58 protein-coding genes (2 of these 58 only partly in view) are annotated in these 54,733 nt (G+C 71.0%); 31 read left to right on the forward strand and 27 right to left on the reverse strand.

Translation table 11 applies throughout. The features are described 5' to 3' along the window. The 11 genes from E4T13_RS14155 to E4T13_RS14205 form a co-directional block, all read left to right on the forward strand. Positions 1-394, forward strand: partial view of a beta-glucosidase gene (locus tag E4T13_RS14155; RefSeq protein ID WP_240791137.1) — the 3' end only. The gene continues 755 nt to the left of window position 1, outside the view; only the last 394 of its 1,149 coding nucleotides appear in the window; its start codon lies off the left edge, out of view; the stop codon is at positions 392-394. Between the two features lie 74 nt (positions 395-468). After that, complete coding sequence (hemH, locus tag E4T13_RS14160; RefSeq protein WP_306768493.1) at positions 469-1,614, forward strand: ferrochelatase; 1,146 nt, start codon at positions 469-471, stop codon at positions 1,612-1,614. Next, entirely contained in the window at positions 1,611-2,300 is a 690-nt protein-coding gene (locus E4T13_RS14165) for an HAD family phosphatase (RefSeq protein WP_240791138.1), read from the forward strand. Before hemH ends, E4T13_RS14165 begins: the two co-directional genes overlap by 4 nt. A gap of 30 nt (positions 2,301-2,330) precedes the next feature. Beyond that, positions 2,331-3,272, forward strand: coding sequence for a tripartite tricarboxylate transporter substrate binding protein (locus E4T13_RS14170; RefSeq protein ID WP_137178965.1), 942 nt, complete (start codon positions 2,331-2,333; stop codon positions 3,270-3,272). A 16-nt stretch (positions 3,273-3,288) separates the two neighbouring features. Next, positions 3,289-3,735: a protoporphyrinogen oxidase HemJ gene (gene hemJ, locus E4T13_RS14175; protein ID WP_170985088.1), complete on the forward strand. Its 447-nt coding sequence runs from the start codon at positions 3,289-3,291 to the stop codon at positions 3,733-3,735. Positions 3,736-3,893: 158 nt separating this feature from the next. Further along, the gene (locus E4T13_RS14180) at positions 3,894-5,669 is read left to right on the forward strand and encodes an ABC transporter ATP-binding protein/permease (RefSeq protein WP_137178967.1); all 1,776 of its coding nucleotides are present in this window, start codon (positions 3,894-3,896) and stop codon (positions 5,667-5,669) included. Positions 5,670-5,943: 274 nt separating this feature from the next. Further along, entirely contained in the window at positions 5,944-7,218 is a 1,275-nt protein-coding gene (gene rho / locus E4T13_RS14185) for a transcription termination factor Rho (RefSeq protein ID WP_137178968.1), read from the forward strand. An 87-nt stretch (positions 7,219-7,305) separates the two neighbouring features. Beyond that, a complete protein-coding gene (locus E4T13_RS14190; protein ID WP_137178969.1) occupies positions 7,306-7,599 on the forward strand; it encodes a hypothetical protein in 294 nt (97 codons plus the stop codon). Positions 7,600-7,747: 148 nt separating this feature from the next. Continuing rightward, a complete protein-coding gene (locus E4T13_RS14195; protein WP_137178970.1) occupies positions 7,748-8,509 on the forward strand; it encodes an SDR family NAD(P)-dependent oxidoreductase in 762 nt (253 codons plus the stop codon). Positions 8,510-8,602: 93 nt separating this feature from the next. After that, a complete protein-coding gene (locus E4T13_RS14200; RefSeq protein ID WP_137178971.1) occupies positions 8,603-9,169 on the forward strand; it encodes an HD domain-containing protein in 567 nt (188 codons plus the stop codon). Continuing rightward, positions 9,166-9,915 (forward strand): GNAT family N-acetyltransferase, encoded by a 750-nt coding sequence (locus tag E4T13_RS14205; protein WP_137178972.1) that lies wholly within the window; start codon positions 9,166-9,168, stop codon positions 9,913-9,915. Before E4T13_RS14200 ends, E4T13_RS14205 begins: the two co-directional genes overlap by 4 nt. A 28-nt stretch (positions 9,916-9,943) precedes the next feature. On the opposite strand, the gene E4T13_RS14210 is transcribed toward E4T13_RS14205, so the two are convergent. Next, positions 9,944-10,918, reverse strand: a complete 975-nt coding sequence (locus tag E4T13_RS14210) for a quinone oxidoreductase (RefSeq protein WP_170985000.1) — start codon at positions 10,916-10,918, stop codon at positions 9,944-9,946. Next, entirely contained in the window at positions 10,918-11,442 is a 525-nt protein-coding gene (locus tag E4T13_RS14215; protein ID WP_137178974.1) for a methylated-DNA--[protein]-cysteine S-methyltransferase, read from the reverse strand. Before E4T13_RS14215 ends, E4T13_RS14210 begins: the two co-directional genes overlap by 1 nt. 240 nt (positions 11,443-11,682) lie before the next feature. On the opposite strand from E4T13_RS14215, the gene mnmE reads away from it, so the two are divergent. The 6 genes from mnmE (at position 11,683) to E4T13_RS14245 (ending at position 17,919) form a co-directional block, all read left to right on the forward strand. After that, positions 11,683-13,011 (forward strand): tRNA uridine-5-carboxymethylaminomethyl(34) synthesis GTPase MnmE, encoded by a 1,329-nt coding sequence (gene mnmE / locus E4T13_RS14220; RefSeq protein WP_137178975.1) that lies wholly within the window; start codon positions 11,683-11,685, stop codon positions 13,009-13,011. Positions 13,012-13,030: 19 nt separating this feature from the next. Continuing rightward, positions 13,031-14,896 (forward strand): tRNA uridine-5-carboxymethylaminomethyl(34) synthesis enzyme MnmG, encoded by a 1,866-nt coding sequence (mnmG, locus tag E4T13_RS14225; RefSeq protein ID WP_137178976.1) that lies wholly within the window; start codon positions 13,031-13,033, stop codon positions 14,894-14,896. After that, on the forward strand, positions 14,893-15,519 hold the full coding sequence (rsmG, locus tag E4T13_RS14230; RefSeq protein ID WP_137178977.1) for a 16S rRNA (guanine(527)-N(7))-methyltransferase RsmG: 627 nt from the start codon (positions 14,893-14,895) through the stop codon (positions 15,517-15,519). Before mnmG ends, rsmG begins: the two co-directional genes overlap by 4 nt. Further along, positions 15,500-16,312, forward strand: coding sequence for a ParA family protein (locus E4T13_RS14235; protein ID WP_137178978.1), 813 nt, complete (start codon positions 15,500-15,502; stop codon positions 16,310-16,312). Before rsmG ends, E4T13_RS14235 begins: the two co-directional genes overlap by 20 nt. Continuing rightward, positions 16,312-17,178: a ParB/RepB/Spo0J family partition protein gene (locus E4T13_RS14240; RefSeq protein WP_137178979.1), complete on the forward strand. Its 867-nt coding sequence runs from the start codon at positions 16,312-16,314 to the stop codon at positions 17,176-17,178. Before E4T13_RS14235 ends, E4T13_RS14240 begins: the two co-directional genes overlap by 1 nt. Before the next feature lie 180 nt (positions 17,179-17,358). Beyond that, positions 17,359-17,919 carry a PEP-CTERM sorting domain-containing protein gene (locus E4T13_RS14245; RefSeq protein WP_170985001.1) on the forward strand — a complete coding sequence of 187 codons (561 nt, stop codon included), beginning with the start codon at positions 17,359-17,361 and terminating at the stop codon, positions 17,917-17,919. 18 nt (positions 17,920-17,937) lie between these two features. On the opposite strand, the gene holA is transcribed toward E4T13_RS14245, so the two are convergent. From holA to E4T13_RS14275, 6 genes are all read right to left on the reverse strand, one after another. Next, a complete protein-coding gene (gene holA, locus E4T13_RS14250) occupies positions 17,938-18,948 on the reverse strand; it encodes a DNA polymerase III subunit delta (protein WP_137178981.1) in 1,011 nt (336 codons plus the stop codon). 51 nt (positions 18,949-18,999) lie between these two features. After that, positions 19,000-19,716, reverse strand: coding sequence for an LPS assembly lipoprotein LptE (lptE, locus tag E4T13_RS14255; protein ID WP_137178982.1), 717 nt, complete (start codon positions 19,714-19,716; stop codon positions 19,000-19,002). A gap of 4 nt (positions 19,717-19,720) precedes the next feature. Beyond that, positions 19,721-22,408: a leucine--tRNA ligase gene (gene leuS, locus E4T13_RS14260; RefSeq protein ID WP_137178983.1), complete on the reverse strand. Its 2,688-nt coding sequence runs from the start codon at positions 22,406-22,408 to the stop codon at positions 19,721-19,723. Positions 22,409-22,681: 273 nt separating this feature from the next. Next, positions 22,682-23,248 carry a DUF3576 domain-containing protein gene (locus E4T13_RS14265; protein ID WP_240791139.1) on the reverse strand — a complete coding sequence of 189 codons (567 nt, stop codon included), beginning with the start codon at positions 23,246-23,248 and terminating at the stop codon, positions 22,682-22,684. A gap of 185 nt (positions 23,249-23,433) precedes the next feature. Further along, positions 23,434-24,804, reverse strand: coding sequence for a porin (locus E4T13_RS14270; RefSeq protein WP_137178984.1), 1,371 nt, complete (start codon positions 24,802-24,804; stop codon positions 23,434-23,436). Positions 24,805-25,017: 213 nt separating this feature from the next. Further along, a complete protein-coding gene (locus E4T13_RS14275) occupies positions 25,018-25,572 on the reverse strand; it encodes a thiamine phosphate synthase (RefSeq protein ID WP_240791140.1) in 555 nt (184 codons plus the stop codon). A gap of 210 nt (positions 25,573-25,782) precedes the next feature. Between E4T13_RS14275 and E4T13_RS14280 the strand changes: the two genes are divergently transcribed. From E4T13_RS14280 to E4T13_RS14290, 3 genes are all read left to right on the forward strand, one after another. Further along, positions 25,783-26,463 (forward strand): YggS family pyridoxal phosphate-dependent enzyme, encoded by a 681-nt coding sequence (locus E4T13_RS14280; RefSeq protein ID WP_137178986.1) that lies wholly within the window; start codon positions 25,783-25,785, stop codon positions 26,461-26,463. Positions 26,464-26,519: 56 nt separating this feature from the next. Further along, complete coding sequence (gene trpS / locus E4T13_RS14285) at positions 26,520-27,533, forward strand: tryptophan--tRNA ligase (RefSeq protein ID WP_137178987.1); 1,014 nt, start codon at positions 26,520-26,522, stop codon at positions 27,531-27,533. Positions 27,534-27,615: 82 nt separating this feature from the next. Beyond that, entirely contained in the window at positions 27,616-28,536 is a 921-nt protein-coding gene (locus tag E4T13_RS14290) for an oxaloacetate decarboxylase (RefSeq protein ID WP_137178988.1), read from the forward strand. Positions 28,537-28,542: 6 nt separating this feature from the next. Here E4T13_RS14290 and E4T13_RS14295 read toward each other — a convergent pair whose 3' ends face one another. Both E4T13_RS14295 and E4T13_RS14300 read right to left on the reverse strand, forming a co-directional pair. After that, positions 28,543-28,842 carry a hypothetical protein gene (locus E4T13_RS14295; protein WP_137178989.1) on the reverse strand — a complete coding sequence of 100 codons (300 nt, stop codon included), beginning with the start codon at positions 28,840-28,842 and terminating at the stop codon, positions 28,543-28,545. A 136-nt stretch (positions 28,843-28,978) separates the two neighbouring features. Next, positions 28,979-29,707, reverse strand: coding sequence for a DUF1194 domain-containing protein (locus E4T13_RS14300; protein WP_137178990.1), 729 nt, complete (start codon positions 29,705-29,707; stop codon positions 28,979-28,981). Between the two features lie 152 nt (positions 29,708-29,859). Here E4T13_RS14300 and secB point away from each other — a divergent pair, with 152 nt between their 5' ends. From secB to E4T13_RS14315, 3 genes are all read left to right on the forward strand, one after another. Further along, complete coding sequence (gene secB / locus E4T13_RS14305) at positions 29,860-30,342, forward strand: protein-export chaperone SecB (RefSeq protein WP_137178991.1); 483 nt, start codon at positions 29,860-29,862, stop codon at positions 30,340-30,342. Positions 30,343-30,656: 314 nt separating this feature from the next. Continuing rightward, complete coding sequence (gene lnt, locus E4T13_RS14310) at positions 30,657-32,228, forward strand: apolipoprotein N-acyltransferase (protein ID WP_137178992.1); 1,572 nt, start codon at positions 30,657-30,659, stop codon at positions 32,226-32,228. A 209-nt stretch (positions 32,229-32,437) separates the two neighbouring features. Beyond that, positions 32,438-32,881 (forward strand): helix-turn-helix domain-containing protein, encoded by a 444-nt coding sequence (locus E4T13_RS14315; protein WP_137179964.1) that lies wholly within the window; start codon positions 32,438-32,440, stop codon positions 32,879-32,881. 15 nt (positions 32,882-32,896) lie between these two features. Here the strand turns inward: E4T13_RS14315 and E4T13_RS14320 are convergent, their stop codons facing one another. Then, on the reverse strand, positions 32,897-33,403 hold the full coding sequence (locus E4T13_RS14320; protein WP_137178993.1) for a DUF2244 domain-containing protein: 507 nt from the start codon (positions 33,401-33,403) through the stop codon (positions 32,897-32,899). Between the two features lie 200 nt (positions 33,404-33,603). Here E4T13_RS14320 and nth point away from each other — a divergent pair, with 200 nt between their 5' ends. The 3 genes from nth (at position 33,604) to glf (ending at position 36,800) form a co-directional block, all read left to right on the forward strand. After that, positions 33,604-34,248, forward strand: a complete 645-nt coding sequence (nth, locus tag E4T13_RS14325) for an endonuclease III (protein WP_137179965.1) — start codon at positions 33,604-33,606, stop codon at positions 34,246-34,248. Positions 34,249-34,429: 181 nt separating this feature from the next. Further along, positions 34,430-35,638 carry a glycosyltransferase family 1 protein gene (locus tag E4T13_RS14330; RefSeq protein ID WP_137178994.1) on the forward strand — a complete coding sequence of 403 codons (1,209 nt, stop codon included), beginning with the start codon at positions 34,430-34,432 and terminating at the stop codon, positions 35,636-35,638. After that, positions 35,631-36,800 (forward strand): UDP-galactopyranose mutase, encoded by a 1,170-nt coding sequence (glf, locus tag E4T13_RS14335; protein ID WP_137178995.1) that lies wholly within the window; start codon positions 35,631-35,633, stop codon positions 36,798-36,800. The genes E4T13_RS14330 and glf overlap by 8 nt, the downstream gene beginning before the upstream one ends. Positions 36,801-36,805: 5 nt before the next feature. Here glf and E4T13_RS14340 read toward each other — a convergent pair whose 3' ends face one another. From E4T13_RS14340 to E4T13_RS14365, 6 genes are all read right to left on the reverse strand, one after another. Next, a complete protein-coding gene (locus E4T13_RS14340) occupies positions 36,806-38,038 on the reverse strand; it encodes a hypothetical protein (protein ID WP_137178996.1) in 1,233 nt (410 codons plus the stop codon). A 34-nt stretch (positions 38,039-38,072) separates the two neighbouring features. Beyond that, a complete protein-coding gene (locus E4T13_RS14345; protein ID WP_137178997.1) occupies positions 38,073-39,020 on the reverse strand; it encodes a hemolysin family protein in 948 nt (315 codons plus the stop codon). Continuing rightward, positions 39,017-39,445, reverse strand: coding sequence for an rRNA maturation RNase YbeY (gene ybeY / locus E4T13_RS14350; protein ID WP_240791141.1), 429 nt, complete (start codon positions 39,443-39,445; stop codon positions 39,017-39,019). The genes E4T13_RS14345 and ybeY overlap by 4 nt, the downstream gene beginning before the upstream one ends. Positions 39,446-39,530: 85 nt before the next feature. Next, entirely contained in the window at positions 39,531-40,622 is a 1,092-nt protein-coding gene (locus tag E4T13_RS14355; RefSeq protein WP_206030183.1) for a PhoH family protein, read from the reverse strand. Continuing rightward, positions 40,619-42,022 carry a tRNA (N6-isopentenyl adenosine(37)-C2)-methylthiotransferase MiaB gene (miaB, locus tag E4T13_RS14360; RefSeq protein ID WP_137178999.1) on the reverse strand — a complete coding sequence of 468 codons (1,404 nt, stop codon included), beginning with the start codon at positions 42,020-42,022 and terminating at the stop codon, positions 40,619-40,621. The genes E4T13_RS14355 and miaB overlap by 4 nt, the downstream gene beginning before the upstream one ends. Before the next feature lie 153 nt (positions 42,023-42,175). Continuing rightward, positions 42,176-43,117 carry a 1-acyl-sn-glycerol-3-phosphate acyltransferase gene (locus tag E4T13_RS14365; protein ID WP_137179000.1) on the reverse strand — a complete coding sequence of 314 codons (942 nt, stop codon included), beginning with the start codon at positions 43,115-43,117 and terminating at the stop codon, positions 42,176-42,178. A 136-nt stretch (positions 43,118-43,253) separates the two neighbouring features. Here E4T13_RS14365 and E4T13_RS14370 point away from each other — a divergent pair, with 136 nt between their 5' ends. Next, positions 43,254-44,231 (forward strand): tripartite tricarboxylate transporter substrate binding protein, encoded by a 978-nt coding sequence (locus E4T13_RS14370; protein WP_137179001.1) that lies wholly within the window; start codon positions 43,254-43,256, stop codon positions 44,229-44,231. 122 nt (positions 44,232-44,353) lie between these two features. On the opposite strand, the gene E4T13_RS14375 is transcribed toward E4T13_RS14370, so the two are convergent. From E4T13_RS14375 to E4T13_RS14400, 6 genes are all read right to left on the reverse strand, one after another. Next, positions 44,354-44,674, reverse strand: a complete 321-nt coding sequence (locus E4T13_RS14375) for a hypothetical protein (RefSeq protein WP_137179002.1) — start codon at positions 44,672-44,674, stop codon at positions 44,354-44,356. Positions 44,675-44,687: 13 nt separating this feature from the next. Then, positions 44,688-45,752, reverse strand: a complete 1,065-nt coding sequence (locus E4T13_RS14380; protein ID WP_137179003.1) for an NAD/NADP-dependent octopine/nopaline dehydrogenase family protein — start codon at positions 45,750-45,752, stop codon at positions 44,688-44,690. A gap of 90 nt (positions 45,753-45,842) precedes the next feature. After that, entirely contained in the window at positions 45,843-46,238 is a 396-nt protein-coding gene (locus E4T13_RS14385) for a helix-turn-helix domain-containing protein (RefSeq protein WP_137179004.1), read from the reverse strand. A gap of 136 nt (positions 46,239-46,374) precedes the next feature. Then, the gene (locus tag E4T13_RS14390) at positions 46,375-46,920 is read right to left on the reverse strand and encodes a Smr/MutS family protein (RefSeq protein ID WP_137179005.1); all 546 of its coding nucleotides are present in this window, start codon (positions 46,918-46,920) and stop codon (positions 46,375-46,377) included. Positions 46,921-46,938: 18 nt separating this feature from the next. After that, positions 46,939-47,646, reverse strand: coding sequence for a lactate utilization protein (locus tag E4T13_RS14395; RefSeq protein ID WP_137179006.1), 708 nt, complete (start codon positions 47,644-47,646; stop codon positions 46,939-46,941). Between the two features lie 3 nt (positions 47,647-47,649). Next, entirely contained in the window at positions 47,650-49,080 is a 1,431-nt protein-coding gene (locus E4T13_RS14400; protein ID WP_137179007.1) for a LutB/LldF family L-lactate oxidation iron-sulfur protein, read from the reverse strand. Positions 49,081-49,369: 289 nt separating this feature from the next. Here E4T13_RS14400 and E4T13_RS29910 point away from each other — a divergent pair, with 289 nt between their 5' ends. Both E4T13_RS29910 and E4T13_RS14405 read left to right on the forward strand, forming a co-directional pair. After that, positions 49,370-49,525, forward strand: coding sequence for a hypothetical protein (locus tag E4T13_RS29910; RefSeq protein ID WP_170985002.1), 156 nt, complete (start codon positions 49,370-49,372; stop codon positions 49,523-49,525). A 9-nt stretch (positions 49,526-49,534) separates the two neighbouring features. Beyond that, positions 49,535-50,164: an AAA family ATPase gene (locus tag E4T13_RS14405; RefSeq protein ID WP_137179008.1), complete on the forward strand. Its 630-nt coding sequence runs from the start codon at positions 49,535-49,537 to the stop codon at positions 50,162-50,164. 27 nt (positions 50,165-50,191) lie between these two features. Here the strand turns inward: E4T13_RS14405 and E4T13_RS14410 are convergent, their stop codons facing one another. The 4 genes from E4T13_RS14410 to E4T13_RS14425 all read right to left on the reverse strand — a co-directional run bounded on the left by E4T13_RS14410 (position 50,192) and on the right by E4T13_RS14425 (position 53,355). Then, positions 50,192-50,977 (reverse strand): (Fe-S)-binding protein, encoded by a 786-nt coding sequence (locus E4T13_RS14410; protein ID WP_137179009.1) that lies wholly within the window; start codon positions 50,975-50,977, stop codon positions 50,192-50,194. Between the two features lie 41 nt (positions 50,978-51,018). Then, positions 51,019-51,741, reverse strand: a complete 723-nt coding sequence (gene dnaQ, locus E4T13_RS14415; protein ID WP_137179010.1) for a DNA polymerase III subunit epsilon — start codon at positions 51,739-51,741, stop codon at positions 51,019-51,021. Between the two features lie 124 nt (positions 51,742-51,865). Beyond that, positions 51,866-52,453: a dephospho-CoA kinase gene (gene coaE, locus E4T13_RS14420; RefSeq protein ID WP_137179011.1), complete on the reverse strand. Its 588-nt coding sequence runs from the start codon at positions 52,451-52,453 to the stop codon at positions 51,866-51,868. Then, complete coding sequence (locus E4T13_RS14425; RefSeq protein ID WP_137179012.1) at positions 52,450-53,355, reverse strand: shikimate dehydrogenase; 906 nt, start codon at positions 53,353-53,355, stop codon at positions 52,450-52,452. Before E4T13_RS14425 ends, coaE begins: the two co-directional genes overlap by 4 nt. Positions 53,356-53,467: 112 nt before the next feature. On the opposite strand from E4T13_RS14425, the gene gshB reads away from it, so the two are divergent. After that, on the forward strand, positions 53,468-54,412 hold the full coding sequence (gene gshB / locus E4T13_RS14430) for a glutathione synthase (protein ID WP_137179013.1): 945 nt from the start codon (positions 53,468-53,470) through the stop codon (positions 54,410-54,412). 155 nt (positions 54,413-54,567) lie between these two features. Then, positions 54,568-54,733, forward strand: partial view of a hypothetical protein gene (locus tag E4T13_RS14435; protein WP_137179014.1) — the beginning only. 497 nt of this gene lie beyond the right edge of the window; only the first 166 of its 663 coding nucleotides appear in the window; the start codon lies at positions 54,568-54,570; its stop codon lies off the right edge, out of view.

Genomic DNA, 54,733 nt, shown 5'->3' on the forward strand with positions numbered 1-54,733 from the left:
GCTGCACCATGGCGAGCCGCTCAGCACCTTCGACGCCGCGCGCTTCCGCCCCTTCCGCGAACTGATCAAGGACGCCGCGGATCGCTATGCCGGCCGCGACCTCTTCATCGCGGAGACCAGCATCGAGGGCTGGCCGCGGCCCGCCTGGCTTCGCTACGTGGCGGAGGAGGCCTTCGCGGCGATCGAGGACGGGGTGCGGCTTCAGGGCCTCTGCCTCTATCCCGTCATCTCCCATATCGGCTGGGACGAGGACCGCTACTGCGCCAACGGCCTGTTCGAGTTGCAGCCGAAGCACGGGCGGCGGGAGGTGTATCGGCCGCTGGCCGAGGAGCTGGCGCGGCTGCAGGCCCGGCTGCCGGCGCTGGCGGGCCAGGCGCGCAGCGCGGCAGTCTGACCCCGCGCAGCAGATATTCCGCGATATCCTGCGCTCCGGCCCACGCAACACTTGACCCCGGCGGCGGGCATGTCATGTCCCGCCCCGTCATGGACCTCCCCACCGAGCCGCAGCCCCAGCTGGTCACCTCCGCCAAGCGGCCTCGGCTGGCTGTCGTGCTGTTCAACCTTGGCGGGCCGGATGCGCCGGAGAGCATCCGGCCCTTCCTGGTCAACCTCTTCACCGACCCGGCCATCCTGCGGGTCCCCGGCTGGGTGCGCCCCTGGCTCGGCCGGATCATCGCCTGGCGGCGGACCAGGCCGGCCAGCGAGAACTACGCCATCCTCGGTGGCCGCTCCCCCCTGCTGGAACTGACCCAGGAACAGGCGACGGCCCTGGAATCCGTGCTGAACGCCGAAGGCGAGGTGGAGGCCAAGACCTTCATCGCGATGCGCTACTGGCACCCGATGAGCGACGCATGCGCCGCGGCGGTGAAGGCGTGGAAGCCGGACGAGATCCTGCTGCTGCCGCTCTATCCGCAGTATTCCACCACCACCACCGGCAGCTCTGTGCTGGCCTGGGACAAGGCGGCGGCACGCATCGGGCTCAGCGTGCCGACCACCACACTCTGCTGCTTCCACTCCGACCCGGCCTTCGCCGAAGCCACCGCGCGGCTGGTGCGCGACTCCTGGCACGCGGCGCGGGCGGCGCTCGACCCCGCGATCCCGCTGCGCGTGCTTTTCAGCGCGCATGGCCTGCCGGAGAGCATCGTCACCGCCGGCGACCCCTATCAGTGGCAGGTCGAGCAATCCGTCGCGCAGGTGGTGGAGCGGCTGGGCATCGCGGAGCTGGACCACGTGGTCTGCTACCAGTCGCGCGTGACGCCGCAGAAATGGATCGGCCCCTCGACGGAGGAGGAGCTGGAGCGCGCCGGGCACGACAAGGTGGCGGTGCTGGTGGTGCCCATCGCCTTCACCTCCGAACATTCGGAGACGCTGGTGGAGCTCGACGTGGAATACCGGGAGGAAGCCGAGAAATTCGGCGTCCCCGGCTATTTCCGCACCCCCGCGCAGAACGCCGATGCCGGCTTCATCGCCGCGCTCGCCGGCCTGGTGCGGCATGCGCGCGGCTGTGGCCGCAGCCTCTGCTCCTTCGCCGGGGCCCGGCAATGCCCGAAGCAGCATCGCGACTGCCCGCATGAGAAGGTCTCGGCCGCCCGCCGCGCCCAGGTGACCGCGTGAGCGCTGCCGCCATGCCGCGCCGCCCGGCGGCCGTGCTGTTCGATTGCGACGGCGTCCTGGCCGACACCGAGGCGCTGCACGACCGCATCATGGCGGAGGAGGTGAGCCGCCTCGGCTGGGACATTTCGCCGGAGGAAGGCGCGCGCCGCTTCCGTGGCCTGGCCTGGGAGGCGATTGCGCCGCAGGTCGAGGAGCGTCTCGGGCCCGGCTCCGTGCCCGCCGACTTCCTGCCGCAGCTCATCGCCCGCGTGGTGCGCGCGCTGGAGGAGGAGGCCGAGCCCGTGCATGGCGTGCTGGCCGCGCTGGAGGCGATCACCGCGGCAGGCATCCCCGTGGCCGTCGCCAGCAACTCCTCCCGCGCGGAGCTGGCGACGAAGCTGCGGCGGCTCGGCCTGACGGAGATGTTCCGCGGGCGCACCTTCAGCGTGAACGACGTGGCGCGGCCGAAGCCGGCACCCGACATGTATCGCGCCGCCGCTGCGTCCTGTGGCGCCGATCCGCAGGATTGCGTGGTGGTGGAGGACAGCGTCGCCGGTGCGCGCGCCGGCGTCGCGGCCGGCTCCCGCGTGCTGGGCTTCGCGCATGAGGCCTCCGCGCCGGCGCTGCGGGCGGTGGGCGCGGAGCCCTTCTTCGCGATGAGCGCGCTTCCCTTCCTGCTCGGGCTGACGCCCGTCGCCGCGGGCTGATACCCTCCCCGGCGGGGAGGGCCAAGGGCCATGCGGATCATCGGGTTCATTGTGGCAGCGCTGCTCGCGCTCAGCGGCGGCGCGACGGCGCAGGAGTATCCGTCGCGCACCATCAGCATCGTCGTTGGCTACCCGCCGGGCGGGAACACGGACCTGATGGCGCGCGCACTGCAGCCGGAGCTCAGCCGCGCGCTGGGCCAGACGGTGGTGATCGTCAACCGCGGCGGCGCAGCGGGCACGATCGGCGCGGCGGAAGTCGCGCGCGCACGCCCGGATGGCTACACGCTGCTGTTCTCGCCGAACAACCCGATCACGGCGCAGCCGCATCTGCAGTCGCTGGCCTACTCGCTCGACAGCTTCCGCTTCCTCTGCATGGTGTACGACAACCCGCAGGTGCTGGTGGGCGCGCGCAACATGCCCTTTGCCGACTTCGCCGGGATGGTGCGGCACGGCCGCAGCGGGAAGGAGGCGCTGATCTTCGGCTCGCCCGGCCAGGGCAGCACGCAGCACATCCTGATGGCGGCGCTGCTGTCGCGGCTCGGCATCGAGGGGCTGCACGTGCCTTTCACCGGCGCCGGGCCGATGGCGCAGGCGGCGCTCGGCGGCCAGATCCAGGTCTTCATCGAGAGCGCGTCCATCCCCGCCTCCACCGGCCTGCCGGTGCTGGGCGTGATGGGGACGCAGCGCCTGCCCGGCCTGCCCGATGCGCCGACGCTGACGGAACTCGGGCAGCCGCTGGTCGGCAGCAGCGCGGGCGGGCTGATGGCGCCGAAGGACCTGCCGGATGCGGCCGCCGCCGTGCTGGAGCGGGCCTGCCTCACCGCCGCCGGCAGCGAGAGCTTTCGGACCGCCGCCACGCGGCTGAATGCGGGGCCGCAGCGCCTGGACGGCGCCGCTTTCCGCGAGCGCTTTGCGGCGGAAAGCGAGTTGAACCGGACGGTGCTGCGCGACCTCGGGCTGGCACGGCAATAAGGGATCGCGCGTGACGATGGATTGGCTGGCGCCGCTCTATCCCTGGACCAAGTCGCTGCACGTCATCTCGGTCTTCGCCTGGATGGCGGGGCTGTTCTACCTGCCGCGGCTCTACGTGTACCATATGCAGGTGCCGCCGCGGGACCCGCGGTCCGAGTTGTTCAAGGTGATGGAGCGGCGGCTGCTGAAGGCGATCATGAACCCGTCCATGATCGCCTCCTTCCTGTTCGGCATCCTCGTGGTGCTGACGCCCGGCGTGATCGACTGGAGCGCGGGCTGGTGGCACGCGAAGCTGCTCGGCATCGCCGTGCTGACCTGGTGCCACATGGACTTGGCGCGGGCGCGCAAGCAGTTCGAGCGCGACGAGCGGCCGCGGACCGAACGCGCCTGGCGCATCCTGAACGAGGTGCCGACGCTGGCGCTGATCCTGATCGTGGTGATGGTGATCGCGAAGCCGTTCTGACCGCGGAGGGCCGCCCAAAGATGGCGGGATTGTGGCATCCGCGCCGCAGCGGCCGGACGTTACGCCATTGGCCGCGGCCTTCCCCCATCCTCACGATTGCGTGCGGTCTGTAGTTTGTATACCGCTGATGGCGTCGGCGAGGGGAGGCCGGCGCCTGCATGGCCGTGGCAAGCGACCCATCCGCCGAACCGCGCGGCGCCGTCCGCGATGCATGGCGACTCGCCCGCGGCTGGGCGCGGGCGGAACCCTGGACCGTTGCATGGCTGGTGGGCGCCGCGCTGGCGCTGATCCTGCTGCAGCTTGCGGTGGATTGGGGCATCGCGCTCTGGCATCGCACCACCTTCGATGCGCTGGAGCAGCGGCAGGCCGGCGCCTTCGGCCCGCAGGCCCTGGCCTTCGCCGGGCTGATGACGGCGATGATGCTGACCAGCGTCGGGCGGCTGTGGACGCGGCAGGCCATCGGCTTCCGCTGGCGGCGCTGGCTGGTGCTGCGGCTGCAGGGCGCGATGCTGGAGGAGGGACGGCATCACCGGCTCGCCATGGAGGCCGCGGGGACCGACAACCCGGACCAGCGCATCGGCGAGAACACCCGCTGGGCCACCGCCATGGCCGTGGATCTGGCGCTCGGGCTGATCTACGCGGTGGTGCTGCTGGTCTCCTTCGCCGGGATGCTCTGGCACCTCTCGGCGGATTTCTTCCTGCCGGTCGGCGGCGAAAGGCTGCACATCCCGGGCGGGCTGCTCTGGGCGGCGCTGCTGTATGCGCTGGGCTGCGCGGCCGTGACCTGGTGGCTCGGGCGGCGGCTGCCGGCGATCCACATGGACCGCAACGCGGCCGAGGCGAACCATCGCTTCGCCCTGGTCCGGCTGCGCGAGAACAGCGAATCGATCGCCCTGATCCGTGGCGAGGCCGACGAGCGCCGCGGCCTGGCCGGCGCCTATGCCATGCTGGAAGGGGCGATGCTGCGGCTGTTCCGCGCCGAGCGCGACCTGATGTGGCTGGGCTGCTGCTACATGCCGATCGCCGCGGTGGTGCCGCTGCTGCTCGGCGCGCCGCAATACCTGGCAGGCGCCATCAGCCTCGGCGTGCTGATGCAGGGCGCGCAGGCCTTCCAGGAGGTGACGCGCGCGCTGACCTGGCTGACCGAGACGTGGCCGCGCCTGGCGGATTGGCGCTGCCATGTGGGGCGGGTGGTGGAGCTGGAACAGGCGCTCGCGGCCCCGGCGCCGGTTCCCGGCGCCATGCGGCGGGAGGATCGCGCACCGGCGCTGGCGCTGCGCGACGTGGCGCTGGCCGCGCCTTGCGGGCGGCCCTTGCTGCGCACCGGGGCGCTCACGCTGCAGCCCGGCGAGCGCCTGCTGATCCGCGGCGAGAGCGGCAGCGGAAAGTCCACCCTGTTCCGTGCCATCGCGGGTCTCTGGCCCTGGGCGGAGGGCGAGTTCCGCGTGCCCTGCCGCGACGCGACGATGTTCCTGCCGCAGCGGCCCTACCTGCCGCTCGGCACGCTGGCCGCCGCACTCGCCTATCCGGACGCACCCGACGGCTTCGACCCCGCCACGCTGCGCCGCGCGCTGCTGCGCTGCCGGCTGCCGCATCTCGTGCCGCGGCTGGGGGAGGCCGGGCGCTGGGACCGGGTGCTCTCGCTGGGGGAACAGCAGCGCGTCGCCTTCGCGCGGCTGATCCTGCACCGCCCGCGCTGGATCTTCATGGACGAGGCGACCTCGGCGCTCGACGAGGCGAACGAGGCCGCGATGTTTGCGCTGCTGGCGGCGGACCTGCCGGAGGCGGCGGTGCTGTCCATCGGCCATCGGCCGGGACTCGACCGGCACCATGACCGCGTCTTCGTGCTGGAGGCGGGCGTGCTGGCGCTCGACGCCGCCGGACGCGGGATCGCGCCTCCGACGGGGCGCCGGCCGGCCCTGCTATCCGGTTGACGTGGCTGCGCTTGATCCCTAGATTGACCTTGCCGAACGGCAATCGGCCGTGATTTGGGCTGCCTGATCGGGTTTCCCTGGTCCAGCCCGGTGCTGCCGGTCCCTCCCTCATACCTCCTGGTCGCCGCCTTCGAAGCCCGAGAACCGGGCGAGCGGCACGGCAAGGACCCGACGACCAGCCGCACGCGGCCCGTCCGGACCAGCCGCCCTGGGGTTCCCTCGCTTCTCTCTATCGCGCGCGGTCCAAGGCGCGCAGCACGGACGCAAACGGCCCATGCACCTTTCCGAACTCAAGGCCAAGTCGCCGAGCGAACTCCTCGCCTTCGCCGAGGATGTGGGCGTCGAGAACGCCTCCTCGCTCCGCAAGCAGGACATGATGTTCGCCATCCTCAAGACGCTGGCGGACAACGAGCAGGCGATCTACGGCGACGGCACGCTGGAGATCCTCTCCGACGGCTTCGGCTTCCTGCGCAGCCCGCAGGCCAACTACCTTCCCGGTCCCGACGACATCTACGTCTCCCCCGCCCAGGTGCGCCGCTTCGGCCTGCGCACCGGCGACACGGTGGAAGGCCAGATCCGGGCGCCAAAGGATGGCGAGCGCTACTTCGCCCTGCTCAAGGTGGACAACGTCAATTTCGAGCCGCCGGAAGCCCTTCGCCATCGCATCAACTTTGACAACCTGACGGCGCTGTATCCGACGCGGCGGCTGAAGATGGAGAACCCCGAGGTCGAATCCGTCGCCAAGGGGCCGGCCAAGGACAACACCCACCGCGTCATCGACCTGATCTCGCCGATCGGCATGGGGCAGCGCGCCCTGATCGTCGCGCCGCCGCGCACCGGCAAGACGGTGATGATGCAGAACATCGCGAAGTCGATCAGCGCGAACCACCCGGAAGTCTTCCTGATCGTGCTGCTGATCGACGAGCGGCCGGAGGAAGTCACGGACATGGCGCGCACCGTGCGCGGCGAGGTGGTCGCCTCCACCTTCGACGAGCCGGCGACGCGCCACGTGCAGGTGACGGAGATGGTGCTGGAGAAGGCCAAGCGCCTGGTCGAGCACAAGCGCGACGTGGTGATCCTGCTGGATTCCATCACGCGCCTGGGCCGCGCCTACAACTCGGTCGTGCCGTCCTCCGGCAAGGTGCTGACGGGCGGCGTGGACGCCAACGCCCTGCAGCGCCCGAAGCGCTTCTTCGGCGCGGCGCGCAACATCGAGGAAGGCGGTTCGCTGACCATCATCGCCACCGCGCTGATCGACACCGGCAGCCGCATGGACGAGGTGATCTTCGAGGAGTTCAAGGGCACCGGCAACAGCGAGATCATCCTGGACCGCAAGCTGTCGGACAAGCGCACCTTCCCCGCGATCGACATCACCAAGTCCGGCACCCGCAAGGAGGAGCTGCTGGTGGATCGCGCGACGCTGTCCAAGATGTGGGTGCTGCGCCGCATCCTGAACCCGATGGGGACGCAGGACGCGATGGAGTTCCTGCTGGACAAGCTGAAGTATTCGAAGACCAACCAGGACTTCTTTGACGCCATGAACACCTGAGGGTGTTCCTCGCATGGTGTCCCCCAAGGCGCGGTCTGCGGCGATGAGCACAGCTGACCGGGTTACCGTCAGGCGGGAGGCCGGATGATGACGCCAGATGCGTTTCGCGCCTCGCTCGCGCATTCGGCAGCGCCCGCGGATCTGTCGCCGGCGCTGGCTGCGCTGTGGCACGCGGCGCGGGACGAGTGGGACAGCGCGCACGTGGTCGTCCAGGCGCATGAAGGCGATGCCGATTGCGACTGGGTGCATGCCCATCTGCACCGGATAGAAGGCGATGCCGCAAACGCGGCCTATTGGTATCGGTGCGCCGGCAAGCCTGTCGCCAGCGGCGCCTTGGCGCAGGAGCGCGAGGCGATCCTCATCGCCCTGACTCAAGGATGACGTTGCGGTGCGCGGCCGGCCCCAGCCGCATCACAACGCCCGGCCCCCGCCCCAACCACCTCTGACAGCGCCCGGCATCGGCCGGCCGGCGCATTGGCCGTTCCCCCATTTGGGCCGATCCTGCCCCAGCGTGGAGGGACAGGGCAGGATGGGACGGCTCACAGGCAAGCGCGCTTTGGTGACGGGCACGGGGACCGATGGGATGGGGCGTGCCATCGCACTCGGCTTCGCACGGGAAGGCGCGGATATCGCGCTGCATCATCGCGCCGAGCCGGAGCAGGCCGACGCGGTGGCGCGCGAGATCGCCGCTACCGGACGTCGCGCCCGCGCCTTCGCTGCCGATTTCTCCGACACCGCCGAGACACGCCGCATGGTGCGCGATGCGGCCGATTGGCTCGGCGGGCTCGACATCCTGCTATCGGCCGCCGGGACGATCACCCGTACGCCCTTCCTCGCGCTGACCGATGCGGAGGTGCAGCACGTCGTCGGCGTGAACCTGCTTGGCACCTTCGCCTGCGCACAGGAGGCGGCACGGGTGATGGCGGCGGCGGGGCAGGGCGGCCGGCTGATCGCGATCTCCTCGATCAACCAGCAGAAGGGCATGCCGCTGCAGTCGCACTACGCAGCGTCCAAGGGCGGGATCATGCAGCTGTTCCGCAGCATGGCGCTGGAGCTCGGCCCGCTCGGCATCACCTGCAACCTGATCGCGCCAAGCGCGGTGGTCACGGACCTCAACCGGCACATCATGGGCGATGCGGCGCACCAGGCCCGCGTGGCAGCGATGATCCCGCTGGGGCGAATCGGGCTGCCGCAGGACATGGTGGGCGCGGCGATCTTCCTGGCCTGCGAAGAGAGCGCCTGGATGACCGGAACGACCCTGCATGTGGATGGCGGCCGCGGCGCGGTGTGAGCCACGCCCTTCCTTGGCCGGATCTCGGGGCTGGCCCCTGTGCAGCAACACGCCGCAGCTTGCAGAATGTCGAGAGAGGAGTCCTGGCCGCCGATGTCCCCACCCACCCCCGAGGCGAGGCTGCTGCGCGCAGCCGTCTTCGCAGCCCGCGTGCATGCCACCCACAAGCGCAAGGGCGCCTCGGCCGAGCCATACGTCAATCACGTGCTGGAAGTGGCGCAGATCCTGGCGGAACACGGCGCCCCGGAAGAGGCGGTGCTGGCCGGGCTGCTGCACGATACCGTCGAGGACAGCGACGAGGACCCGGAGCCGGTCACCCCTGCGCGGCTGGTGGCGGAGTTCGGGGAGGTGGTGGCCGGCATCGTGGGCGAGGCCACGGACGACAAGTCGCTGCCGAAGGAGACACGCAAGGCCCTGCAGGTGCGGCAGGCGCCGAAGAAGAGCGATGCGGCCAAGATGCTGAAGCTGGCCGACAAGATCTCGAACCTGCGCGCGATTTCCGCCAGCCCACCGGCCAATTGGGAGCATGCCCGCCGGGTGGAGTATGTCGGCTGGGCCGGCCGGGTCGCGGTGGGCCTGAAGGGCGTCAATCCGGCCCTGGACGCGCTGTTCGAGGCGACCTATCGCGACGCGATGGCAAGGCTGGCGAATGAGGCATGACGGACGACCTGCCGACGGTAGTGGAGATTGAGCGGGCGACGCTCTCGGCGGTGCCCGCGCCGCGCATCCTGTTCGAGGGCGGCTTTGTCGTGCGGAGCTTCGCCGGGGGCACCGGCCGCGCGAATGCCGCCTGCCCGCTCGACCCCACATCGGATCCGGCACTTCCGGCGCGCATCCCGCGCATCGAGGCGTTCTATCGTCGCGCCGGGTTCCGGCCGCGCTTCCGTTCCACGCCGCTCGATCCGCCGGGACTTGTGCCTTTGCTGGAGGCGCGCGGCTACCGCGCGCATGACGAGAGCCAGGTGATCCTGGGGCCGCTCGGGGAGCATTTCCGGGACGATGCCGACTGCACGGCGCTGGCTGCGCCGGACCCGGATTGGACCCTGGTCATGGCGAGCGGTGAGCACCAGGTACCGGCGCGCCAGGCGGAAAAGGCGCGCATGCCAGAACTGCTCGGCGTGCCGGCCGCCTGGATCCTGCTGCGTGTGGACCGCAACCCGGCCGCCTGTGCCTTCGTCACGGCCGATGGCGCGCTTGCCGGGCTCTTCGACCTGGCCGTCCGGCCCGAGTTCCGGCGCCGGGGCCTGGGCAGCCGCGTGATGTCGGCTGCCGGCGCCTGGGCGCGCGCGCAGGGTGCTCGCTTCGCCTATGCCCAGGTCGCCTGCACGAACGCCGCATCGCTTGCGCTGAATGCGGGGCTCGGCCTGACCGAGCGCTATCGCTACCGCTACTTCCTGCCGGGTTGAGACTTGGGCCGGCCGGCGGCCGCTTTCCTCAGGGCAGGAGGATCGTGCTGCCCGTGGTCCTGCGCGCCTCGAGTTCACGATGGGCGTCGCCCGCGTTCCGGAGAGCGAAGCGCTGGTTCACGTTGATCTTGACGGCGCCCTTGGCAACGACGTCGAACAGGGCATTGGCGCAATATTCGAGGTCCTCGCGCTTCGCAGTGTAGGTCGCGAGCGTGGGGCGTGTGAGGTAGAGCGAGCCCTTGGCGGCCAGCACACCGATATCCGGCACCGACACCGGGCCCGATGCGTTGCCGTAGGACACCATCATCCCGAAGGGCATCAGGCAGTCGAGCGAGGTCAGGAAGGTGTCGCGGCCGACACTGTCGAAGACGACGGGCAGCATCGCACCACCGGTGATCTCCTTCACGCGGGCCGGCAGGGCATCGGTGCCGATGACGACGTGATCGGCTCCGTGCGCCTTGGCGAGCTTCGCCTTCTCCTCGGTACTGACGCTGCCGATGACCGTCGCACCGAGATGCTTCGCCCATTGCACCATGATCAGCCCCACGCCGCCGGCCGCAGCATGCACCAGGATCGTCTGCCCGGCCTGGACCTTGTAGGTGCGCGTGAGCAGGAAGCAGGCGGTCATGCCCTGCAGCATCATCGCGCCGGCCTGCTCATCCGTGACGCCGGCGGGGATCTTCACCAGTCGGTCGGCCTTGATGGTGCGGGCCTCGCTGTAGGCGCCGATCGGGGCCGTGGCGTAGGCGACGCGGTCGCCGGGCGCGACATTCGTCACGCCTTCTCCCACCGCTTCGACCACGCCGGCGCCTTCCATACCGATCGTGGCCGGCAGCGACGGCGCCTTGTAGAGGCCCGTGCGGAAGTAGACGTCGATGTAGTTCAGGCCGATGGCTTTGTGCCGCACCAGCGCCTCGCCGGCCTTCGGGGCAGGAACCGGGACTTCCTCCCAGACCAGAGCCTCGGGGCCGCCATACTCGTGGACGCGAATGGCATGGTTCATCAGAGTGTGGTCCCTCGCTGGCCTGCCCGGGACAAGCCGAGCGGCAGTTCTGGCAGAGTCTTGGCTGTAGGCCGCCCGAAGGCGCGTCGTTCATGGTCGAGTAGCCACCGCTTGGTGGCCGTTCCGTCACCACCCGAATAGCCCCCCAGCGTTCCGCCGGCGCCCACGACGCGATGGCAGGGGATCAGGATGGGGATGGGGTTCCTGCCATTGGCCTGGCCGATGGCGCGGGCGGCGCTGCCGAGGGCGCGAGCAAGATCGCCGTAGGAGCGCGTCTCGCCACCGGGGATCTGGCGCAGCGCCGCCCAGATGCGTTGCTGGAAGGCTGTGCCCCGCGGCGCGAGTGGCACGTCGAAGGCGTCGCGCGCGCCATCGAAGTAGTCCTGCAGTTGTCCCGCAGCTGTGGCCAGCAAGTCTGTCCGGTCCTGGTCGCGCCCCCGTCCCCAATCGAGCGCGACGATCGCACCGTTCTCTTCCGAGACGGTCAGGTCGCCGAGTGGGGTGAGGAGGGTGAGTTGTGGCATGGCTATGTGTGCGGCGAGGCCATGCGCCACAATCCGGGGGCTTCCGTCAAGCTTGGGCCGCCGATCGGGATCGGGGCAGGCCGCCGAAGGCTTTCCCGCGGTCCTCGACGACGCTTCAATTTCCCAGGCACACACCCCCACGCGAACCAAGCTTCGAGCCGTGTTCCACCCCGCGCCGCCGCGGTCTATGGGAGTGTTCCACGTGAAACACCGCATTGGCGTTACTCCGGCCGGCCCGGCATGAGCGAACTCAGCGATACGATCTTCGCGCGCGCGTCCGGTGCTGGCATCGCGGCCGTCGCCGTGATCCGGCTGTCAGGGCCATCGACGCGGCACGTGCTGCAGCGGCTTGCCGGGCCGCTCCCGCCGCCCCGTTATGCAAGCCTGCGCCGTCTTCGCTGCCCCGACGCCGGAGACACACTCGACACAGCCCTCGTGCTCTGGTTTCCAGGCCCGGCGAGCTACACTGGCGAGGATTCCGCTGAGCTGCACATCCACGGAGGTGCGGCCGTCCATGCGGACATCGCGTTGGCGCTGGTGAGGCTCGGATGCCGGCCTGCCGAAGGCGGCGAGTTCACCCGCCGCGCCTTCCTCCACGGCAAGCTGGACCTGACGCAGGCAGAGGCGACCGCCGACCTGATAGCGGCCGAGACAAGCGCCCAGCGGCGCCAGGCGCTGCGCCAGGCAGACGGTGCACTTGCCCGGCTGTATGGCGACTGGACGGCCCGTGCGAGCCGAATGCTTGCGCATCAGGAGGCGGCCATCGAGTTCGCCATGGACGACCTGCCGACCGAACTGGACAGCGCTGCGCGCGTCATGGCCGCCGAACTGGCTGACGAAATCGCGCGGCACCTTGCGGATGGCCGCCGCGGAGAGAAGCTGCGTGACGGGATCTCCGTTGCCATCATCGGGGCGCCGAATGCAGGGAAGTCCTCCCTGCTCAACGCGCTCGCAGGCCGGGAAGCGGCCATCGTGTCAGCCCAGGCCGGCACGACACGGGACGTGGTGGAGTGCCGGCTCCTCCTGGCCGGAGTGCCCGTCACGCTCGCGGACACGGCCGGTCTCAGAACCACGACGGACGATATCGAGCGAGAGGGGGTCCGCCGGGCCAGCGCGCGCGCTGACGAGGCGGACATGATCCTGGCCGCCTTTGCGACCGACGCTGAACCAGATGCCGCGACCCTGGCGCTGGTCGGGACGCATCCCGCGGCGCTCCTCGTCGCGACCAAATGCGATCTTGCCGATCCCCCGGCCACGCTCGGGGATAGGCCCCTTCTGCGAACGAGCGTGCGTCTGGATATCGGCGTGGATGAACTGAAGGCGGAATTGGCCCGGCAGGCAGCGCAACGGGCCGGCGCGGTGGATGGCCCGGTGATCACCCGCGCACGGCATCGTGCCGCGCTCATTGAAGCCTATGGGCTGCTCATGGAGGCCCGGTCTGCGCATCAGCCGGAACTCGCCGCGGAAGCGTATCGCGGCACGGTGCGCGCTCTCGGCCGCGTGACGGGGCGCGTCGAAGTGGAGGATGTGCTCGACATCGTCTTCAGTGACTTCTGCATCGGCAAGTAGCTGGCCTATACCGCGCCGCATGGATGGCGATGCCTATGATGTCGTGGTGGTCGGCGGCGGCCATGCGGGCTGCGAGGCGGCTGCGGCTGCGGCCCGGTGCGGCGCGCGCACGCTGCTGCTGACGCATCGCCTCGACCGGATTGGTGAGATGTCCTGCAATCCGGCGATCGGGGGGGTCGGGAAGGGGCATCTGGTCCGCGAGATCGATGCTCTCGACGGGCTGATGGGTTGCGCTGCCGACGCCGCCGCCATTCATGGGAAGCTGCTGAACCGCAGCAAGGGCCCCGCGGTGCGCGGTCCGCGCGTGCAGGCAGATCGTGGCCTGTACCGTCAGGCGATGCAGCGCCTGTTGCGGCAGACGGCAGGACTGAGCCTGGCGGCTGATGCCGCGGAGGACATGGAACTCGATGCTGCGGGCGGACTCGCTGCAGTCCGAACGGCGTCAGGCCGCCGCATTGCGTGCGGAGCCCTGGTCCTCACCACCGGCACCTTCCTGCGTGGCGAGATCCATATCGGCGAAACGCGGGTTCCTGCCGGGCGGCGCGACGACCAGCCTGCCATCGGCTTGGCGCTTGCCTTGGAGCGCCTGCGCCTGCCCCTCGCGCGTCTGAAGACGGGCACGCCGCCGCGCCTTGACCGCCGCACCATCGACTGGGATGGCCTGGAGGCGCAGCCCGGCGACACGCCGCCGGAAGCGATGTCGTGGCTGACCGACCGGATCACCAACCCGCAGGTGGAATGCCGGATCACCTACACGACACCTGCCACGCATGCCCTGATTAGAGACAACCTGCACCGCACCGCCGTGCATGCCGGGCGGATCCAGGGTGTCGGTCCGCGCTACTGCCCGTCCATCGAGGACAAGGTCGTCCGGTTCGCCGATCGGGAGCGGCACCAAGTATTCCTGGAACCGGAGGGGTTGGACGACCTGACCGTCTACCCGAACGGCATATCGACCAGCCTGCCGGAAGAGGTCCAGGCGGCGGTGATCGCCAGCATCCCCGGCCTGGAGCAGGCACGCATCCTTCGTCCGGGCTACGCCATCGAGTATGACTATGTCGACCCGCGTGCCCTGTACGCCACGCTGGAAGTCCGCGCGGTGCCGCGCCTGTTCCTGGCCGGGCAGATAAACGGCACGACCGGCTACGAGGAGGCTGCGGCGCAGGGTTTGATGGCCGGGCTGAATGCCGCGCAGCGCGCCTCGGGCAGGCGGCCGGATCGCGTGCTGGGGCGGGCCGAGGCGTATATCGGCGTGCTTGTCGATGACCTCGTTCTCCATGGTGTTTCCGAGCCATACCGGATGCTGACGGCGCGCGCCGAGCACCGGCTTTCCCTGCGCGCGGACAATGCCGGCCTGCGTCTGACCGACCGTGGCGTGGCCTGGGGCTGCGTCGGCAGCCTTCGCGCCGCCCGCCATGCCAGCTTTGCGAGCGAAGTCTCGGCCGCCTGCGAAAGAGCGCGCATGGAAGGCGCCACGCCTGGGGAATTCGCGGCGCTCGGTGTGGCGGCACCCGCCGATGGGCGTCGCCGCACCCTGCTCGAACTCCTGGCCATGCCGGGCATCAGCATCCACGACGTCAGCCTCCGGTTCCCCTGGCTCCGCGAGCTCTCCGCGACGGTTCTTGCCCAGCTCGAGGCAGAGGCGCTTTACGCGCCCTATCTCCGCCGACAGGAAGCGGAACGCCGGCTGATCGAGAAGCAAGACCGGCTGCGTATCCCCGAAGAGCTTGATTTTGCGCTGATCCCTGGACTCTCGCGGGAGATGCAGCAGAGACTGGCCGTCGCCCGGCCGACAACGCTAGGCTCTGCAACGCGCATTGCCGGCATCACGCCCGCTGCCATCGCGGCCCTCGCCGTTCATCTCCGGCGCGAGGCGGTGCAGTGAGCGTTTCACGTGAAGCAGCCGGGCCTGGCCAGGTTGCGCCTGGGCTGCTCCAGGATCGGCTCGATCGCTTCCTGGACCTGCTTCTGCGGTGGAACGCCCGCATCAACCTGGTGGCGGATCGCGACGCGGATGCGATCCGCCACCGGCATGTCGACGACTCGCTGCAACTGCTGCCGCTGCTTCCCGAAGGCGACGAGCCGATCGGCGATCTCGGCAGCGGCGGCGGCTTCCCGGGCCTGGTCCTGGCCATGGCGCTGACCCGGCCGGTCCACCTGATCGAATCGGACCGGCGCAAATGCGCCTTCCTGACCGAGGCGGCAGCCCGGCTCGACCTCCACCATGTCACGCTGCACCCGACGCGCATCGAGGCTGCACGGCCGCCGCCGCTGCTCGCCGTCACAGCCCGCGCGCTGGCTCCGCTCGACACCCTGCTCGAGCATGCCGAGCGTCTGCTCGCCCCGGGCGGTGTCGCGCTCTTCCCGAAGGGGCGAACGGCCGCGGCCGAGTTGACCGATGCCGAACGCCGCTGGACAGTCCGAGCCGAGCGCTTCCCGAGCCGCACCGACCCCGAGGCCACCATCCTCCGCCTGAGCCAGATCCGACGTGCCGGACCCGACGCCTGACCGCGGGCCGCCGCGCGTGCTCGCCTTCGCCAACCAGAAGGGCGGCGTCGGCAAGACCACCACGGCCATCAACCTCGCCACGGCCCTGGCCGCCGAACACAAGGTGCTGGTGCTGGACCTCGATCCGCAGGGCAATGCCTCCACCGGGCTGGGCATCAGCAGGGAGAACCGCACCGCCGGATCCTATGCCCTGCTGGTCGCGGGCAGGCCGCTGCAGGAGCTGGTCCGGCCGACAGCCGTCCCCAACCTGTCCATCCTCCCCGCGGACCCGGATCTCGCGGGTGCCGAGGTCGAGCTCGTCACCTTCGACGGCCGGGAACGTCGTCTCGCCACCGCGCTCGCAGCGGATGCGCGGACGCTCGCCTCCTATGATTTCGTGTTCCTGGACTGCCCCCCCTCCCTTGGGCTGCTGACCTTGAACGCCCTGGTCGCCGCTGATGGCGTCATCGTCCCGCTGCAGACGGAATTCTTTGCTTTGGAAGGCATCAGCCAGATCACGCGGACCATCGACCGAGTGCGCCGTGCTCTCAACCCGCGCCTTCAACTCGAAGGGATCGTGCTGACCATGGTGGACCGACGTAACAATCTTTCGGAACTCGTTGCGGCGGATGTCCGGAGCTTCTTCAAGGAAAAGGTGTTCGAGACGGTGATTCCACGCAACGTGCGGATCAGCGAGTCCCCTTCCCACGGCCTGCCCGTCCTGCTCTACGATTTCCGCTCACCCGGCGCCCAGGCGCATCTCCGGCTTGCCGCCGAATTCCTGAAAAGGGAGCGCTCGCGCCGCCGCCCCTGATGAGCAGCACCACCCGCAAGCCCCCACCATCGCGCCTCGGTCGCGGCCTCTCGGCCCTGATCCCCGACGCGCCTTCCAGCCAGGACGGCGCCGCGCTCCGCACCCTGCCCGTCGAGGCGCTCGAACCCGGCCCCTTCCAGCCGCGCGGCGGCATGGACAAGGCGAGCCTTGAGGAACTGGCGGATTCCATCCGCGAGCACGGCGTCCTCCAGCCCATCCTTGCCCGCGCCAAGCCCGGCCAGGATGGCCGCTACCAGATCATCGGCGGTGAGCGCCGCTGGCGCGCCGCGCAGGCCGCCCAGCTTCACGAAGTGCCGGTCCTGGTGCGAGACCTCGGCGACCGCGAGGCGATGGCCGTCGGCCTGGTCGAGAACCTCCAGCGCCAGGACCTCAATGCGATCGAGGAAGCCGAGGGTTATCGTCGCCTGATCGACGAGTTCGGCCTGACCCAGGACGCGCTCGGCCAGGCCGTGGGGAAAAGCCGCAGCCATGTCGCCAACACGCTCCGTCTGCTCACCCTCCCCGGCACCGTGCGCGATCTCGTCGGCAACGGCGTGCTCTCCGCAGGGCACGCGCGCGCGCTGGTCGGCACCAAGGACCCCGGCCGCCTCGCCGCGCAGATCGTCGCCCGCAGCCTGAACGTCCGCCAGGCCGAGGCCCTCGCCGCCGCCGAGAACCGGCCGCGCGATCCCGCCACGAATCGCCCGAAGCGCGATGCGGACACCGCCGCTCTGGAGCGCGACCTGACGGAACGCCTGGGTCTTCGGGTGACGGTGAAGCAGCAGGGGAAGGGGGGCGAGGTCGTCATCCGCTACGGCGACCTCGACCAGCTCGACGGGCTGGTGCGGCTGCTCGGGGGCGGCTGAGCCGGGCTGCGCGTCACGGACAGGCGGTGCCGGCGATCCGGCCAGACACGCCCGGGCGCAGCAGGACTGTTGCCGAGGCGCGACGGAATGGTCCAAGACTGTGGCTACGAAACCCAGGACGGCTCGATGGCAGGCAACGCAGCAGCGGGACACGCAGGCATGCGCAGGATCGTAGGGGCCGTGGCGACCGCCACGCTGCTGGTCCTGGGACTGCAGCCGTCCGAGGCTGGGGCAGCCATGCTCATCAGGGTTGCAGAGGACGCTGCCGGCGTCACCTTCGTCGGCAGCGGATCGGTCAATCTCACCGGCCTGACGAAGGTCGACTCGGACATCGGCGTGTCATCCATCGATCCAGGCAACAGCCAAATCGTCGTCGGGGGCGCGGTGGATTTCTACGGCTATCCCTCAATACCCGGCCAGTTCGGGGCCATCGGTGGTCCGGTGTTCGCGACCTCCTCCTCGGGCGATGCCTTCGGTCTCACCTTCCCCTTCATCGGCCTTCCCGCCGGCTACGTCTCGGGCGCGGACCTCGCCTTTTCGCTGTTCTTCTCCGGCCAGACCCTGGATTCGCTCACGCTGGTGACGGGCAGCTATGTGTGGTCCTGGGGCAGCGGCGCGGACGCCGATTCGGTGACGCTGCAGATCGGCGCCCCCGGCGCAACCGTGCCGGAGCCGGCCTCGGTCGCCCTGCTGGGCGCCGGGCTCCTCGGCATCGCGGGATTGCGTCGTCGTCGGCGCTGACCGCGGCGCGGCCGACCCCTACCGCGCCGCCTGGCGCGCCTGGCGCGCCAGCATCGCCACTGCCGCCCTGGCGAGCGTGACATCCGCCTCGCGGAAGGCCGTGGTCTTGGTGCGCTTCTCCGCCTCCAGCAGCGCCGCGCCCACCGCCTCGAGCTGCGGCGCCGACCACAGGCGCACGGCGCGGTCAAAGACGGGCTTGTGGCGGAAGAAGACGGGCGGGCGGAGCACCCCGGCATCGCCGCCCGCCAGCACGACCTCATGCAGGCGCTGCACATGGCGCAACGCCGCGCGCAACACAGCCACGGGGCTCGCCCCCTCCGCAAAGACCAAGGCCAGCGTCCGGTCTGCCGTGGCGGCATCGCCCACGGACGCCGCCATCAGCGCCTCCTCCAGGTCGAGCGCCGCGCCCTCGCCCGCGCAGGCCAGCGCGGCATCCTCATCGACCCGGCCGCCGGGCCCGACATAGAGGGCCAGCTTCTCCATCTCCCGCCGGGCCAGCATCCGGTCGTCACCGAGCCGCCCGGCCAGCCAAGACAGCGCCCCCGGCTCCGCCTGCACGCCCTGTTCGCGCAGCATCCGCCCGAGCGTCCCGGCGAGTTCCTCGCCCCGCTCCCGGTAGCAGGCGATCACCGCCACCTCCGGCGCCGCTTCCGCCAGCGTCCGGAGTTTCGAGCGGGCGGGCAATACCCCGCCTTCCAGCACGATCAGACCGTCCCCGGGCGCGACGACCGCATCCTTCAGCGGGCCGGCATGCGCATCCGTCGCATCGCGCAGCCGCACGACCCGGCGGCCGCCGGTCATGGCGAGTGCCGCGGCCTCACCGGCCAGGAAGCCTGGCTTCGCCGCTTCCTCCCGCGTCGGCTCGGCGAGGCGGAAGGGGTCGTCCATGGCGCCGCCGAGCACGGTGCGGACCAGCGCCTCGGCGCGCTCACGCACGAGGCCCGGATCGTCGCCATGCAGCAGCACTGCCCGGAAGCCGGCGGGGTCGCCGAGAACCGATGCGGCCCGGCGCGGCTCGATCTTCGCCATCGCCTCAGCGCCGCCGCGCGCAGCGCCCGACCGATGGCGCCGCGGCGGCCCTCATCGCACGGCGCCAGCCGGCCCGATTCCGCCGCTCAGCCCGCCCTGCTCGCCCAGGCTCTGCCCGGGAATGATCGCCCCCGGCGGGCGGATGATGCTGGGGTCGGAGGGCGCGGCCTGCGGCACCGGCTCGATCAGCCGCGGCGCGACGCCGTCCTGCAGGCCCCGGAAATTCAGGGCGACGCGCTGCACCACCTCGGTCGCCAGCACCTCCGCCAGCCGCCTCTCCATCGCCTCCCGGCTCATGTCCGCGGCGAAATACTGGCTTGGCTGGATGTTGAAGGCGTCGATCGCCCGTTCGAAGCCGTTCGCCACCGTCTCGCGCGGCGTCAGGCGCAGCAGGGTCCAGTTGGCAGTGGCGATGTAGCGCACGCGCGTCGCCGCGCCATCTGGCTGGATGCCGAGCCCTTCGGCCGAAAAGCTCGGCGTCACCACCAGATCCCAGCGGGCCGCCTTGGTCGCATGGCCGCTGGCGGCGGCGAGGCGCTGTTGCAGGGTCCGGCGGAGCACCTGGCCGAAGCGGTCGGCGATCAGGCCCACGCGGATCGCCGCAAGCTCATCCGCGATCGCCGGCTCGTTTGCCGCCGCCGGTCCGTAGATCGGGCGGAAGCCGCAGGCTGCGAGCGCCAGGGGCGCAAGCGCCGCCAGGCCGCGGAGCACGCCCCGCCTGGCGACCGCCACCGCCTTCCCGCCCGTCTCGCCGCCACCGCGCCGCATCGCCTCACACCACCAGGTTCACCACGCGCCCGGGCACGTGGATGCGCTTCCTGACCGGCTTGCCGCCGATGGCACGCTGCACGTTCTCCTCGGCCTCCGCCATCGCGAAGATCTCGGCCTCCGGCGTACCCACCGCCACCTCGATCGTGGCGCGCAGCTTGCCCAGGACCTGCACGGCGAGGGTGACGGTCTCGGCCTTCAGCAGGTCGGGATCGGCCTCGGGCCAGCCCATCTCCGCGACAAGCTTCCCCTCATGCGGGCAGAGGACGGAAAAAACCTCCTCGGCGAGGTGCGGCATCATCGGGGCGGACAGTCGCGCCAGCGTCTCCAGCGCTTCCCGCCGCGCGGCACCCATGCCCTCGGCCGAGGCAGCGGCTTCCGTCTCGGCGATGGCATTGGCGAATTCGTGGATGCGCGCCACGGCGACGTTGAAGGCGAAGTCGTCGAGCGCCTCGGTCACCGCGGCGATGGTGCGGTGCGTCGCCTGGCGCAGCTTCCGCGCCGCGCCGGTCACGCCCTCCGCCGAGGTGCCCGGCCGCGGCAGCGACGGCGCGGCATTGGTCGCCAGGCGCCAGATGCGCTGGGTGAAGCGGAAGGCGCCGGCGACGCCGGATTCCGTCCACTCCATGTCCCGCTCGGGGGGATTGTCGGACAGGATGAACCAGCGTGCGGTGTCCGCGCCGTACTTCCCGATGATCGCGCCCGGGTCCACGGTGTTGCGCTTGGATTTCGACATCGCCTCGACGCGGCCGATCACCGCGGGCTCGTTCGAGCCCTTCACCGTGGCGCTGCGCGTGCCGTCCGCATTGGCGCTGATCTCCACCTCCTCCGGGTAGAGCCAGCGGCCATCGGCGCCCTTGTAGCTTTCATGCTGCACCATCCCCTGGGTGAAGAGGCCCGCGAAGGGCTCCTCGCATTCCAGATGGCCGGTTGCCTTCATCGCGCGGGTGAAGAAGCGGCTGTAGAGCAGGTGCAGGATCGCGTGCTCGATGCCGCCGATATACTGGTCCACCGGCAGCCAGGCATCCACGGCGGCGCGCGTCACCGGCTCCGCAGCCTGCGGCGAGCAGAAGCGCGCGAAATACCAGGAGCTGTCCACGAAGGTGTCGCAGGTGTCCGTCTCGCGCACCGCCGGCTTGCCGCAGGACGGGCAGGCGACATGCTTCCAGCTGGGATGGTGGTCGAGCGGATTGCCGGGGCGCGAGAAATCCACGTCCTCCGGCAGCACCACCGGCAATTGCTCCTCCGGCACCGGCACGGCGCCGCAGGAATCGCAATGGATCACCGGGATCGGGCAGCCCCAGTAGCGCTGGCGGGAGATGCCCCAGTCGCGCAGGCGCCAGTTCACCACGCCGACGCCCTGTCCGCCTTCCTCCAGCTTCTCGATGACGCGGCGCTTGGCCGTCGGCACGTCGAGCCCGTTCAGGAAGTCCGAGTTGAAGATCTTGCCGTCGTCCGTGTAGGCGACGTCGCCCAGCGTGAAGGTCGCAGGATCCTCGCCGGGCGGCAGCACCACCGGCAGTACGGTCAGGCCGTATTTGCGGGCGAAATCCATGTCGCGCTGGTCGTGGCCGGGGCAGCCGAAGATGGCGCCGGTGCCGTATTCCATCAGCACGAAGTTGGCGATCCAGACGGGGAAGGAGACGCCCGGCAGGAAGGGATGCGCCACGCGGAAGCCGGTATCGTAGCCGCGTTTTTCGGCCTGCTCGATCGCGGCTTCGGAGGTGCCCATCCGACGGCATTCGGCCACGAATTCCGCGGCGTTCGCGTCGCGCGCCGCCGCTGCCGCGGCCAGCGGGTGCTCGGCGGCGACGGCAAGGAAAGACATGCCGAACAGCGTGTCCGGCCGCGTCGTGAACACTTCGACCTCTTCGTGCGCCTGCGGCGCGCCGGCCTGATTCAGACCCTCGGCCTGCGGCCTCGGATCATCAGGACGGCCGGGCTGCAAAAGCTTGAAGCGCACCCGCGCGCCTTCGCTGCGGCCGATCCAGTTGGCCTGCATCAGCTTCACCCGCTCCGGCCAGCGGTCGAGCGTGTCCAGCGCCTCCAGCAGGTCCGGCGCATACTTCGTGATGCTCAGGAACCACTGGCTGAGCTTCTTCTTCTCGACCAGCGCGCCGGAGCGCCAGCCGCGGCCGTCGATCACCTGCTCGTTCGCCAGCACGGTGCCGTCCACCGGGTCCCAGTTGACCCAGCTCTCCTTCCGCTCGACCAGGCCGGCCTTCCAGAAATCCAGGAACAGCTTCTGCTGCTTGCCATAGTAGGCGGCGTCGCAGGTGGCGAATTCGCGCGCCCATTCCAGCGAGAGGCCCATGCGCTGCAGCTCCGCGCGCATGTTGGCGATGTTGTCCCAGGTCCATTTGCCGGGATGCACGCCACGCTCCCGCGCCGCGTTCTCCGCCGGCAGGCCGAAGGCGTCCCAGCCCATCGGGTGCATCACCAGATGCCCGCGCGCCCGCTTGTAGCGCGCCACCACGTCGCCCAGCGTGTAGTTGCGCACATGGCCCATGTGGATCTTGCCGGAGGGGTAGGGGAACATCTCCAGCACGTAGTATTTGCGCGCGCCGAGCGGCGGCACGTCGGGCACGGCGAAGCAGGCGCGGCGGTCCCACTCCGCCTGCCAGCGCGGCTCGGCGGCGGCGAAGTCGTAGCGGGCTGGCTCTTTGGCGGTCGGCGTGGCGGCGTCGTTCATGGTGTCGCGGCAATCGGCAGGGTCGGGGGCAAGGGATAGAACCCACCGGCCCCGCTGGAAAGGCTCGGCAACATCTTGCATTCGCGCAACCACCCGGCGCACCGGCACCTGTCACGTCTTCGAGCCGGTGCTGGGCGAGCGCGACCATGCCGCGCGGCTGCCCCGATGCTGGACGCAGCCAAGCCGACCAGCGAGACCCGCGGCATCATCGCCGTGGACCGCACCCTGCCGATGCCCTCCACCCTGTGACGGCGCCCCAGGGCGCCGGGCGTTTCAGCGCGAGGCGGCGGTGGAGTTCGCGCGCAATTCGCGAGCGCGCGCCAGCACCTGGTCTTCCAGCTCGGTCGCGGTGCCGGCCGAAACCGGCGCGTCCACCCAGCCGCCGCCGCGGGCTTCCTGGCGGAACACCACGATCCGCACCCCGTCCGACCGAAGCTGGCGTCCCAGGATGTAGGCGGTGGCGCGGAAACGTTCGGCGCCGGCGCCGGGCGGCGAATACCAGTCCGTGATGACGACGCCGCCGAAGGGATCGGCGGAGGTCAGCGGCATGAAGGACAGGGTGTCGAGCGTGGCGCGCCAGAGGAAGGCGTTCACGCCGATGCCGGCGGCGCCCCCGGAGTCCGCGGCCTGGCTGCGCTGCTGCGCGCGGTCGGTGCCGAAGAGCAGGATGCCGTCGGAGCCGCCGAGGCGGCCGCGCACGCCGTCCCGGCCGCGGCCGCTGTTGTATTCGTCCTGGCCGGGCACCCGGAAGTTGCCATCCTCGGAGGAACAGCCCGCGAGCACCAACGCCGCCGCCATGGCGCAGAGGGCCACGGTCTTCGCCAGAGATCGCTCACCCATGCCTGCCGGTCCCATTGTGGAGAAGCGCACCACCCATTCCCCTGCAAGGGCTCCGCTCTAGCGCGGCTGGCAGGCTATTGGAAGTCGCCGCCCGGCCCTGGCCGAAGCCACGCGGCCCCCCGGACATGGAAACGGGGCGGCGGGTCACCCCCGCCGCCCCGCCCCGTTTCAGACCGAAGCCTGGATCAGAAGGCCAGGCGCGTGCCGATCATGAGAACCTCGGCGTCGCGGTTCTGCAGCGTGCCGGCCGGATAGGTCGTGCCGCTGATCGTCACCGCGGGCAGAGAGATGTTCACGTCGTTGTCGCGCAGCTGGTTGTAGCTCGCGAACACTTCGAGGCCCGGCGCGATGGTGTAGGCCGTGCCGATGCCCCAGATGGTCTGCTCGCGGGACGAGACGCCCGGGCCGTTGCTCTGCGAGGCGACGCCGTAGAAGCCGCCGAACGACCAGGCGCCCATCACATAGGTCAGGCCGAAGCCGTAATGCGAGGACATGTCGCGGCCCTGCGGCAGCGCACCGGTCGCCGGGTTCCCGAGGTAGTTGCCCCAGGTGTACTCACCGCCGAAGGTGAAGCCGTAGGCGGAGACCTGCGCACCGACCGTGTAGGTCGAGACGTTCTTGGCCTGGTTGGTGATCGGCGTGCCGTTGGTGTTCACGCCCGGCGAGTCGGCGAACTGCGCGCCGAAGCCGGCGGCCACGCCGACATTCTGGAACGAGCCGCGGTAGCGGATCGCCGCCGAGATCTCGTTCGTCAGGCCCGTGCCGTCGCGCTGCACCGGCGTCGGCGCGAGCGCCGAGCCCGCGGTGACGGAGATGCTGTCCACCGCGCGGCCGCCGATGATGCGGTCGCCCTCGTTCCGGTTCGGCGAGAAGCTGACGCCGAAGTCGAAGCCGAAGAACTGCGGCGAGAGGTAGACGATCTTCGTGGAGTCGTTGCCGTCGTTGATGCCGGTGAGCAGCGAAGGACCGCCGCCCGTGAAAGCGCTGCTGCTGAGCAGGCCGTCATCCCAGTCGCCGTCCAGGCCCATGCCGAGGATGGCCGGGGCGCGCACCTGCAGCAGGCTCGCAGCGCTGTCTTCCTCACCGAAGCGCAGCGTGCCGAGGGTCGGCGACGACACGAAGGTGTACGCCTCGTCCACGTCGAAGATGGTGCCGCCGGTGCCGTCGTTCTGGATCTCGACGATACCACCGTAGGACATGCCGTTGGCCGCCTTGCCGCTGATATCGACGGTCAGCTCGACCTCGTTCTTGAAGTCGGTCCGCTGGCGCGCGACGCGGCCGATGCCGCCGACGCCCTGCGGGCGCAGGCCCGAGGCGCGGTCGAGATCGTCGGTCTGGTAGTTCGCCTCGAACACGAAGTAGCCGCCGAGGCGGACCTGCAGCGCGTGCGGCGCATTGGACGGCCGGCCGATCTGAGCCGGCATCAAGGGACGAGCCTGGATCTGCTCGCCGACCGCCTGACCCGGCGTTTGGAACTGCTGCTGTGCCTGGGCGTCCACCGCCCCGAACAGCGCAGCGCCGACCACCGCCGTGGTGCCCAGCAGAATCTTGCGCATTCCGTAAACCTCCTCCTGAACCGGGTCGCCCCCGGCATGCTCCGGCCCGCCTGCCCCCCTCGACAGGTGCCGCGCTCGGAATCACTCCGCTCGCGGTCAGGCCCGTCGGCACTATTGTCGCGTGGGCTGGCCAACGTCCATTGGAGTTGGGACGCCATCGCGACTTACGCGAAACACTGTGGCATCTCCGCCACAACCTGGATTGCGCCCGGATCACACATGGCCCAGCGCCCCGATCGCGGCCAGGCCGACAGCCCGCCCCCGGCCGCCGCGCGGCAGCCGTCCTGCCGTGGCCGCCGAGAGGCCACCCAGCGCCACGGCCGGGCAGGGCAGGCGCGCGGCCAGCGCGGCCCAGCGCAGCGGGCCGAGCGCCGGCGCGCCGGGATGGCTCGCGGTGGGAAAGGCCGGCGAGAGCAGCGCGCAATCCGCGCGCAGCCGCCGCGCGCGCGCGATCCCCGCCCGGCCATGCACCGCGACCGTAAGCAGCGCCCAGGGCATCCCGGCCCGCCGGGCGATCAGGACAGGCAGCAGGCCGCGCGACCCCGCCCGGTCCGGAACATGCAGCCCGGCCCGCAGCGCCAGCGCCGCCCGTCCTTCCCCGCCAACCAGAAGAAGAAGCCCGCGCCGCCGGCAGAGAAGCGCCAGCCGCGCCAGCACCGCAGGCGCCGCGCCGCGCGCCAGCACCGCCGCCCCGCGCGGCAGCCTTGCCGCCGCGGCGCAGGGATCGGGCAGGCGCAGGGGGTCGGACAGCAGCCAGAGCCGCGGCACGGCCCGCCCGCCGCGCCCCGCCGCCGGCTTGAGCCGGCGCGACCACCCTTCCAGAGCAGCGCCCGTTCGAGTGGAACCGCTCCGCGGTTCCGCCGAACGGGCATAAGCTGCTCTGGAATCATGTTTTCCAGAGCACGACCTTCCGATCGACTTCTTCCTGTCGATCGGAACGTGCTCTAGCGTCCGGCCGCCCATGCCCGGATCGTCCCCATGACCGACATCGCCCGCAACCTCGCCGCCATCCGCGCCAGGATCGCCGAGGCCTGCGCGCGCGCCAACCGCGACCCCGCCGGCGTCGGCCTCGTCGCCGTCTCCAAGACCCACCCGGCCGAGGCAGTGGTCGCGGCGCTGGCCGCCGGGCAGACGGTGTTCGGCGAGAACCGCGTGCAGGAGGCGCAGCAGAAATTCCCCCCGCTCCGCGCCGACCACCCGGCGCTGCGCCTGCACCTGATCGGGGCGCTGCAGACCAACAAGGCGCGCGACGCCGTGCGCGTGGCCGACGTGATCGCGAGCCTGGACCGCCCGAAGCTGGCCGCCGCCTTGGCCGACGCCATGAAGAAGGAAGGCCGCGCGCCCGGGCTGCTGGTGCAGGTCAACACCGGCGACGAGCCGCAGAAGGCCGGCGTGCCCCGCGCCGAGGCCGATTCCTTCATCCGCGCCTGCCGCGACGAGCACGGGCTGACGATCTCGGGGCTGATGTGCATTCCGCCGGCGGAAGGCGACCCGCGCCCGCATTTCGCCTTCCTGGCGAATCTCGCCGCGAAGTACGGGCTCGCCACGCTCTCCATGGGCATGAGCGCCGATTTCGAGATCGCCATCGCCGAGGGCGCCACGCTGGTGCGCGTCGGCACGGCGATCTTCGGGCATCGGGACTATCCTGCGCCTGCTTGACGCGGGGCATCGCCCCGCACGACACCAACGCCACTCACCAGAGCAAAGCGTCCCCCATGGCTCCGACGAACAACCGCGTCTTCTCCGGCATCCAGCCTTCCGGCGTGCCGACCCTCGGCAACTATCTCGGCGCCATCCGCAACTGGGTGCCGCTGCAGGAGACGCACCAGGCGATCTATTGCGTGGTGGACCTGCACGCCATCACGCAATGGCAGGACCCCGCCGACCTCCGCCGGCAGACGCGGGAGATGGCGGCGACGCTGATCGCCTGCGGGCTCGACCCGAAGCGCTGCGTGCTGTTCGTGCAATCCCATGTGCGCGCCCATGCGGAGCTCGCCTGGATCTTCAACTGCGTCGCGCGGCTGGGCTGGCTGAACCGCATGACGCAGTTCAAGGACAAGGCTGGCAAGGACCGGGAGGCGGCGTCCGCGGGGCTCTACGTCTATCCCAACCTGATGGCGGCCGACATCCACGCCTATCACGCGACGAAGGTGCCGGTGGGCGAGGACCAGAAGCAGCACCTGGAGCTGGCGAACGACATCGCCCAGAAGTTCAATCACGACTACGGCGTGGACTTCTTCCCGAACATCGACCCGCTGATCCAGGGCGTGGCGGCGCGGGTGATGTCGCTGCGCGACGGGACGAAGAAGATGTCGAAGTCGGATCCCTCCGACCAGTCGCGCATCAACCTCAACGACGACGCCGACCTGATCGCGCAGAAGATCAAGCGCGCCAAGACCGACCCGGAGCCGCTGCCGGACCACCTGGCGGGGCTGGAAGGCCGGCCGGAAGCGCGCAACCTGGTGGGCATCCTGGCCGCGATCACGAACACCCTGCCGGAGAATGTGCTGCGCGAGCATGGCGGGCAGGGCTTCGGGCAGTTCAAGAACACGCTGACGGAGGCGCTGGTGGACCACCTGGCGCCGATCCAGAAGGAACTGAAGCACCTGCTGGAAGACCAGGGCGCGCTGGACGCGGCACTGCATCTCGGCGCGGAACAGGCCGAAGCGATCGCGGAGCCGATCGTCGCGAAGGCGCGGGATATCGTGGGGTTCCTGCCGCGGCGATGAGACACGGGGAGGGCCTCGGGCCCTCCCCGAACCCCTCCCGACAGGGGCCTGAGGCCCCTGGCCCCCATTCGAGGACATCCGCATGGACAATGCACCGAAGCTGCCGATCGGGATGGCGGATGCGCCAGGGCGCCACCGCAGGCTGCGCGACCTGCTGAACGACCAGAAACTGTTCCTGGCGCCTGGGGCGTTCGACTGCCTGGGCGCGCGGCTGGTGGAAGCCAGCGGGTTTCCGGCGCTCTACGTCACCGGCGCGGGCGTCTCGATCAGCACGATGGGCGCGCCGGACCTCGGCGCGGTATCCTTCGCGGAGATGCTGGATCGCGTGCGGCGCATCTGCGACGTGGTCTCCATCCCCGTCATCGCCGATGGCGACACCGGCTATGGCGGGCCGATCAACGTGATCCGCACCGTGCGCGAATACGAACGCGCCGGCGTCTCGGCGATCCAGATCGAGGACCAGGAATGGCCGAAGAAATGCGGCCATGAACCCGGCCGCGTCATCGCGCCGGTGGAGACGATGGTCATGCGCATCCGCGCCGCCATCGAGACCCGCCGCGATCCCGACTTCGTCGTCATCGCCCGCACCGACGCCCGCGCCGGCGAGGGGCTGGACGCCGCCATCGCGCGCGCCAAGGCCTATCGCGACGCCGGCGCCGACGTGATCTTCGTGGAAAGCCCGCAGAGCGAGGCGGAGCTGGAACAGGTCGGCCGCGCCTTCCCCGGCGTGCCGCTGCTGGCGAACATGGTGGAAGGCGGCAAGACGCCGATCCTGCCGGCGGAGCAGCTGCAGGCGCTCGGCTTCCGCCTGGCGATCTATCCCAACGCGCTGACGCGGCTCTTTGCCAAGGCGGGGATGGAGATGCTGGCGAGCCTCAAGGAAACCGGCAGCAGCAATGCCATGGCCTCGCGCATGTACAGCCATGGCGAGCTGTGGTCGCTGTTCGACAACGCCACCTGGCGCGCCCTGGAGGACCGCTACCTGCGCCTGCCAGCGGAATAGGCGCGGTCACGTAAGGCTCAGCAGCGTCATCCCGATCGCCGTCGCAACCTTTGCCGCCTGCGCCAGGCGCGGCGGGCCGCCGTAGCGATCCGCCGACCGCCACACGCCGACCGCGGCAAGGATGTTGTACGGCACAGACAGCACATAGCCGACGAACAGCGCCGCCAGCGGCTGGTCGCGCATCACCAGCACCATGAAGCCGATGGAGGTGGTGACGTTCACCACCAGCCCGACGGTTACCGCCCAGGTCCAGAACGCCTCCGCCAGCGGCAACTCGCCCCGCCAGAGCCGCAGCAGCGCGGTCATATCAGGCGGACGAAGGTTTCACCTTCGTCCCTCAATCGCCGGCGCTTCGCTTGGCTTCGCGCCACTCGGCGCGGGCCGCATTCGCGGCCTCGGCCAGCGATCGCTGGCCGCCGGTCGCGCCGTCGTCCGACGGGTGTCAGGCGCGGTCCACCACGGGGCCGCCGAAGCCGGCGATCTCCCGGATCAGCTTGCGCCGCACGGCATTGCCGAAGGCCTCGAAATCCTCCGCCGGCACCAGGAAGGCGCCCTGCCCGCCAATCACGCTCTGCCGGTAGTACTGGTCGAGCGGCATGGGCGGCGGGCGGCCGAAGGTGGGGCGGTCGTTGAGGATCGGCAGGCCATTGATGGTGATGCCCTCCGCCACCGCGCGGTCGCGTGCCTGCTCGGCCGGCGGGCCGCTGTTGTTCACGCCGTCGCCGGAGACATCGATCACCTTGCGCGTCGCCTCGAAGGGGCAATCCGCCAGCACGCCGCGGGAGAAGTCGATCGCGCCGGAGACCGAGGTCCAGGACAGCGAACTGCGCGGCGCCTCCGCCAGCGCGGTTGCCCAGACATCGGCATCCATCTGGCTGCCGATCCGCTTCCAGGGGATCACGAGGCGCTGGAACTCGATGCCGGCCCATTCGACATAGGACACCGCGATGGCGCCGAGCATGCCGCCACGGATCGCCTCCACCACGCGCGGGTCGGTGATGGCGGCGCGGTAGCCCTCCCGTTGCAGCCGCGCCTCGTCCTCGTCCACGGAGCGGCTGACATCGACGGCCAGCACCAGCGCGACATCGACGGGTTCCTCCGCCCGGCCCGTGCGGGGCTGCTGGGCAAGGGCCGCGGCACCGGCCGCGGCAATCAGGGTCCTGCGGCGCATGCGCGGCTCCCACGGGTCGTGTGCACCCATGGAACCGCAATGCGGGGCTGCGGTTCAAGCAGAACCCGCTTGACCGCGCAGGGTCGTGCGCTGGCCGGCGCGGCGCGGGCGTGCTAGCCGGACGCCGCCACGTCGCCGAGCGGAACAGCCTCATGTCGGACGCCCCTTCCTCGCCCATCCCCAACGGCCAGCCGGCGCCGCCGCTGCAGCTCAACATCCAGTACACCAAGGACCTTTCCTTCGAGGTGCCGGGCGCGCCGGAGATCTTCCTGAGCCTGCGCGAGCAGCCCCGCGTGGACCTCTCGCTCGACGTCCAGGCGCGGCCGGTGCCCGGGCAGCAGCCGAACATCTTCGAGGTGTCGCTGCAGATCCGCGCCGATGCGAAGATCCAGGAGACCTCCTGCTTCATCGCGGAGCTGGTCTATTGCGGGGTCTTCACCCTGAACGTGCCGCAGGAGCATGTGGAGCCCGTGCTGCTGGTCGAGTGCCCGCGCCTGCTCTTCCCCTTCGCGCGCAACATCCTGGCCGACGTGACGCGCGACGGCGGCTTCCCGCCGGTGATGCTGAACCCGATCGACTTCGTCGCCCTGTGGCAGAGCCGCCGCGGCCAGGCGCAGCAGGTCGGCACCGCGTAACGCGGTGCCCTCAGGCGCCGGGCGGCGGCTCCGCCGCCTTGGCTCGCCGGACAGCCGGCGGGCCGCATTCGCGGCCTCGGCGCGCGGCGCGCGCCGGGACATTGGTGCCCTCAGGCGCGTCGTGCGAAGGCACGCCTCCGGCGTGCGGCGGCGGCTCCGCCGCCTTGGCTCGCCGGACAGCCGGCGGGCCGCATCCGCGGCCTTGGCGCGCGGTGCGCGCCGGGACGTTGGTGCCCTCAGGCGCCGGGCGCCGGCCGGCGTCGCAGTGCGCTCTGCGCGCCGATCTGCGTTGAGCCCTGCCGCATGAGGCCCGGATGAGCCGTCTGCAGCGCCTCCCTGCCGCCGGGCGCACGCGGCTGACGCGGCACCTGGCGGGGCCGGGGTTCTGGCGGGCGCTGGCGATGGCCTTCGCGCTCGGCGCGGCCTCGGCGCTGGCGCTGCCGCCGGTGCATCTGGTGCCGGTGCTGCTGCTCACCCTGCCCGGCCTGTTCGTGATGGCGACCGAGGCACCAGGCTGGCGGAGGGCGGCCTGGATCGGGCTGGTGTGGGGCTGGGGCTTCCATGTCGCCGGGCTGCACTGGCTGACCAACGCCATCCTGACCGAGGCCGACCGCTATTGGTGGCTCGTGCCGATCGCCGTGCCGGCACTGGCCTTGCCGCTCGGCGCCTTCACCATCCTGCCCGCGCTCGGCGCCCGGCTGGCGCGGCCAGGCTGGCCGCGGCTGCTGGCCTTCGCCGCCGCCTGGACGGCGGCGGAGATGCTGCGCGGCGTGCTGTTCACGGGCTTTCCCTGGAACCTGCTCGGCACGGTCTGGACCTTCGCCGCGCTGCCGATCCAGGCGGCGGCCTGGATCGGGGTGCATGGGCTGAGCCTGGCCACCGCCCTGCTCTGCCTGCTGCCGCTGCTGGGCCGGCGCGGCTGGCTCGCGGGCGCCGCCATGCTGGCGGGGTTCGGCGCCATCGGCCTGATCCGCCTCTGGCCCGCCGAGCCCGAGCCGCATCCGGTCACCGTGGTGCTGGTGCAGGGCAATGTCGCGCAGGACCTGAAATGGCAGGCGGAGACGCGCTGGCCGATCTTCCGCCGCTACATCGAGCTGACGCGGGAGGGCGTCGAGCTGGCACAGCGGGAAGCACCGGAGACAAGGGTGCTGGCGATCTGGCCGGAGACGGCAAGCCCCTTCCTGCTCGCCACCGACCGGGAGGCCGCGCGTCTCGCGGCCCAGCCGCTGCCGCCGGAAGCGCTGCTGCTCGCCGGCACGGTGCGCGCGGAATTCGGCCCGGAGGGCAGGCCGACGCGCCTGTGGAACAGCCTGGTCGTGCTCGACCAGGCCGGGCAGGTGCTGGATGCGGTGGACAAGACGCATCTGGTGCCGTTCGGCGAATACATGCCGCTGCGCGGCCTGCTGCCGGTGCGCATCGTGCATGGCGCGATGGATTTCAGCTCCGGCGGCGGGCTGCGGGCGGTGGCGCTGCCGGGCCTGCCGAGCTTCACGGGGCTAGTCTGCTACGAGGTGATCTTCCCCGGCGCCGTCACGCCCGCGCAGCGGCCCGGCTTCCTGGTGAACATCACCAACGACGCCTGGTTCGGCGTCTCGGCGGGTCCCTGGCAGCACCTCGCGGCGGCCCGTCTGCGCGCGGTCGAGGAAGCGCTGCCCCTGCTCCGGGCGGCGCAGACGGGGGTGTCAGCCGTCCTTGACGCCCGCGGGCGGACGGTTGCAAGCATGGGCCTTGCCCAAACCGGCGTGGTCGTCGCCCCCTTGCCGCGCGCCCTGGCCGCCACACCCTTTGCGCAGTGGGGATTGATCATTCCAATGGCACTGGTGGGTGTTTTCTGTATTCTGGCGGGGTTTGGCGCGATGAACGAGAGCCGCCTCACGCGGCGATGACTCGTCTGGCGGACCGTGTGCAGCCGCTGGTTGCGATCACAAATTGAGATTTCTCAAAACAGTTGACAAAACATGGAAGATGGCCTACTCGTCATCCCCGGGCGGACGGCGTTCTCGCGACACGGTCCGGTTGGCGCAGTGCCCAGGCCAGGATGGTCAACCCACGGCCAGATGGGATGATGGGGGCGATGAGTTTCGGAGACGTGGCCATGGCGGGTGACGACGTCGTGGAGCGGTCGGAGCGGGAGCACCGGCCGAGTCCCATTGACGTGCATGTTGGCAGCAGGGTGCGGCTGCGGCGGACCCTGCTCGGGATGAGCCAGGAGAAGCTGGGCGAGGCGCTCGGGCTGACCTTCCAACAGGTACAGAAGTATGAGCGCGGGGTGAACCGGATCGGCGCAAGCCGCCTGTTCGACCTGTCCCGTGTGCTGGACGTGCCGATCGGCTTCTTCTTCGACGACATGCCGCCCGAGATGGGCGGCGAGAAGAACCGCCGCTTCACGGGCTTCCAGGAGAGCCAGGACGGGTTCGAGGACGACACGCTGCACCGGCGCGAGACGCTGGAGCTGGTGCGGGCCTATTACCGCATCACCGATCCTTCGGTGCGCAAGCGCGTCTTCGACCTGATCAAGAGCCTGGCGCCGACCGAATAGCCCCGGCGCCCCGCTTCACTCCCTGAGCTGGGGATTGTCGAAGCGGGGCGTGCGGTAGCTGCGCAGCGCCGCATCCAGCGCATCCGCCAGCTCCTGCTTCGCCTCCGGCGCGAGGAAGCGGCCGATCTCCACGCTTCTTCCACGGGCGGAGGCGCGCAGCACCGGCACGGCGCCGGCGCGCTCCTCCATGTCAAGCCGCGCCCAATAGGGCTCAAGCCGCGTCTCCTCCGCGGCGCCGCGGCGATCCCGCCGGCGCACCAGCAGCCCGTCCTCGGTCAGCAGGATGGTCTCCACTGCTGCCTGGCTCCAATGCCGGTGCAGCGCCACCAGGCCGAACACCAGCAGGAACTCGCCACCCAGGAAGCCCAGCACGGGCCAGGCGCCCAGCACGGCGAACAGCACGGCAGGCACCATCGCCGCCGCGGCCGCCAGGCCGAGGAACCAGCGCATGCCGCGCGCCGAGAGTCCGCCCGGGGGGCGGCTGACCGCCTCGAACAACACCACCTTTCCCGACCCTGCCATCGTCGCCCATCCTACAGCCTGATCCGCTTTCGTGGATCACGCTGCAGCCTTCGAATAAGCGGCTGATTCAACGCCAGGGCGATTCCGCGCCCGCTGATCAGACGCCAGGACGCCAGATCCCCGACGCCATGCCCCGCCCGAAATCCTCCGCCGCCACGCCGCTGCATGGCAGTGCCACCGCCCCGCGCCGCGCCCGCGCCATGAACGCGACCCAGGCCGGCGCCTTCCTGCGCGCGCTTGCCACCGCGAACCCGGCGCCGGAGACGGAGTTGCACTACCGCGACCCCTTCACCCTGCTGGTCGCCGTCGTGCTCTCCGCGCAGGCCACTGATGCTTCCGTCAACAAGGCGACCGCCACCCTGTTCGAGGCCGCGCCGTCGCCGGAGGCCATGGCCGCGCTCGGCGAGGCGGGGATCGGCCCGCATATCCGCCGCATCGGCCTGTGGCAGGGCAAGGCGCGCAACGTCGCGGCACTCGCCCGCATGCTGATCGAGCGGCATGGCGGTCAGGTGCCGAACGATCGCGCGGCGCTGGAGGCGCTGCCGGGCGTCGGCCGCAAGACCGCCAATGTGGTGCTCAACGTCGCCTTCGGGCAGGACACCATGGCGGTGGACACGCACATCTTCCGGCTCGGCAACCGCACCGGCCTGGCGCCGGGCAGGACGCCGCGCGACGTGGAGGATGCGCTGGTGCGCAAATGCCCGCCGGAGCTGCTGCGGGACGCGCATCACTGGCTGATCCTGCACGGGCGGTACGTGTGCAAGGCGCGCATGCCGGAATGCTGGCGTTGCCCCGCCATCGCCTTCTGCAACTACCGCGACAAGGTCCTCGTGCCGCCGGGTTGAGCCGGCGCGGGTCTGCTGTCCCGCCAGCGTATACGTCGGCCCGGAACCGCGCCGCGACACCGCGCGTTTCCGCGATATCCAGGACGTCCAGGCGTTCCCGGGCAGCGGCGGTGACCTCGCCGCGCGGCAGGCTTTGCCGTGCCCCGGATGCCGGCCCACCTGATCTTTTGGGAGTAGGGGAATGAACGGGGCTCCGCCTTGTCCACACCGCGGCGACGACCCGCGGAGCGTTCTGCTCGTCCTGTCGCATCTGCGGTGGGACTTCGTGTTCCAGCGCCCGCAGCAGCTGATGACGCGCGCCGCCGCCACGCATGAGGTGCTGTTCTTCGAGGAGCCGGTCGAGGGCGACGTCGCGGAACCCCGCCTCGAGCGGATGCCGCGCCAGGCGGGCGTGACGGTGCTGCGGCCGGTGCTGCCGCGCGGCCTGGCGCCGGCGGACTCCGTCGCCGCGCAGCGCGCGCTGCTGGCGCAGGAACGCGCCGCGATCAAGGGCCGCCCGCTGGTCACCTGGTTCTATTCGCCGATGTTCATGCCGGTGGCGGGCGACCTTCCGGCCGACGCCGTCGTCTATGACTGCATGGACGAGCTGTCCGCCTTCCGCGGCGCGCCGCCGGAGATGCTGGAGATGGAGAGCCGCCTGCTGGCGCGCGCCGACCTCGTCTTCACCGGCGGGCGGAGCCTGTACGAGGCGAAGCGCGACCGGCACACATCGGTGCATTGCTTCCCCTCCTCGATCGACGCGGCGCATTTCGGCCGCGCGCGGGAGAGCGTGGCGGAGCCGGAGGCGCTGCGCGGCATCGCGCATCCGCGCATCGGCTTCTTCGGCGTGGTGGATGAGCGGATGGACCTCGGGCTCGTCGCCGCGATGGCGGCGCTGCGGCCCGACTGGTCGTTCTGCATGATCGGGCCGGTGGTGAAGATCGACCCGGCCTCGTTGCCGCAGGCGCCGAACCTGCATTGGCTCGGTCCCTGCGACTATGCCGACCTGCCGGAGCACCTGGCGCATTGGGACCTGGGCTTCATGCCCTTCGCGCTGAACGAGAGCACGCGCTTCATCAGCCCGACCAAGACGCCGGAATTCCTCGCCGCAGGCCTGCCGCTGGTCTCGACGCCCGTCACCGACGTGGTGCGCGACTACGGCGATTCCGGGCTGGTCGAGATCGCGGCGGATGCGCCGGAGATGGCGGGCAAGCTCGCGCTGCTGCTGGACCGCCCGAAGGAGACCTGGCTGAAGCGCGTGGACACGCGCCTTGCCGCCGGCTCCTGGGACCGGACCTGGGACCAGATGGCCGGCCTCCTGCATTCCGTTCAGGACAATCGCCCGCGCGAAGGCGGGCTGCTGCAGCGCGTGAAACGCGTGCTGCGCCCGGTGGAGGCCGCCCATGTTTGACTGGCTCATCGTCGGCGCGGGTTTCGCCGGCTCGGTCCTGGCGGAGCGCATCGCCACGCAGCGCGGCGAGCGCGTGCTGGTGGTGGACCGGCGCGACCACATCGGCGGCAATGCCTATGACCACCTCGATGCGGCGGGCGTGCTGATCCATCGCTACGGCCCGCACATCTTCCACACCAACAGCGAGCAGATCTTTTCGCACCTTTCGCAGTTCACCGCCTGGCGACCCTACGAGCACCGCGTGCTGGCGCAGGTGCGCAGCCCGACGACTGGCGAGGATGTTCAGGTGCCGATCCCCATCAACCTCGACACCATCAACCGCCTCTACGGCCTGTCGCTGACGGAGGAGGAGGTCGAGGGCTGGCTGGAAGCGCGCGCCGAGCCGATGCAGCAGGTCCGCACCAGCGAGGATGTCGTGGTCGGCAAGGTCGGGCGCGAGCTCTACGAGCTGTTCTTCCGCGGCTACACGCGCAAGCAGTGGGCGCTTGACCCGAGCGAGCTGGACAAGTCCGTGACGGCGCGCGTGCCGACGCGCACCAACCGCGACGACCGCTACTTCACCGACCGCTTCCAGGCGATGCCGGCGGAAGGCTACACGGCGATGTTCCGGCGCATGCTGGACCATCCGCTGATCACGGTGCGGACCGGCATGGACTGGTCGGAGGCGCGCAAGCGCTTCTCCTTCCGCCGCCTGGTCTGGACGGGTCCGGTGGACGAGTATTTCGGCTTCCGCTTCGGCAAGCTGCCCTATCGCAGCCTGCGCTTCCGGCACGAGACGCTGGACCGGGAATGGGCTCTGCCGACCGGCACGGTGAACCACCCGGGGGAAGCGACGCCCTTCACCCGCGTCTCCGAATACAAGTGGATGACGGGCCAGGTGCATCCGAAGACCAGCGTCACCTACGAGTTCCCGAGCGCCGATGGCGACCCGTACTACCCGATCCCGCGCCCGGAGAACGCCGCGCTCTACAAGCGCTACGAGGCGCTGGCCGATGCCGAGCGCGACACCTGGTTCGTCGGGCGGCTGGCGACTTATCGCTACTACAACATGGACCAGGTGGTGGGTCAGGCGCTGGCGACCTTCGAGCGGATCGAGAAGACGGTGCCGCGCGAAGCCGCCAACGAGAACCGCGCGGCGGCCCGCGTCGCGGCGGGGGACTGACGCGCCTACGGCGCGACGGTCACTTCCGATCCATCCGCGGCGAGGGCGGTCACCACCACCTCGCCGCGGCCGGTCGCCGCGAGCTCCGCGACCAGCCTTTGCGCAAGGCGCAACCCTGCCGCGGCATGCGCCTCCCGCTCCGCGGGCGACCAGGGCGGCAGGCGGTCTTCCGAGTCCCACTCCACCGCGTTCTGCAATTCGGAATCCCAGTCGAGCAGCGCCTGCGCAAGGCTCCAGGAGAGGCCGAAGCGGTTCGGGTCGATCGGCCGCGGCATCTCCGGATCCTCGTCCAGGGACCATAAGGGCCATTCGCCTAGGACCGAGGCAACGCGCACGCGCCGCGCCATGCGCTCCGGCGCCCGCCGTCGCGGCAGCGGCGCGAAGTCCACGGCCTCCGCCCCCAGCCTTGTCCGCAGCGAGTCGAGGATCGGGCGGCCCGCCGCTTCCAGCCGCGCCGCATCCGCGGGTGCGCGCAGCGCGCAGCGCCAGGGATCGTCGGGATCGGCCAGTTCCGCGAACAGGGCGAGCCAGGCTTCCGTGGCACGGAACTCCTCGCGGCTGAGCAGCGCGTCGCTTTCCCACTCCGGCAGCGGCGCGAGCGTTGTCGCGTCGAACAGCGCGCCGTCGCGCCAGCTTGGCATCAGCAGCAGCCCCGTCTTCCGCGGCGCGCCCTCGAAGCTGGTCGCGCCATGGCCGGGCAGCGGCCGCGCCGCGCGCCATTGCCGCAGCGCGAAGCCGCCGAGCGCCAGCCCAAAGCCGGCAGCCAGCCCCAGCGACGGCCAGCCCGCCTCCGCCACCGGCAGCAGCAGCCCGCGCCACCACGCGGCCAGCACCACCGCGGTGACGCCGAGATGCAGCCAGAAGGCGCGGCGCGTGGCGGCGCGGCCCTGTTCGTCCGGCGCGTCCCAGGGATCGAGGAAGCGCGGCGCGAGCACGCCGAGATAGAGCGCCTGCAAGGCGGCGCCGAGCAGGAACAGCGGCGCGGCCGGCGCCAGCAGCAGCGCCAGCGCGATCCCGCCGCCGCCCACCAGCACCAGATTCGCCGACAGCCAGGCGGTGCGGCGCATCGCCGCGCGGGTCTCGCGTGGATCGGGGGCGCCGATCGCCGCGATCATGCGGTCCATCAGCGCCCACATCGCGGCCTTGCGCAGCCCGGCGACGCTGCCCACCGCATAGAAGGCGCCGAACAGGCGCAGCACGATCTCGGCCGCGAGCAGGCTGCTGCCGGGCTGCGTCATCGCCTGGCTGGTCCGCGCGCGGCCGGCCGCGCTTCTATTCCGCCGCCTGCCGCGGCGCTTCGCCCAGCACGCCCGGGCGCCGCACGCGCAGCCGCCGGATGCGCCGCGCATCCGCTTCCAGCACGCGGAACTCCAGGCCGGTTTCGTGGCTGATCAGCTCGCCGCGCGCCGGCACGCGGCCGGCCAGGGTGAAGACCAGGCCCCCGACGGTGTCGATGTCCGCGGCGCGTTCCTCATCGGTCAGCACGGGGCCCAGCCGCTTCTCGAACTCCTCGATGGTGGTGCGGGCGTCGAGCTCCATCGTGCCGTCGGGACGCTCGACGATGGTGACCGTCGCCACCTCGTCATGCTCGTCGCTGATGTCGCCGACGATGGTCTCGACCAGATCCTCGATGGTGACGAGGCCGTCGATGCCGCCGTACTCGTCCACCACCAGCGCCATGTGGATGCGCTGCGCGCGCATCTGCAGCAGCAGGTCCAGCACCGGGATCTGCGGCACCACCAGCAGCGGCCGGCGCAGGATGTTCTTCAGCGAGAAGGTGGAGGGATCGCGCCCCACGGCCGCGAACACGTCCTTGATGTGGACCATGCCCACGATCTCGTCGAGGTTGCCGCGATAGACCGGGAAGCGGCTGTGGCCTTCCTTCTGGATCACGCGGATGGCCTGTTCCAGCGTCAGATCCTCCGGCATCGCGACGATGTCGGCGCGCGGCAGCATCACGTCGTAGGCCGCCTTGTCGCGCAGCCGCAGCACGTTGCCGAGCAGGATGCGCTCATGCGGGTCGAGGCCGGTCTCCTCGTCGTCCTCCCGCTTCTCGTGGTCGTGGCGCTGCGGCGCCTCCAGCAGTTCCTCGAAGCGGTCGCGGACGCTTTCCGCCTCGCGCTTCCGCAGCAGACCCTGCAGGCGCCAGAAGAAGCTGTTGCGCCGGTCGCGTTCGGAGGCGCCGTTGGCGCCGCTGCCATGGCCGTTGCCGCCGCTCATGGCGCGATGCGCCCGCGCCGTGGCGCGGTGCCCTCCTTCCAGGGATTGGGCCGGCCGAGGCGGCGCATCACGCGCGCCTCGGCGCGTTCCATCCGCCGGGCCTCGCCGGCCGCGAGGTGGTCATGCCCGACCAGATGCAGGGCGCCATGCGCGACGAGATGGGCGAGGTGGTCGGCAGCGCGCCGCCCGGCCTGCTTTGCCTCGCGCCGCACCACGCCCAGCGCCAGCGCGACATCCCCGAGATACCCCGGGGCGCCGGCCGGAAAGGACAGCACGTTGGTGGGCTTCGCCTTGGCGCGATGGCGGCCGTTCAGCCTTTTCACGATCGCGTTATCCGCGAGCATGACCGTCACCGCGCCATGCGCGCCTGCTTCGCGCAGGGCGGCAGCCGCGGCACGGCGCGCCAGGAGTTCGGGCCGCTTCACGGCCCCCCGCCATCCCGGCGCCGCCAGGAGGACGGTGATCTCCCCGTCCCCCGCTCGGATCCCGGCCGAATCGCGGCCAGGCCGTCTACTTCCCGGTTCCATCCTTCTCCAGACCTGCGCGCCCGCGCGCCCCTTCCCGGGATCGGGAAGCTGCGGCGTCGGCGCGCCCATAAGCCGCGACAATGCGGGCCACCAGGGGATGCCTTACCACATCCCGCTCCGCAAATCTCGCCACGGCGATGCCGTCCACGCCATCGAGGATGCGCAGCGCCTCGTGCAGGCCGGAAGCCTGGCCGGGCGGCAGATCCACCTGGGTGGGGTCGCCGGTCACCACCATGCGGCTGCCCTCGCCCATGCGGGTGAGGAACATCTTCATCTGCGCCGGGGTGGTGTTCTGCGCCTCGTCCAGGATGGCGTAGCAATGCGCCAGCGTCCGGCCGCGCATGAAGGCGAGCGGCGCGACCTCGATCTCGCCGGCTTCCATCCGCCGCTTCACCTGTTCGGCCGGCATCATGTCGTGCAGCGCGTCGTAGAGCGGGCGGAGGTAGGGATCGACCTTCTCCTTCAGGTCGCCCGGCAGGTAGCCGAGCTTCTCGCCGGCCTCGACCGCGGGGCGCGACAGCACGATGCGGTCCACGCGGCCGGCCTGCAGCAGCGCCACGCCCTGCGCCACCGCCAGGTAGGTCTTGCCGGTGCCGGCGGGGCCGACGCCGAACACCATCTCGCCGCGGGCGAGCATTTCCATGTAGGCGGCCTGGGCGGGGCTGCGCGGCGCGATGGCGCCCTTGCGCGTGCGGATCGCCGGGATGTCCTGCAGCGGCAGGCGCGGGTCGGCCTCCGCCACGCCCTCGGCCATGCGCATGGCGGCCTCGACCTCGGCGGTGCCCACGTGTTCGCCCTTCTGCAATCGTCGCCAGAGATCGGCCAGCGCCGCTTCCGCCACCTCGGTCCGTTCCGGCGCCCCGGTGATGGTCAGCCGGTTGCCGCGGCTGGCCAATCGGACCCCCAGCCGCATCTCGATGCGGGCCAGGTTGCGGTCATGCTCCCCATAGAGCAGCGGCAGCAGCTGGTTGTCGTCGAATTCGAGCGTGACGGACCGGCTGGCGGGGAGGTCGGCGGCGGCGGCGCGCGGGGCGCGGGCCTCGCCAGGGCGGAACGCGAGGGCGGTGGTGCTCAAGCGGCGGCTTTCTCCTGGTTCGGGGGATCTCCGGAACGCGCCCCGCCGACAATCCGGGCGGCGAGGGAATTGGGGTGGGTCGCGATGATCTCGCAGGGAAGGATGCGGCCCGCCAATTCGGGGCCGCCTTCGGCATGCACCGGCTGCAGCCAGGGGGACCGCCCGGCCATCTGGCCAGGATGGCGCCCCGGCCCGGTGAAGAGCACGTCCATGTGCATGCCCAGCCGGGACCGGTTGAACGCCACCTGCTGTTCCCTGAGCAGCGCCTGGATCTCCTGCAGCCGCCGGTCCTTCTCGGCTTCCGGCACCTGAAGTGGGGCGCCGGAGGCCGGGGTTCCAGGCCGCGCCGAATACTTGAAGGAGAAGGCCTGGGCGAAGCCGACCTGCTCGATCAGGCGCAGCGTCGCCCGGTGGTCCTCGTCCGTCTCGCCGGGATGGCCGGCGATGAAATCGGAGGAGAGCGCCAGGTCGGCCCGCGCCGCGCGCAGCTTCTCCGCGATGCGCAGGAAATCGGCCGCGGCGTGGCCGCGGTTCATCAGCTTCAGCACGCGGTCGGAGCCGGACTGCACCGGCAGGTGCAGGAAGGGCATCAGCGCCGGGATTTCCGCATGCGCGGCGATCAGGTCGTCATGCATGTCGCGCGGGTGCGACGTGGTGTAGCGCAGCCGGTCGAGGCCCTCGATCCCGGCCATTTCGCGCAACAGCCGCCCAAGGCTCCAGCTGCGGCCGTCCGGCCCTTCCCCGTGGTAGGCGTTCACGTTCTGCCCGAGCAGCGCGATCTCCCGCGCGCCCTGCGCCACCAGGCGCTTCGCCTCCGCGACCACGGCGGCGGCCGGCCGCGAGTATTCGGCCCCGCGTGTGTAGGGGACCACGCAAAACGAACAGAACTTGTCGCAGCCTTCCTGGATGGTGAGGAAGGCGATGGGGCCCTGCGGCGCCGAGACCTCCGGCAGGTGGTCGAATTTCTCCTCGGTCGGGAAGTCGGTGTCGATCACGGCGCCGGCGGCGCGGCTGGCGCGGGCGACCATCTCCGGCAGGCGGTGGTAGCTCTGCGGGCCGAGCACGATGTCCACGAAGGGCGCGCGGGCGGTGATCTCGGCGCCTTCGGCCTGCGCGACGCAGCCGGCGACGGCCAGCACCATGCGCCCGCCCGTCGCCTCCTTCGCGGCGCGCAGGCGGCCGAGCTCGGAGAACAGCTTCTCCGACGCCTTCTCGCGGATGTGGCAGGTGTTGAGGATCACCATGTCGGCGCCCTCCGGCGTGTCGGACGGGGCGTAGCCGAGCGGGGCCAGCACATCCGCCATGCGGGCGCTGTCATAGACGTTCATCTGGCAGCCCCAGGTCTTCACGAAGAGACGCTTCTCGGGGCGCTTCTGGGGGGAGCGGTCCGGGCTCGTCATCGGAAGGAAAACTCCGCCTTCCCGCCGAGGGTCCGGCAGGGGAAAGGCGGGGACATGCGCAGCGGCGGCGCCCCGGTCAAGCGCTGGACATCGGCCGCGCCGGCCTGGTTCGGTTGACCACGAAACGAGCCTGCTTGGCCGCGCCGCGTCGGGTCAAGCGCGAAGCTTCGGATTCGTCGCCGCGGATGGCGAAAGCGGCGCGACCGGCCGGTTCTGCCGCAGCGTCGCGCAGCTTTCCGCCACCACCTCGGCGCAGGCGGCGGTCAGCGCCTTGCGGTCCGGCCACTCCTTCGGGTCGAGCGGGTCGTGCAGCACGATCGTCGCCCGGCTCTTCGCCCGCCGCGCGAGGCGCCAGAAATGCGAGCCGAGATCCATGTCGCCATACCAGGCGAAAAGCGGCCGGTCGCGCCGGCAGGCCGGCAACCCGCCGAGCCGGTCATACACCACCGAGACCGGCTGCACCGTGCGCGCGCTGTCCGCCACCGAGAGGAAGGCGCTGCGGAAGGGCAGCACGCGCCCGCCATCGCTGGTGGTGCCTTCGGGGAACAGGATGATGTTGTCGCCGGCGGAGAGCCTGTCGCGGATCAGCCCGGCCTCGCCCTTGGTGCCGGTGCGGGTGCGGCTGACGAAGACGGTGCGGCCGAGCCGCGCGATGGTGCGCACCACCGGCCACTCGCCGACCTCCCGCTTCGCGACGAAGCTGGCATCGAGCGCGGCGCCGAGCGCCACGATGTCGAGCCAGGAGGAATGGTTCGAGACGAACAGCACGCCGCCGCCGCGCGCCTGCTCGCCCACCACCTGCACCTTCAGCCCCATCAGCCAGGCCAGGGTGCGGAAGTAGAAACGGCCGAAGCCGATATGGAGGTGGCCGGGCAGGGCCAGCAGCACCGCCTGGATCGGCACCGCGACCAGCGTCCAGAGCAGGATGGTGGCCATCCGCCGGACCGCGCGCACGCGCCCGCCGAGCGGGCGGAAGCCCAGCACGTTGCCCCAGACCGAGTCCGGGTCGGATTCCGAGAAGCGGATGATGCGGCGGCCGCGCAGGCGCGGCGGCTTCAGCGCTTCCGGCGTCGTCAGGCGGGCGGCGGCCTCCATGGGGGCGCATTAACCCCTGCTTCGGCTTCGGTGCAATGAAGGGCGCGCGACGGAACGATGAATCCGCCGGCGGGCGTCACGATTGCCCGGCGGCGCCGGGCGCGGCAGGCTTGCCTGCACCAAGGAGACCCCGCCGATGATGCCGAACGCCACCCGCCGCGCCCTGCTCGGCACCGCACTCGCCCTGCCGTCCCTGGCGGCGCGGGCCCAGCCGGGCTGGTCGCCCGACCGGCCGGTGCGGCTGATCGTGCCCTTCGCGCCGGGCGGCAGCCAGGACGTGCTCGGCCGCCTCTTTGCCCAGACCATCTCGCAATCGGTCGGCCAGAACGTGGTGGTGGAGAACCGCGCCGGCGCCGGCGGCATCCTCGGCGCGCAGGAAGTGGCGCGCGCGGCGCCGGATGGCCTGACCCTGCTGCTCGCCACCGCGGGCCAGACCACCATCGCCAAGGCGGTCGGCCGGCGGCTGACCTATGACCCGATCGCCGATTTCGCGCCGGTCATCCACCTCAGCGACAGCCCGGTGGCGCTGGTGGTCGCGCCCGACCTGGCGCCGCGCGACATCCCCTCCCTGCTCACCTATCTGCGGGATGCGCCGCAGCCGGTCCCCTATGCCTCCACCGGCATCGGCACGAACACCCACCTGATCATGGAGGATCTGAAGGCGCGCGAGCGGCTGAAGGTGGAGCATGTGCCCTATCGCGGCGCCGCGGCCGCCTTCAACGACCTGGCGGCGGGGCGCATCGCGCTGATGTTCGTGTCGGTGCCCTCGGTGCTGGCGGCGTCGGGCGGCCAGTTCCGGGTGATCGGCGTCACCTCCGCCACGCGCTTCCCGGCGATCCCGGAGGTGCCGACGCTGATCGAGGGCGGCGTCGCCGGCTTCGAGGCCTCGATCTGGACGGGGGTGACGGCGCCGGCCGCCACGCCCGCACCGGCCATCGCGCGCTGGAGCGCGGAATTCGCCAAGGCGCTGCAGAGCGACCAGATCAAGCCGCGGCTGCAGGGCCTCGGCGTGATCGCGAACGGCGCCGGCCCGGCGCAATTCGGCGCCTTCCTGCGTGACGACCTCGACCGCTGGACGCGGGTGGCGGCGCCGCTCGGGATCTCCCTCAACTAGAGCAGCGCCCGTTCGAGTGGAACCGCTCCGCGGTTCCGCCGAACGGGCATAAGCTGCTCTAGAATCGAGTTTCCTAGAGCACGACCTTCCGATCGACTGATTCCAGTCGATCGGAACGTGCTCTAGCGTTGCGGCAGGCGCACGGGCTCGGAGGGCATCGGCGCCGTCGTCATGTCCGTGTTCAGGCGCTGACCGGCGTTCAGCGACGGCATGGCGTTGGAGCCGGAAGGCAGGGGCGTGAGGTTGCCCCGGCGCGCCGCGGCGAAATCCGATGCGGCCTGCGACGGCATCGGGGCCGGCTCCGTCGCGGCGCCGGATGCGCCGGGTGCCGGCGGCGGCAGGGCGCTGTTGCGCGGCGGCCGGCTCGGCGTGCTGTCGCAGGCCGCGGCCAGCGCCAGCGGTGCCAGGGCGCCGAGCAAGGCACGGCGGGATCGTGTGGTCACGGCGGATCTCCTGTCATGACCGCCGGGCGCCGTCGCGCAGCAGGCGCGGCAGGGCGGCAAGATCGAGCGCGGCGAGCATCGGGTTGTCCCGCAGGTCGCGATCCCACAGCGCTTCCAGCATGCGGATCATCGCCGCCGTCACCGGCATCGCCACGCCCCGCGGCGCGGCGATGGCCAGGTAGTAGGCCAGGCCGAAGGGCACGTCCTCGGTCACGTAGCGCGTGTCCGTCGTCGCGGGGCCGCGCACGCCGGGGCGGGCGGCGGCGATTGCGGCGGTCATCACCGGCAGCGGTCCCATCGCCACGGGATTGGCGCGGGCGAAGAAGACATCGAGGCCATCCAGGCTGTGACCGTACGCGGCGGCCAGCGCGTCGCGTTCCTCCGCCATGCGCTGCATCAGGTTGCAGGCGAAGGGCGTCATCATCGCGTATTGCGGCCAGTCCTCGCCACGTTCCATGCGCGTGACATTGGTCAGCGCCAGCACGCTGTGCGCGATGGGGTTCACGTTGATCAGGCTGGCATGCAGCGCATCCGGCGAGAGCGGGAAATCCGCGCCGAACAGCGCATGGGCGAGCGCCGCCATCTCCTCCGCGGCGGCGGCAGGGACGGCGGCCATGTCCACGGCCTTGCGCAGCATGGCCACCCGCACGCGATCCGGCCCGAGGCGCCTGGCGCCGCCGGTGGTGGTGGCCATCGCGCCGATCGGCGCCCGCCGCGCCGGCGCGCCCTGCCGCGCACGCAGCGCATCCAGCACCAGCGGCGCGAGGGAGGCGGCGGGCGAGATCAGCAGCGGCAGGTCGGCGGGCAGCGCCGCGGCGATGCGCGGCAGCACATCGGCGAAGGCATAGGCGGGCACGGCGAGCAGCGCGGCATCGGCGCCGCGAAAGGCATCTTCCAGCGTGGCTGCGACGGCGACAGGGAAGCGGCCTTCCAGCACGCCCTCCGCGTGTAGCGCGCCGTCGATGCCCGCGGTGCCGGCGCCGGAGGGCGACCACAGCACCGCCTGGTGCCCGCGGGAGACGGCCAGCACCGCCGCCGCCGGCCCGATCGCGCCCGCCCCGAGAACCGCCAGACGCACGCGAGGATCCTCCTGGATGGTCGCGCAGGGTCGCCCGGCGGGGCGCGAAGCACAAGGACGCTCCGGCGATCCGCTTTCGCGGATCAGGCGCTATCGCCCCGCGGCGCGGCGCAGCCTTGGTTTCTCCGCGGGAACCTCGCTGTCGAGCAGCGCATGCATGGCGGCGACGGTCTGCGGGCTGAGGCGACGGATGGATTCCGCCAGGCGGTTCGCCAGCGCGGTCGCCTCCGGCGAGAGGCCGGCGGTCTCGACGCTGACCTTCGGGTGCGACAGGCGCGCGAGATCCGCCAGATCCTCCGCCTCGTCCCAGATCAGGCCGAAGAACTCGTTCACCTGGTGCACCAGGCCGGGCGAGGGGCGGCCGCGATGGCCGTGCTCCAGCGCGGAGAGATAGGCGGAGGACACCTGCAGGTGCTGCGCAAGTTGCTTCAGCGTGACGCCACGGCTGCGGCGCAATTGCCGAAGGCGGGCGCCGAAGGGGGTCATTTATCCGCGCCCTCAGACGGCGGGCGGCCGCATCCGCGGCCTTGCCTTGCGCGCCGCAGACGTGGCGCACCCGGCGGTGCGGCTGGTCGCCGCGCGGGCTGCCATTGGCGGCCTCGGCGCGCGGTAAGCGCCGTGTTCATCGCGCCCGATGCCGCCGTCGCAGCAGCAGGTTCACCGCGCCGGTGTTGGTGGGGTGCGGATGCGCGGCGCCGAGCACCAGCGGCCGCAGGTCCGGCGCATTCAGCCAGTGCGGCAACTCGCGCTTCAGGATGCCCCCATCGGGCTGCGGCCCCTTGCCGGTGATGATGGTCACGGTGCGCACGCCATCCAGGGACGCATCATGCAGGAAAGCGCGCAGCGCCGCATGCGCGTCGTTCACCCGGCGGCCGTGCAGGTCCAGCGTGCGCTCGCTCGGCGCGTCGCCGCGGCGCAGCGTGCGCCAGCGCTTGCGGTCGAGCCCGCCGGGCTGCTCGCCCACGCGGATCTCCGGCACCGCGGGCCGCGTGGCCCTGGCGGGCGCGGGCATGGCCGGCGGGGCGGTGGCGTTCTGCGGCGGCGGCACGGCCGGCTGCTCGGGCGCCTCCGGCCGGGCATGGCCGAACAGCGGCACGATATCCGCCGTGAAGGCGTGCCAGAGGGCGAGGTCAGCGCGGGTCAGCGCCTTGCGGCGGGGTGGGCGCATGGCAAGGCGGCGCGTGCCTCAGCCGCCCGGCCGGGCGGCGGGCTCGTCCTCGACCAGCAGCACATGCAGGCGGCGCGGGCCATGCGCGCCGAGCTCCAGCGTCTGCTCGATATCGGCGGAGCGGCTGGGGCCGGTGACGAGCATCAGGTTGCGCGGCATCCAGCCGCCGGTGAGCGGGTCCTTCCGCTCCGCGCGCAGCCGGTCCCAGGCTTCCTCATAGGCGCCGACGATGGCGCTGGCGCGCAGCAGCACGATCTCGGTGTCCGGCAGCAGGTTCAGCGTCGCCGGGCGCTCGGGGTCGGAGGGGAAGAACAGCGTGCCGGTCTCCGCCACGCCGGCCCAGGCATGCTGCAGCGAGACCTGGTCGCCATCCTGCGCGCGGCGCACGGCGCGTTCCAGCATCGGGCGCGCGGACCAGTCGATGCCTTCCAGTTCCGGATGCGGCGCCATGACCAGGCGCGCGGGCAGGTTCTGCGCCGCAAGATAATCGGTGACCGCGGCGGGCACGGCGGCGAGGTCGGGAATGCGCTCGACCGTGCCGAACTCCTTCTCGACGTTCTGCACGAAGAGGGCGATCTGCCCGGCGCGCGGGAGGCGCGAGCGCGCGGGGATCAGGTGGCGCGGATGGCTGGCGAGGCGGCCGTTCAGCATCGCGGCCTGGTCGGCCGGCAAAGGGCCGCGCTTCAGGCCGCGCCGGATCGCGCCGAGGATGGCGTCCTTGGTCATCCTTCAGCGCCTCGTCCGTGCAGCCTTGGCGTAGCGCGCCATGAAAGTGCCGCCGGGTTCCGGCGCGGGCAGGTCGCGGCCCTTGGTCCACCCGCCGGCGAAGGGCATCGCCTTGAATGCGCCCTTGCCGCGCGCCAGCAGCGACAGCGCGCCGACCGCGATGCGCGTCGCCGCGCGGTACAGTGCCGGGCGTTTCGCGAACCAGGCCCAGAGGGCGAGGTTGCTGCGCGCCGCCGCGGGCGTCAGGTGGCGTTCGAACTCGCGTTCGCGCCAGTGGCGCATCAGGTTCGGCAGCGGGATCTTCACGGGGCAGACGCTCTCGCAACGGCCGCAGAAGGTGGAGGCGTTGGGCAGATGCCCGGCCTTGTCGACGCCGACCAGCGTCGGCGTCAGCACGCTGCCCATCGGGCCGGGATAGACCCAGCCATAGGCATGCCCGCCGGTCGCGCCATAGACCGGGCAATGGTTCATGCAGGCGGCGCAGCGGATGCAGCGCAGCATCTCCTGGAATTCGGTGCCCATCATGTTCGAGCGGCCATTGTCGATCAGCACGACGTGGTATTCCTCCGGCCCGTCGAGATCGCCCGCGCGCCGCACCCCCGTGGAGAAGGTGGTGTAGACGGAAAAATCCTGTCCGGTGGCGCTGCGCGCGAGAAGCCGCAGCAGGCTCGTCGCGTCCTCCAGCGTCGGCACCACCTTCTCGATGCTGGCGAGCGCGATATGCACGCGCGGCAGCGTCTGCGTCAGGTCGCCATTGCCTTCGTTGGTGACGATCACCGAAGACCCCGTCTCGGCGATGAGGAAATTGGCGCCGGTGATGCCGACATCGGCGGCCAGAAACTTCTGGCGCAGCTTGGTGCGGGCTTCGGCCAGGATGTCGCGGCGTTCGTTGAACACGCGGTCCGCCGGCAGGTCGGTGTGCATGCGGCGGAAATCCGCCTCCCAATCCTCCCGGTTCAGGTGGAAGGCGGGGGCGATGATGTGGCTCGGATGCTCCTGGCGAAGCTGGATGATGTATTCGCCGAGGTCGGTCTCCACCGGCGTGATGCCGTTGGTTTCCAGATGGTCGTTGAGGGCAATCTCCTCGGAGATCATGGACTTGCCCTTGGTGACCGTCTTCGCCCCGGCCTTGCGGCAGATCTCCAGCACCGCCGCGCGCGCATCCTCGGCGGTGAAGCACCAGTGCACCGTGCCGCCCGCGCGCTCGACATTCGCCGCGAAGGTTTCCAGGTAGAAATCGAGATTGGCGAGCGTGTGGTTCTTGATGTCGCGGCCGATGTCGCGCAGCCGCTCGAATTCCGGCAGGCGTTCCACGGCATCGGCGCGGCGCTGCAGGAAGGCGCCCTTCGCCTTGCCGAGCGCCTTCTGCAGCCCGGCATCCTCCAGCGCGCGCGCGGCGTTCTGCTTGAAGGCGGGGGAGGTGACCTGGACCACGACATTCTCCTCGGGGAGCTGGCAATCTAGCGCAGCGACGCGCGCCGGCCAGGGCCGGGCCGACCGCGACGCGCAATCCGGATCGCCAGGACGTGTGCTTTATGCCACACTCCGCCAGCACCATATGCCAGCGATCCGGGGGTCGTTCACACCCCGTAAAGGCAACTTGTCCTAGGGACAGGCCGAGGCGTAGAAGGACCACATGCCCGTTGTTGCCCGCTACCATACCGGAGCAGCGCTGACGCTGCTCCCCGACCCCGCTCAGTCACCCTCGGCGGAAGCGGAAGCCATGGCCGCTGCGTTCGGCGATGCGGTGGGGCGTGAAAACCAGGCGACGTTGCAGGCCGGCCGCCCTTACGCGGTGGCGGATCGCGGCCGTGTGGTGTGGGTGCATCCCGACGGCTCGCGCCGCTTGACGGCGGACCCTTCCTCGCCGCGCGCCTGATCCGGCGACGTGACGGTCGAGGGCTGGCTCTGGCTCCTGGCCGGACCCAATGGTTCCGGCAAGACAACGCTGGCCCGGAGCGGGACGCTGAAGCGCTGGGTGCCTGCCATCCCGGACCATGCGCAGAGCCCCGACGATGTCGCGCGGGTCCTGCCGGCGGTTGCGCCAGGGCATCCCCCGCGGGACTATGTGCGCGCCGCGCAGGAGGCTTCGGATACCCTGGTGCAGGCGGCTGTCGCAGCCAGGCGCAGCTTGATGGTCGAGACGGTCGGCAGTTCCGACAAGTTCTTCCATGTCATCGACCTCGCGCAGCGCAGCGGCATGCGATTTGGCCTGGTCTATGTGACGGTGGAGCTGGAGGCGCTGAACCTCGCCCGCGTTGCGCAACGCGTGGCGGCCGGCGGACATGACGTGCCGGAGCGTTCGATCCTCGACAGACGCGAACGCTCGATCCGCAATTTCGCGGAATTCGCGCGCCTTGCGGATGCCGGGTTGGTGCTGGACAACAGCCTCGCCGATCCGGTGACGCACCGCGCCAGGCCACGCATCGTCGCGGAGAAGCGGCCGGACGAGCGTTGGCGCATTACCGATGCGGTGACGGCACCGTATCTCACGCACCGGTTGGCCAGCCTCGGCTGACATCCGCCGAGGGCGGGGGCACTGCCCTCAGGCCTTCGTCTCGCCGATCGGCGCGACCGCCTGCGTCATGTCGGCCAGCACCTCGGCGACATGGCGCACCTGCACCGGCGCGCCTTCGCGCTTCAGGCGGCCCGCCATGTTGAGCAGGCAGCCGAGATCGCCGGCCAGCAGCGTGTCCGCGCCCGTTCCCTGCACGTTGCGCACCTTGTCGGAGACCATGCGCACCGAGATGTCCGGATACTTCACGCAGAAGGTGCCGCCGAAGCCGCAACAGATGTCGCGGTCCGGCAGTTCCTTCAGCGCCAGCCCCTCCACCGTGCCGAGCAGCTTGCGGGGCTGTTCGCGGATGCCGAGTTCGCGCAGGCCCGAACAGGAATCATGGTACGTCACCACGCCGTCGTAGCGCGCCTTCACCGCCTGCACGCCCATCACGTCGGTCAGGAAGGAGACCAGCTCGAAGGTCTTGGCGCCCAGCGCCTCCGCCTTGCCGCGGTAGAGCGGGTCGTCCTCGGCAAACAGGGCGGGATAGTGGTGCCCGATCATGCCCGCGCAGGAGCCGGAGGGGGCGACGACGTAGTCGAAGGGCAGGAAGGCGTCGATGACGCTGCGCGCCAGGTCCTTCGCCGTCATGCGGTCGCCGGAATTGTAGGCGGGCTGGCCGCAGCAGGTCTGCGCCGCCGGCACCTCCACCTGGCAGCCGGCTTCCTCCAGCAGGCGCAGCGCGGCGAAGCCGACGGTGGGGCGGTAGAGGTCCACCAGGCAGGTGACGAACAGCGCGACGCGGGGCGTGCCGGCGGGGCGGGTCTGGGACATCGTCCCTAAGTAAGGGTTTTGCGGGTGTTCGGGGAGGGTCGTCAGCCGGCCTCGGCCGCCGGGGCGGCGAAGGGCGGCTGCAGCCAGAGCGCGTCCTTCAGCTTCTTCTCCACGAAGGCGGCGTGGACAGCGAGTTCCGCCTCGCTCGGCAGGATCGGGCGCGGGATGCGGGCGGCGGGGGCGGCGTCCTCCAGCACCAAAGCGGGGCCGGCCACGCGGATCGGCGCGGCGGCCAGGTCCAGCCCCGGCTGCTTGCCGCCCATGAGCTGGAGGAAAACCTCGGCCAGCAGCTTCACGTCCAGCAGAGCGTTGTGGCTGGTCCGCATGGAGTTATCCACGCCGAGCCGGCGGCACAGCGCATCCAGGCTGTTGGGCATGCCGGGATAGCGCCGCTTGGCGATGTCCAGGCTGTCCACCATGCGGGCGCGGTCCAGCTTCGGATGGCCGCAGCGGAGGAACTCGGCGTCGAGGAAGCCGAAGTCGAAGGGCGCGTTGTGGGCGATGATCTCGGAATCGCGCAGGAAGGCGATCAGCTCATGCGCGATGCCGGCGAAGATCGGCTTGCCGCGCAGCATCTCCGCGGTGAAGCCGTGGATGCGCGTGGCGTCCTCGGGGATGTCGCGCTCGGGGTCGATCAGGACGTGGAAGGTCTGCCCGGTCGGCATGAAGTTGTAGAGCTCGATCGCCGCGACCTCGATGACGCGGTCGCCGGAGGCGGGGTCGAGGCCGGTGGTTTCGGTGTCGAGCACGATCTGGCGCACTATGTGCGCTCCCTCAGACGCCGGGCGGCCGGCATCCGCCGGCCTTGGCTTCGCGGCACTTGCCGCGGCGCCCGTTCGGGCGCTCGGCCCGCTGCGCGGGCCGCCAGCTTCCGTTCTGTCCTGGTGGTCATGGGCGAAGCTCCCGCACGATCCTGCGGATATGTTGCTGGGCGGCGTGGCGGGAAAGGCCGGTTCGGACGACGTGGTCCGCCTTCTTCCGCTTCAGCGCGTCCGGCATCTGGCGGGCGAGGATGGCCTGCAGCCGGTCCTCGGTCATGCCGCGCCGGGTCAGGACGCGGGCGCGCTGCACGGCCGGCGGCGCTGAGACGACGATCACCTGGTCCACATGGCGCCTTCCCCCGGTTTCCAGCAGCAGCGGGATGTCCAGCACGGCAATCGGCTCGCCGCGGCGTCGTGCCGCGGCGAGAAAGGAAAACTCGGCGCGGCGGACGAGGGGGTGGACGATCCGTTCCAGCCGCGTCAGCGCCGCCGGGTCGCCCAGCACGCGGCGGCGCAGCGCTTCCCGGTCCAGGCGCCCGTCCTTCGTGGTGCCGGGGAAGGCGGCCTCGATCGGGCGCACCGCGGCGCCGCCTTTCCCTTGAAGCCGATGCACGGCGGCATCCGCGTCGAAGACCGGGATGCGCAGGCGGCGGAAGGTGTTGGCGGCGGTGGACTTGCCCATGCCGATGCTGCCGGTGAGACCCAGGACTTTCATTCCGCGTTGCGCACCGGTTTCACGCTCCGCTCCTCGGCCGCTGGCGCGGCCTGCGGGGCTCCGCGATCCGGTGCGAGATCGTCGAACACGTAGTCCCGCAGTTCCGCATCCACCTGCGGCACCACGCCGAACCACGCCTCGAAGCCGGGCCGCGCCTGGTGCAGCAGCATGCCGAGGCCATCCACGGCGCGCAGCCCGCGCGCCCGCGCCTGGGCGAGCAGGGGCGTCTCCAGCGGCACATAGACCATGTCCGCCACCACCGCCCCCGGCGGCAGGGGCGCGAGGTCGAGCTCCAGCGGCGGCTCACCCGTCATGCCAAGCGAGGTGCCGTTGGCCAGCAGCGCGGCATCGCGCAGCGGCGGCGTGGCGGCGACCTCGACCGGGCCGGACAGGTCGCGCGCGATGGCCTCGGCGCGGGCGGGGGTGCGGTTCACCAGGGTCAGGCGCGGGCAGCCGGCATCCAGCAGCGCCGCCGCCACCGCCCGCACCGCACCGCCGGCGCCGAGGATCACGGCGGGGCCATCGGCGGCGCGCCAGCCCGGCGCCTGCTCCTTCACGCTTTCCAGGAAGCCGAAGCCGTCCGTGCTGGTGCCGTGGATGCGGCCCTCCCGGAAGACCAGCGTGTTCACCGAACCGGCGCGGCGCGCGACCTCCGACACCTCGTCGCACAGCGCATAGGCGGCTTCCTTGTGCGGGATCGTCACATTGGCGCCGGCGAAGCCCAGCGCGACAATCCCGCGCACCGCACGCTCGAAATCCTCAGGCCGGACCGGCAGCGGCACATAGGCGCCGTCCACGCCGTAGCGGGCGAGCCAGAAGCCGTGCAGCCGCGGCGAGCGGGAATGGGAGACCGGCCAGCCCAGGATGCCGGCCAGGCGGGATTTGCCCGTCAGGGTGCGCATGACGCCGAAGTGACCAAGCCGTCGCGACCGGGTCAATGCCGCCCAGCCCCCTTTCCAGTCCGCGGCCGCGGTGCCAGAGGATGCCCGACCGACTGCGGGAGTATTCCGAACGATGGCCAAGTCGCTTCGCGTCGCCGTCCAGATGGACCCGATCGCCTCGATCAACATCGACGCCGACAGCACCTTCGCGCTGATGCTGGAAGCGCAGGCGCGCGGGCATGCGCTGTGGCACTACCATGTGCGCGACCTGGCGCTGCTCGGTGGCCGCGTGCTGGCGCAGGCCAACAAGGTCGAGGTGCGGCGCAAGCAGGGCGACCACTTCACCTTCGGCCCGGCCGAGGAGCTGGACCTCGGCCAGGTGGACGTGGTGCTGATGCGCCAGGACCCGCCCTTCGACATGGGCTACATCACCGCCACCCACATCCTGGAACACATCCACCCCAGGACGCTGGTGGTGAACGACCCTGCTTCCGTGCGCAACGCGCCGGAGAAGCTGTACGTCACCCACTTCCCGGAGCTGATGCCGGAAACGCTGATCAGCGCCTCCGTCGCGCAGATCCGCAAGTTCCGGGAGAAGCACGGCGACATCATCCTGAAGCCGCTCTTCGGCAATGGCGGCGCCGGCGTGTTCCACCTGCGCCCCGACGACCCGAACCTGAACGCGCTGCTGGAGATGTTCACCGAACGCTCGCGCGAGCCGCTGGTGGTGCAGCGCTACGTCCCGGATGTGCGGAAGGGCGACAAGCGCATCATCCTGGTGGACGGCGAGGCGATGGGCGCGATCAACCGCGTGCCCGCGGCCGGCGAGGCGCGCAGCAACATGCATGTCGGCGGCCGGCCGGAGCCGACCACACTGACCGACCGCGAGAAGGAGATCTGCGCCGCGATCGGGCCGGAGTTGCGCAAGCGCGGCATGATCTTCGTCGGCATCGACGTGATCGGCGGCTTCCTGACGGAAATCAACGTCACCTCGCCGACCGGCCTGCAGGAGATCGCGCGCTTCGACAAGGTGTTCCTGGAGAAGGCGATCTGGGACGCGATCGAGGCGAAGCGCTAGGGGCAGACACGCGGCCGGGGCGCCTCGCTCCCCGGCGCACCGCCTGGGCGCGCACACGGCATCGTGAGCAGCCGGGCGGCGCCACTTGTCCGTAACGTTCTGGCGCCGCGCGCTTGCGGCGTCGACGTGCAATGGGACATGCCATGGTTCATCGGATGCTCCGCGGGGTCGCGCTTCTGGCGGCACCGCTTGCGGTGGTCTGCGCGGCACCGGCCTCGGCCGCGCCCGTCTTCTTCACCGACCTCACCGCTTTCCAATCCGCGCTTGCCGCAGCCAGCGGCGCCACGCAGACCGAAGGCTTCGAAACGCATCCGCTGTCCG

The sequence above is a fragment of the Roseomonas sp. AR75 genome (assembly GCF_005222815.1).
Classification (GTDB): Bacteria; Pseudomonadota; Alphaproteobacteria; order Acetobacterales; family Acetobacteraceae; genus Falsiroseomonas.

Coding starts and splice junctions, on each gene's coding strand:
- lnt (WP_137178992.1), top strand. CDS start 30,657: ATGAGCCGTCTGCAGCGCCTCCCTGCCGCCGGGCGCACGCGGCTGACG.
- E4T13_RS14190 (WP_137178969.1), top strand. CDS start 7,306: ATGACGCCAGATGCGTTTCGCGCCTCGCTCGCGCATTCGGCAGCGCCC.
- E4T13_RS14180 (WP_137178967.1), top strand. CDS start 3,894: ATGGCCGTGGCAAGCGACCCATCCGCCGAACCGCGCGGCGCCGTCCGC.
- E4T13_RS14320 (WP_137178993.1), bottom strand. CDS start 33,403: ATGGCAGGGTCGGGAAAGGTGGTGTTGTTCGAGGCGGTCAGCCGCCCC.
- hemJ (WP_170985088.1), top strand. CDS start 3,289: ATGGATTGGCTGGCGCCGCTCTATCCCTGGACCAAGTCGCTGCACGTC.
- E4T13_RS14385 (WP_137179004.1), bottom strand. CDS start 46,238: ATGACCCCCTTCGGCGCCCGCCTTCGGCAATTGCGCCGCAGCCGTGGC.
- coaE (WP_137179011.1), bottom strand. CDS start 52,453: ATGAAAGTCCTGGGTCTCACCGGCAGCATCGGCATGGGCAAGTCCACC.
- E4T13_RS14270 (WP_137178984.1), bottom strand. CDS start 24,804: ATGCGCAAGATTCTGCTGGGCACCACGGCGGTGGTCGGCGCTGCGCTG.
- miaB (WP_137178999.1), bottom strand. CDS start 42,022: ATGACGAGCCCGGACCGCTCCCCCCAGAAGCGCCCCGAGAAGCGTCTC.
- E4T13_RS14340 (WP_137178996.1), bottom strand. CDS start 38,038: ATGACGCAGCCCGGCAGCAGCCTGCTCGCGGCCGAGATCGTGCTGCGC.
- gshB (WP_137179013.1), top strand. CDS start 53,468: ATGGCCAAGTCGCTTCGCGTCGCCGTCCAGATGGACCCGATCGCCTCG.
- E4T13_RS14425 (WP_137179012.1), bottom strand. CDS start 53,355: ATGCGCACCCTGACGGGCAAATCCCGCCTGGCCGGCATCCTGGGCTGG.
- secB (WP_137178991.1), top strand. CDS start 29,860: ATGTCGGACGCCCCTTCCTCGCCCATCCCCAACGGCCAGCCGGCGCCG.
- E4T13_RS14370 (WP_137179001.1), top strand. CDS start 43,254: ATGATGCCGAACGCCACCCGCCGCGCCCTGCTCGGCACCGCACTCGCC.
- E4T13_RS14265 (WP_240791139.1), bottom strand. CDS start 23,248: ATGGGTGAGCGATCTCTGGCGAAGACCGTGGCCCTCTGCGCCATGGCG.
- E4T13_RS14210 (WP_170985000.1), bottom strand. CDS start 10,918: ATGAACCATGCCATTCGCGTCCACGAGTATGGCGGCCCCGAGGCTCTG.
- rho (WP_137178968.1), top strand. CDS start 5,944: ATGCACCTTTCCGAACTCAAGGCCAAGTCGCCGAGCGAACTCCTCGCC.
- E4T13_RS14240 (WP_137178979.1), top strand. CDS start 16,312: ATGAGCAGCACCACCCGCAAGCCCCCACCATCGCGCCTCGGTCGCGGC.
- mnmE (WP_137178975.1), top strand. CDS start 11,683: ATGAGCGAACTCAGCGATACGATCTTCGCGCGCGCGTCCGGTGCTGGC.
- E4T13_RS14390 (WP_137179005.1), bottom strand. CDS start 46,920: ATGCGCCCACCCCGCCGCAAGGCGCTGACCCGCGCTGACCTCGCCCTC.
- E4T13_RS29910 (WP_170985002.1), top strand. CDS start 49,370: ATGGCCGCTGCGTTCGGCGATGCGGTGGGGCGTGAAAACCAGGCGACG.
- trpS (WP_137178987.1), top strand. CDS start 26,520: ATGGCTCCGACGAACAACCGCGTCTTCTCCGGCATCCAGCCTTCCGGC.
- E4T13_RS14300 (WP_137178990.1), bottom strand. CDS start 29,707: ATGCGCCGCAGGACCCTGATTGCCGCGGCCGGTGCCGCGGCCCTTGCC.
- E4T13_RS14290 (WP_137178988.1), top strand. CDS start 27,616: ATGGACAATGCACCGAAGCTGCCGATCGGGATGGCGGATGCGCCAGGG.
- E4T13_RS14215 (WP_137178974.1), bottom strand. CDS start 11,442: ATGCCACAACTCACCCTCCTCACCCCACTCGGCGACCTGACCGTCTCG.
- glf (WP_137178995.1), top strand. CDS start 35,631: ATGTTTGACTGGCTCATCGTCGGCGCGGGTTTCGCCGGCTCGGTCCTG.
- E4T13_RS14345 (WP_137178997.1), bottom strand. CDS start 39,020: ATGAGCGGCGGCAACGGCCATGGCAGCGGCGCCAACGGCGCCTCCGAA.
- E4T13_RS14410 (WP_137179009.1), bottom strand. CDS start 50,977: ATGTCCCAGACCCGCCCCGCCGGCACGCCCCGCGTCGCGCTGTTCGTC.
- leuS (WP_137178983.1), bottom strand. CDS start 22,408: ATGAACGACGCCGCCACGCCGACCGCCAAAGAGCCAGCCCGCTACGAC.
- nth (WP_137179965.1), top strand. CDS start 33,604: ATGAACGCGACCCAGGCCGGCGCCTTCCTGCGCGCGCTTGCCACCGCG.
- E4T13_RS14330 (WP_137178994.1), top strand. CDS start 34,430: ATGAACGGGGCTCCGCCTTGTCCACACCGCGGCGACGACCCGCGGAGC.
- E4T13_RS14295 (WP_137178989.1), bottom strand. CDS start 28,842: ATGACCGCGCTGCTGCGGCTCTGGCGGGGCGAGTTGCCGCTGGCGGAG.
- E4T13_RS14395 (WP_137179006.1), bottom strand. CDS start 47,646: ATGACCAAGGACGCCATCCTCGGCGCGATCCGGCGCGGCCTGAAGCGC.
- E4T13_RS14365 (WP_137179000.1), bottom strand. CDS start 43,117: ATGGAGGCCGCCGCCCGCCTGACGACGCCGGAAGCGCTGAAGCCGCCG.
- E4T13_RS14205 (WP_137178972.1), top strand. CDS start 9,166: ATGACGGACGACCTGCCGACGGTAGTGGAGATTGAGCGGGCGACGCTC.
- hemH (WP_306768493.1), top strand. CDS start 469: ATGTCCCGCCCCGTCATGGACCTCCCCACCGAGCCGCAGCCCCAGCTG.
- mnmG (WP_137178976.1), top strand. CDS start 13,031: ATGGATGGCGATGCCTATGATGTCGTGGTGGTCGGCGGCGGCCATGCG.
- E4T13_RS14195 (WP_137178970.1), top strand. CDS start 7,748: ATGGGACGGCTCACAGGCAAGCGCGCTTTGGTGACGGGCACGGGGACC.
- lptE (WP_137178982.1), bottom strand. CDS start 19,716: ATGCGGCGCGGTGGCGGCGAGACGGGCGGGAAGGCGGTGGCGGTCGCC.
- E4T13_RS14280 (WP_137178986.1), top strand. CDS start 25,783: ATGACCGACATCGCCCGCAACCTCGCCGCCATCCGCGCCAGGATCGCC.
- E4T13_RS14315 (WP_137179964.1), top strand. CDS start 32,438: ATGGCGGGTGACGACGTCGTGGAGCGGTCGGAGCGGGAGCACCGGCCG.
- E4T13_RS14200 (WP_137178971.1), top strand. CDS start 8,603: ATGTCCCCACCCACCCCCGAGGCGAGGCTGCTGCGCGCAGCCGTCTTC.
- holA (WP_137178981.1), bottom strand. CDS start 18,948: ATGGCGAAGATCGAGCCGCGCCGGGCCGCATCGGTTCTCGGCGACCCC.
- E4T13_RS14170 (WP_137178965.1), top strand. CDS start 2,331: ATGCGGATCATCGGGTTCATTGTGGCAGCGCTGCTCGCGCTCAGCGGC.